A 56,012-nucleotide genomic window follows, 5' to 3' on the forward strand; every position below is an offset into this window, starting at 1 on the left:
TCACGTCAGCCGGAGTGGGTATGCGACAGACGTCGCGCAAGCCGCGACGTTCAAAGGCGGTCGCTCGAAGACGCCGGGGGTGGTCGCGGACAACCGTCTCCTCCTCATCGATTACAGCACCCATCTCGAGGTGCTGGTGGCGAACCTGCTGCTCGCCGCGCAGGAAACCCGAAGCGCCATCATTAACCACGCGAATGTCGAGGATCTTGAGTCGTTCAGGTGCGTCATTCAGCTGAAGCATGCGGCTGCGCCGTCGGACGGGGTCAAACTGACCCCCGAACTCCGGGGCTATATCGAGACTTTCAAGGCGCTCGCCACATGCTGGCGTCATGACGAAAAGACCGATGCTTGGACCCTCGACTTCTTCGTCAATGAGGCGATGCGGGAAGGGTTCTCGGCGCACTTCAAGAATGCCGCCACCCTCTACCGCGCCTTCCATAAGATCGCCCTTCTGAACGATCTCGCCATTCCTCGAGCTGCTCGGAGGCGTCTGGAGAAGGAAATTGACAGCCGCCGGTTCGCTTCGCGACTGCCGGAGCCCCAAGACGAGGACAAGGTGTTCAGATTCGAGCAGGTCGGCTTCCGGCGGCGTGTAGACGGCAAGGCTGCGTCCCTCGACTATGTCTCCCTGTCGGACGGCGAGCACCAGTTCGCTCAAATCCTCGGCATCTTTTCCATGATCGAGGCCCCGGACGCCCTGTTCATTCTCGATGAGCCGGAGTCGCACTTCAACCCGCTGTGGCGAGTGCAATTCACCAAGCAGTTGCTGGGCCTGCCAAACGCCGAACGCGGTCGGCAGGAGGTTCTCTTGACCACCCATGCGCCGTTCGTCCCCTGCGACCTTCCCCGGGAACAGGTTCTCATCTTCAGCCGGGAAGACGGAAGGCTCACCGTGGGGCCGCCGACCATCGAGACGTTCGGAGCGTCTTTCGACCGGATCTTGGACGCCTGTTTCGGGGTCAATCCGCCAATCTCCCAAGTGGCGCAGGATATTGTGGGAGACCTGATGGCGGATGGGACCGCCGCCGAAATTGAAGTGGCACTCACCCAACTCGGACCTTCCGTGGCGCGCTCCTTCCTCGCCGACCGCCTTCGTCAGCTCAAACAGACTTCCTGATCGATGCTGTTTTGCTATCCGGCTGAGGCCGCTGATGAGAATTGGCTGCACGACGGTCTGATGACCTTGTTGACCCGCGTCTTCACGGGTGAGCCTGAGCCCCTGGTCGATTGGCTAGAGGCTTTTCCGGCGGACAAACGCGTAGAAATCGAACGCAAGCCAACTATTCACGCCGCTCTGAAAGCCTTAGCTGAAAAAGCGGCTGAGGATCTGAATGACGAGGAGCGCGCAGCTTATCTCGCCTGCATGCAGTCCCAGAATCGCATCCCGGCTCTCTTTGAGCCCGTCGAACTTCTATCCGACCCTCCGATCAACAAGGCGGCCTTCGCGAAACTCGTGAGCGACCTGTTTGAGATCGCCTTCAAGGCGCTGAGTCCCCTGGGCGTCAGGGATCGGCAGTACACTCGCATCTATGATGCGATGCCGGCTCGCATCTGCGCCTTCTGCGGCATCGAGAAGATGTCGCCGCCAGATCCTCAGATCCCGCGCGAGAGCCTCGACCACTACCTGTCATCCGCCCACTATCCGTTCGCCGCTGCCAACATGCGGAACCTCGCGCCGGCCGGACACCGGTGCAACAGCTCGCACAAGCTGGGCAAAGATGTTATCCGCGGCTTGGGTGGAGTTCGCCGACGCTGTTTTGATCCCTTCGGTCAGGCGGTCGCGACCGTGTCCCTTCAGCAAAGCCGGCCTTTGGAAGGGCGGACTAAAAAGATGCTTGTCCTACCGGCTTGGCAGATCGATCTCTTGGGGGATCGGGACTTCGTGAAGACATGGGACGAGGTCTATGACATTCGAACTCGCTATGAGCTTGAGGTTCTCGACGCGGAATTCTGGTCATGGCTCGACCATTTCGCCAACTGGTCTGTCTTGGAAGCGGCGCCGCCGACCAATGGTGCCGAATTGGTCGGTCTAATTGCACGCTATCGACGTGCGGTAATTGGGGAGGGCTTCGCTGATTTCCTAAAAATCGCGACGTTCGATATGCTCGCCTATCAGTGCCAGAACGGACCAGCGTCCGATCGCGTAACTGACTGGCTTATCGATTTGCTGAGCCCAGGAACCGGTGCGGCCAGTTTTGCTGAGGACGCATTTGCAGCCTAAGTGGGCCGGTCAGAATGTTCAGTATGGGGCTGTTCGCCAAGGTCAGCTTCTGGCGCAAGATGGCCGCAGGCGCATCCTCTAAACAGAGACCATCGGATTGCAGATGGCGACAGCCGGCACCTGCCGCGTCAGGTCTCAATCCGTCCCCCGTCGATGTAGAGAAGGTCGCATCGGACTTCGAGACGCTTGGTCTCGCCATTGTCCGGCAGGAAGGCCTGCCTGAGGGGCTCGGGCACCGGGATAAAGATCTGGTTCTTCATGACGATGGTGGTTGTCTCGAACGATCCGCCGCCGGAAGTCGGCGCGACCGGCTCGCTCATCTGAACATCGTAATAGAGGCCGACCTCTCCGGACTGGTGTTCGAAGATGAACAGGACTTTTTGGCCGCCCCAGACGACAGAGGTGCGATGGGGTTGAAGGAAGAATTCGCCACGCTCTTCTCGCACTCGGGTGCTGATCGCCAGGAAGCAGCGGAACCCCTTCAGCGGGGGGTCCTGGTCATCGACCACCAGAAGCTTGCGGGTGGTCGACATGTCGGTGCGCAGGACGGGCGGCAGGGCGTCGTAATTGGGCTCTACGACTGCACTGTGCGTCTCGAGAGCATCGACGGATTCAGCGACGTCGGGGACCACGTCGCGAACTCGGCCCATGGTGGTCGGATCGAGGGTCTGATAGCTTCGGCGGACCGTGCTGGCTTTGGCCGAGGCCTGCTGCATTGAGATCTTGCCATCCTGATAATCGCTCCAGAGCGAGGTCAAGTATTCCAAGTCCGAACGCTCGTATTCGAATACGTCGCGAGTCCGCTGGAGCGTCTTCAGGAAAGCCTCAGTCCCTTGGCGCGTGGCGCTGGGTACGAGGTGGGAGACCTTGGGAAAAACGACCGTACGCACGAAGTCCTTTGCCATATGACCGAACGCGCCATACTCCTTCTCGTAGATTTGGAGCATGACGGCGACGTTCGCGGCAGCCGGGTTCAAGGTGATGCTGACGGGCTTGTCCGCCTTCACCAGAATGGGAAGGTTGTGCGAAATCGTGCCGAAGCCGACATCCGCCGTAAGGAAATAGTCCGAGTTTAAGATTTCGGTGAGACGGAAAGCGAGGGCGGACTGCGACAGGCTCAGCTCGGCGGGCTTGAGCCGGTTTAGCACTTTGGGCTCGTCGCTTAAGGCTTCAATCTTGCCGTAGTTGTTGAGATAGCCCTGTTCGCACATGCGACGCTGGGAATTGCGGGCCAGTTGAACGAGCGGACGCTCGACCGAAGCCAGGCTCATCGTCGCGGGATCCGTGCCACTGTAGACCAGCAATGGGGTCGTCTGGCTTCGCTCTCCTAGGCTCATGAGCGTGGCCGAATCTCCGGGCTCGATGCGCGCGCGTAGCTGTCCCGCCAACGCCCAAGTCCGATGCGCCGCGACCCAGTTGATGAAGGCTTGGCTGTTGTTGGCCTCGGGCCGTTCGGCCAGGCGTTCGGAGATCAAACGATCTAAGGGAGCGCCGAACAGGTTTAGGAACTCTAGGCTTTCCGTCGTTAACGCTTCGCGCCCCGCGGTCGGCTGAAGGAGGAGGAAGTCGGCGACGCCACCCAACTGGTAGATGGACGGGATGGAGGCCGTCGCTAGGCCGAACCGGTTGCGGAAGGTGCGCAGCGCGCCCACGCCCTGACGTAGGATCATCTGACCGATGATCGGATGTCCATCGAGTTCGATCTTTATCAGTTCGGCGCGGACTTCGCCCGTGGCGGCGCCGGTGAGCGAAACGTCCGCCGACAGTCGGTGGCTGAGGGCGACCTTCTCACCGCTCCAGCGCCAGCTGACCGCGAGCTCCGCGACGGCCCGCGAAAGCGGCGTCTGGCTCAGGACAGTTCCGTTGACGACGACGGGGATCTCGACGAAGCGGACGAAGTCGCTGATGTAGGCCACCGCCTGATTGACGTCGATCGGGCGATCGTCAGCCATGAGGGCGATGATCGTGGTGCCACTCTGGCCGGTCGGCTCTTCCGTGGTAGATCGGATGCAGTCGTCTGTGACGGACAGGGTCGCTCGCTCGGCCCAGCAATGGGTGCGCTCTCCCGTGGTCAGGCTTTCGCTGATGACTTCCAGCTTATCAGCGATGCCGAAGTTGGCCACGGCGCCGATGCCGAAGGTGCCGACGACGCCGGCGGCCCGCGCTTCATCGGTGTTCTTCGAACTCGACCCGGCCCGCCAGAAGTTGTTGCGCAGCTGGGCCTTCGACATGCCGATGCCGTTGTCGACGACGCGGATTTGTTTTGCCGTGATCTCCACTGTGACCTGCGGCGCGAATTCTTGGCCGGCGTGGCGTCGCAGCATGATAGCGTCAAAGGCGTTCTGAACGTTCTCCCGCAACAGGGCGAAGGGCGACGGATAGATTTGCGTCGCTAGAAGGTCGATCATCCGCGTGATGTCGACACTGAACGGCATCGCTTCATCGTGAGTCTGGGTCATTTGCTCATCCGTCGCGTCATGTCGATGCGCCGCTGCATCTCTTGGAGCGGCCCTCCGGTCAGGCCGACCTCGGACGCAAGCTTGAGCAGCAGCGTCTCCGCATCGTCTGGTCGGGACTGAGCTAGGAAGAGGTCGGCGATGATCATCAACTCCTCAATGCTCGTGGGGGTGCCGAGTGCGGCAAGGGTCTCGTCCGGCGCCAGCGCCGCCAACCCGGCCATGGTGATCAGCCGGCGGCCATAGGGCAAGGCGGCGGCACCTTCCTGTTGCAGCACACTGAGCACCGCTGCGGGCGTTTCGCCCGCATTCAGACTGGCCTCAGCCGCTAGGATGACGCTCGTCAGCTTGTCTAGCTCGGGGGTCTCGGGTCGTCCGCCGGCGTCCACAGGCCGCGTCCATTTCAAATCGACGAAGCTTTTGCCCTCGAAGGCGGCCAGGTTTGCCCGGGAGAACAGATTGGCGAACGCCATCTCCCGCACATGGACCCGAGCCTGATCGTAGTCGTCCCCGATCTCGATGACGCTGTATCCGCGACGAGCGCCCGTTGGCAGCTCACGCGCGCCGGCGCACAGGGATCCTGCGCTTACCACCGCCATCTCCTCGCGGCCGGGGATGAAGACATGCTGCGGGGTGACCTGAGGTTTGTGCTGATGTCCATAGAGCCCGAGACGGAACCCGCGACCAATCATGCCCCGCACGATCTCTGGATCCATATAGTCGCTGCGGTGGGGCGGGCCCTCAATGTCATGGTGCCAAACCGCCACGCGAAGGTGCCAGGGACCGCGTTCCTTGAGATCGAGATAGGCTCGCGCGATGGCGTTCTTGGGAATATCGCCTTGGAAGGCGAAACAGTCGTTTGAGGCGCAAGAGTTAAACGCGGCGACGCCGATGCGCCCTTCATCCAAGCTGTAGAGGTTTGCGTCCACCCCGGACTGGGGCCGCTGGTCAGCGGGAAGGGGAGAATAGAAATTGTCGAAGAACCGCCAGAAAGCGGCCAGTCGGTTCTCGTAGGCCGTCCTATCGTTGATTTTGTACAGCGTGCGCGTCTTCCAGTCCCAGCGATAAGGCGAGCCCAGCTTGTGCAGGCTTTGAAGAAACTCCTTGGGATAGTCGGCCTCGGCGACCTCTATCATCGAGCTTCGTGCGACATTCCAGTCGATGTCGTGATTACCAGGGACGATCACGACTTTAGACCGGTCTCCGCCGAGAAAGCGGTCGGTCAGTTCTACGAGAAAGGCGTGAGCCGTGTCGTACTGCTCGGCTAGCTGCTTGGCCGGTTCAGAGACACACAGCCCTACGCCTTGGATAATGTCGCCGCTGACGACGATCGCCTGCGGCAGCGCAATGGGCGGATCTTCAGACGGGAAGCTGTCTCGGTCGCTGACAAGCGCCGAGATTAGCTCGTCATTCGAGAGGGGATCATGCAAGGACCGGTGGAGATCGGTGATGTGCAAAATGCAGAACATTCGGAATCACCGGTGGAGGGCGGCGGGTGCTGACGGCTAAGGTTATCTTGTAAACCACTGCGCGTTGTTCGATGCAACTCGTGCCTGAATCGGTCCTCACATGGGGCACCTGACGTCACCGACTGGTCGGCCGTCCGTTTTCAGAAGGCCAAACAATGTCTGCTGTTGGCGCTTGTGAGCCTCTGACGGCACGGGCCCTCAACCGCGTTTCGGGACTGCTTTGACGCAGGAAGGCCAGCATACGCTGGCCTTCGGTCACGCTTCTCGATTGGGTGGCGGAAGGCAACCGCTCGTCGCCTGAAGGATCAGAGCCTGATCGTCCGCAGTGGGTGGCCTGCGGAGGATTCTCATCAGTTATGAGCTAGTTCTCACTAATTGTGGCTCAATTCTCATCAATTGAGACCCGGACCAGCGCCCCCTTCGCCGTCAGACGTCGACGGCGGCGTCCAGGGCGTTGTCCTGGATGAACTCGCGCCGGGGCTCGACGACGTCCCCCATCAATTTGGCGAACAGGTCGTTGGCGTCTTCCTCGTGCTCGACCGAGACCTGCAGCAAGGTGCGGGCGTTGACGTCCAGCGTCGTCTCCCACAGCTGCTCGGGGTTCATTTCGCCCAGGCCCTTGTAGCGCTGGATCGACAGGCCCTTCTTGCCGGCGTCCAGAACGGCGGTCAGCAGGTCCAGCGGACCGCGAATGGTTGTGGACTTGTCCTTGCGGTGGTAGGTGGCGGGGGCGACGAAGACGTCGTCGAACGCCTGTGCGCGTTCGGCCAGACGGCGCGCGTCCAGCGAACGGATCAGGGTCTCCTCCAGCACGATGGTCTCCTGCACCGCGCGACGGGTGCGGGTGAAGACTACGGCGCCCTGTTCGCCCGGCGCGCCCGTCCACTCGCCATCGCCCTCTTCGGCATAGAGGTTGAGGCGCACGGCGGCGGCGGTCGAGGCGGTCGCCATGTCCGAATGCTCGGCGAACAGACCGGCGAGCGCCGCCTGTTCGATAGCGAAGGCGGGCGCGCGTTGGCTGAGGCGATCGACGCTGGCGCTGAAGGCCTTGGCCTCGCGCACCAGGGATTGCAGGTCCAGACCCAGGCGACGCTCGCCCGTGGACAGGTCCAGCTCGGCCTCTGACGAACCTTCCTCGATCAGATAGGCGTCCATCTCGGCCTGATCCTTCAGGTAGCGCGACTGCTTGCCCTTGGAGACCTTATAGAGAGGCGGCTGGGCGATATAGACGTGGCCGCGCGTGATCAGCTCGGGCATCTGACGATAGAAGAAGGTCAGCAGCAGGGTGCGGATGTGGGCGCCGTCGACGTCGGCGTCCGCCATCAGGATGATCTTGTGATAGCGCAGCTTGTCGGCGTTGAAGTCGTCGCGGCCGATGCCGGTGCCGAGCGCCAGGATCAGCGTGCCGATCAGGTCCGACGACAGCATCCGGTCAAAGCGCGCGCGTTCGACGTTCAGGATCTTGCCGCGCAGGGGCAGGACGGCCTGGTTCTCGCGGTTGCGCGCCTGTTTGGCCGAGCCGCCGGCGGAATCGCCCTCGACGATGAACAGTTCGGACTTGGCGGGATCGCGCTCCTGGCAGTCGGCCAGCTTGCCCGGCAGGCTCGAAATTTCCAGCGCGGACTTGCGCCGTGTCAGGTCGCGGGCCTTGCGGGCGGCCTCTCGCGCCGACGCGGCCTCGATGATCTTGGCCACGATCTGCTTGGCCTCGACCGGATGTTCCTCGAACCAGGTCGCCAGGCCTTCCGAGCACAGGCTTTCGACGGCCGGCCGAACTTCGGAGGAGACCAGCTTGTCCTTGGTCTGGGAGCTGAACTTGGGATCCGGCACCTTGACCGACAGGACGCAGGTCAGGCCCTCGCGCGCGTCCTCGCCGGTGACGGAGACCTTCTCCTTCTTGCCGGCGCCCGAGCTCTCGATATAGCCGCCCATGACGCGCGTCAGGCTGGCGCGGAAGGCCGACAGGTGGGTGCCTCCATCCCGCTGGGGGATGTTGTTGGTGAAGCACAGCATTGTCTCGTGGTAGCTGTCGTTCCACCACAGGGCGAGATCCAGTTCGATCCCTTCCTTCTTGCCGCGAATGACGATGACGTCCTTCAGGATCGGCGTCTTGGACTTGTCGAGGTGGCGCACGAAGGCTTCGACCCCGCCCTCGTAGTGCAGGATCATCTCGACCGGCTCGGCGTGGCGCTGGTCGGCCAGTTTGATGACCACGCCCGAGTTCAGGAAGGCCAGTTCGCGCAGGCGGTGTTCCAGCGTCTTCAGGTCGAAGTCGATGTGGCTGAAGGTGGTGACCGACGGGAAGAAGGTGACCTCTGTGCCGCTCAGCGGCTTGCCCGTGTCCTCGCGAATGGGGGCGTCGCCGGTGACTTCCAGCGACTTGACCGTGTCGCCGCGCTCGAAGCGCATCTCGTGCGCCTTGCCGTCGCGATAGATCTTCAGCTCCAGCCAGTCGGACAGGGCGTTGACCACGGACACGCCCACGCCGTGCAGACCGCCGGACACCTTGTAGGAGTTTTGGTCGAACTTACCGCCGGCGTGCAGCTGGGTCATGATGACCTCGGCCGCCGAAACGCCTTCGCCTTCGTGGATGCCGGTGGGAATGCCGCGGCCGTTGTCGGTCACGGTGACCGAGCCGTCGCTGTTCAGGATGACCTGGACCAGGTCGGCGTGGCCGGCCAGGGCCTCGTCGATGGCGTTATCGACCACCTCATAGACCATGTGGTGCAGGCCCGAGCCGTCGTCGGTGTCGCCGATATACATGCCGGGGCGTTTGCGCACGGCGTCCAGGCCTTTGAGAACCTTGATGGAATCGGCGCCGTATTCGGGCAGGTCGGCAATCGGATCGGTCATGAAGTCATTGGCTCTGAAGTCCCGACCGGGACGGGGATGGAGCGCCGGACCCGGCGCTCGAATCGACGGCGGGATCGCACCGCGCCGAAGCCCGCAACATATAGGAAATTTCGGCGAAAAAGCGAGGAATTCCGCGATGAGAGCCTAGTCGGTTTCCAGCGCGCCGCCGGCCACGCGGACGAACTGGGCGCGGCCTTCCAGACCGGCGAACAGGTCGCGTTCGGTCCCGGTCATGAAGGCCTGAAGATCCAGCGCCGTGATCTCGTCAAACAGGGCCGTGCGGCGCGCTTCGTCGAGGTGGGCGGGGGCTTCGTCCAGCAGCAGGATCGGGCGCGCAGCATGATCTGAAAGCCGCGCGATCTGAGCCAAAATCAGGTTGAGGACCAGGGCCTTCTGCTCACCCGAAGAGCCCTCGGCGGCGGGGCGCTGTTTCTCGCGGTGAAGCGCGGTCAGGTCGGTGCGGTGCGGCCCGAACAGCGAGCGGCCGGCGGCGCCGTCGCGGGCGCGGGCCTTGGCCAGGCCCTCGCGGATGGCGGCGGCGATCTCGTCCTCCTCGGCGCCCGCTTCGGCCATCTGTTCGGCGGCGCCGTCCAGACCCAGGTCGGCCTGGGGGAAGGGCCGATCGCTGCGGGCGTCGATGGCGGCCTGAAGCGCGTGCAGGGCGGCGACGCGGGCGAGGGCGGCGCGGGCTCCGGCCTCGCCCAGCCGAAGCTCCAGGGCGTCCAGCCAGACGGGGTCGGCTTCACGCCCGTCTTGAGCGTCATTCAGCAGGCGCAGCCGCTCGCGAAGAGCCTTTTCGTAGGCGGAGACGCTGGCGGCGTGATCGGGATCGGCGGCGAAGACCAGTCGGTCGAAGAACTTCAGCCGCTCGGCGCGCGCGTCCGAAAACAGCCGGTCCTGTTCCGGCGTCGCCCAGACGGGACGCAGATAATCGAGCAGCCGCCCCGGCTGGGCCGTCTCGCCGTCGATCCGCACGATGCGCCGCGCGGCGCCCGCCGCCTGAACGCCGGTGCCCAGCCGCGTCTCGTCGTCCAGTTCGACCATGACGGCCCAGGCGCGTCCGGCCGCCTCGCCCGGCTCGCGCCGGCCCATCTCGGCGGCAGTCGCGCCGCGCAGCCCCTTGCCGGGGGTCAGCAGGCTGATCGCCTCCAGAAGATTGGTCTTTCCCGCCCCGTTCGGCCCATGCAGCACCACGGGGCCGGAGGTCATCTCCAGCCGCGCGCCCGCATAGGAGCGGAAGTCGGTGAGGGTGAGGGAGGCGAGACTCAAATCTATCCGCTCATCCCGGCGAAAGCCGGAACCCAATCCGTCATGTGCCGTGACCAGCCTTCCAGGCGTTCATCACGTTCACTAGGCGTTGCGAGTCGAGCTCATAAGTTTGACGAAGCCGTCCGTCCGCTTCCGACGGTAGACCACGAAAAATCCAGAGGCCGATGTTATTTCGACAAGGCTGATTTTTAAGCGCGTACAGCAAGTAGCTGTTGACGTGGACTTTTAGAATCCAGAACCGATCAACATCGATCCAGGGGATCAGGGGGCGTCGCCAAATGCCGGCAACTTTAAAGCCTTCCGTCGAGAGTATGAGGTCGGGCGGGAACGCACGATTGATCAGCGTATGGATCAGGAACCATCCAACGACGGCTAAGCCTACCCAGCCAAAAAATGAAAAGACGACATCATTTGAGCGCAACAGGGCGAAAGCCAGTATGGCATAAGCAGCCATGAGCATGATCCGCCAGAGTTCAGGCCAGCGTCGCGCTGCGATAATGCGTTGTCTTTGGCTCACACCCGTAGCGGCATCAGCACATACTGAACGCCCGGATCGCCCGGATCGAGCACCAAGGTCGGGGAGGCCGGGTCGGCGAAGCGGAAGGCGGCGTTTTCGCCGGTGATCTGGCCGGCGACGTCCAGCAGATAGCGGGCGTTGAAGCCGATCTCGAACGGTTCGTCGGAATAGCCGATCTCGACCTCTTCCTCGGCCTGGCCGGCTTCCATGTTGCGCACCGTCAGCTTCACGCGGTCGTTGTCGAACGCCAGTTTCACCGAACGGCTCTTCTCGGCCGAGATGGTGGCGACGCGGTCGACGGCCTTGGCGAACAGGGCGTTGTCGATGTCGGCCTGTTTGTCGTTGCCGCGCGGAATGACGCGCAGATAGTCGGGGAAGGCGCCGTCGATGACTTTGGACGTCAAGGACGCCTCACCCATGGAGAAGCGGATTTTCTGGGCCGAGACGGTGACTTCGACCGGGCCGCCGGCGTCGTCCAGCAGGCGACGGACCTGATCCACGGTCTTGCGCGGCACGATCACGCCGGGGCCGCCGGCCGCGCCCTCAGGCGCCGGGGTCTCTGCCAGGGCCAGGCGGTGGCCGTCGGTGGCGACGGCGCGCAACAGCGGAATGCCAGCCTCGGCGACCGTGTGCAGATACAGGCCGTTCAGATAGTAGCGCGTTTCCTCGGTCGAGACCGCGAACCGGGTCTTGTCGATCAGGCGGGCCAGATCCTCCTTGGGCAGGACATACGAGGCGCCGGCGCTGTCAGTGGACATCACGGGGAAGTCGCCGGCCGGCAGGACCGGCAGGTTGAAGCGCGACCGGCCGGCCGAGACGACCAGGCGCGGATCGTCGCCCGAATAAAGCAGCGAGACCTCGGCGCCTTCCGGCAGCTTGCGCACGATCTCGTACAGGGTGTGGGCGGGGGCCGTGATCTGACCCTCGACCTGAACCTGGGCCTCGGCCTCGTCCACCATTTCCATGTCCAGATCGGTGGCGGCGAAGGCCAGCCGGTCGCGGCCCGCGCTCAGCAGGACGTTGGACAGGATCGGAATGGTGTTTCGACGTTCGACGACGCTCTGCACGTGGCCCAGGGCCTTCAGGAGCGCGGATCGTTCGATGGTCAGCTGCATGTCGTCTCGCCCGGCGCGGCCGACTCGCAAGGCGGCTGCGGTTAAGTGACCTGGGACACTAGCGGATTGCGCGGCGGGAGCAACGGGTCAGACCCGCTGCTCCACAGCTTCAGCCCCGCAGCTTGCGTGTCAGGGCCTCGACGTCGCGGGCGATCTGATCGTCCTGCGGCATCAGCTCCTCGATCTTGCGCACGCCGTGCAGAACCGTGGTGTGGTCGCGTCCGCCGAAACGACGACCGATGTCGGGGTAGGAGCGGGTCGTGTGCTGCTTGCACAGATACATGGCGATCTGGCGCGGGCGGGCGACCGAACGGGTGCGGCGCTCGCTGAGCAGGTCGGCCTGTTTCATGTTGAAGTGGTCGGCGACCGTCTTCTGAATCTCGTCCACGGTGATGCGGCGCTCGGGCCCGCCGCGCATGGCCATGCCCAGCAAGATCGAGGCTTCGTCGACCGACACCGACGACAGGCGCGCGCCCGCAGCGGCGGCCAGGGTATTCACAGCGCCCTCGAGCTCGCGCATCGAGCCGGGGGTGCGGTCCACCAGCTGGGCCAGGACTTCGGGGTTGGCCTCGCCCTGGACGACGCCCAGGGCCGACAGGGCCTTCAGACGGTTCTGGGCCACGGCGATCTTCAACTCGCGGTCGCCTGCCTCGACCGGGCAGGTCAGGCCGGCGGCGAGGTGGCTGCGCAGGCGCGGCTCGACCTCGGTCAGGGCCATAGGCGCACGATCGGCCGAGAAGACGATGCGTTTGCCGTCCTCGATCAGGGCGGTCAGGGTCGAGAGCAGTTCTTCCTGGGTCGACGTCTTGCCGCCCACGAACTGGACATCGTCCAGCAGCAGCATGTCGGCCGAGCGCAGGCTTTCCTTGAAGGCGGCGGTCGAGCGGTCCTGCATCGCCTTGACGAAGGTGGACAGGAAGCGTTCGGCGGTCAGATAGACGACCTTGGCCTCGGGACGCAGACGCTGCGCCTCCCAGGCGATGGCGTTCAGCAGGTGAGTCTTGCCGTAGCCATAGGGGCCGCAGAAAAAGACGGGGTTGAAGTGTCCGTCGGCCCAGCTGGCCACCTGTTTGGCGATGGCCAGGGCGAAGGCGTTGCCCTGACCCTCGACGAAGCTGTCGAACGTCAGGCGATCCTGCAGACCGGCGGCGCGCACCGCGCGGGCGCCGTCAGCGCTGATGGGGGCGGCGGGCGCCATCTGCGGCGTGGCGGCGAAGGCGGCCAGGCGCGGGGCGGCGTCCACCACATTGCCCGGCATCACGGCTGAGGCCGGCGGGGCCGAACCCACTTCGGCGCGGCAGCGCACCTCGAGGCGGCGCGACAGGCCGTCCAGGCCCAGCCACAACTCGTTCATGCGACGCAGGGCATTCTTGCGCACCCAGTCGCGAGCATAGGCGGTTGGGGTGACCAGGATCAGGTGGCCGGCGTTGTCCAGGCGGACGGCCGACGGGGCGATATAGGAGGAGAACGGGCCATCGCCGATTTCAGCGCGCAGGCGCACGGACGCCTCGCTCCAGATGCGGTCCGGATCCGTCAGTCCCGACGTCTTCGTTCCGCCTGCCATCGCCGTTGCGCCCCCAACCATCTTTGCCCGCCCACCTTAGAAGAACCATTCCGACCTTCCGCGCTTCAGGGCGATGGTTCAGGGACGACTTCTCCTGCGCCGAAAAGCGATGCTTTTCGGACGGGGTCTAACCTCTGAACAGACATCTCCCGCCGACGCGAAACATAGGCCTCGCGCCGTCTTCATCCGTGCTGGGATGGAAGTGCGTTAGAGGCCAAAACTTACGCCGCGAGCCGGGTGGGTCAACGCTGATTCGTTGGTCGATTCGCAGTTAAATTGTTTGACTCCGTCAAACCCTGACACCGCTTGGAATTTCGGCCGGATCATGGCTCGACGATCGGTGTTTTCGATTTTGACAGTTAGCGACACAACGCAAAACGGCGAAGGAGCTTGCGCGCCTTCGCCGTTGATATTGCTTTATAATCCCACAACGAAACAGCGACAGCTGCTCCGTCCGCTGCTGGATTAATTTTGGCTCAGGCGGCCGACAGCTTCTTCAGCTGGGCGGCCAGGCGCGAGACCTTGCGCGAGCCGGTGTTCTTGTGAACGACGCCCTTGGAGACGGCGCGCATCAGCTCGGACTGAGCCTCGATGAAGGCGGTCTTGGCGACGGCGGCGTCGCCGCCGGCCAGAGCTTCCTGGAACTTGCGCAGATAGGTGCGGACGCGCGAACGGCGCGCCTTGTTCACTTCGGTACGCGCTTCGATCTTGCGGATCGCCTTGCGGGCGCCGGGGTTGTTGGCCATGTCAAACCTTCGAACGGAAAACGCCGCGGAGCACACGTCCACGGCGCGGAAATCTCAAGAGGGCGGGCCTATAGCCGAAAGCCCGGAGGCGGTCAACGCGGAGTCTTCGTCGCTGGACTCCGAGGTTGGGCCAAGGCGCCGGTTTAAGCGTGTCTTGCGGGCTGCCTTCAGAACGCAACCCAACAGGCTTTAACGCGTCCTAGCGGACTTTCCGTCGCAGGTTTTTGCGTCGTGTTGAAAGTGCGCAACGCTTTCACTTTGTTCATGAATTGTGTCGTTTTACGGCCATGTTTGTCCCGTCCTGACAAGGGCTGAAATCATCTCCCGGATCGTCGTTCCATGACCCAGACCGCGCTTCTCCTGCTTGCGCTGGCCCCCGCCGCCGGTGTCGTCCAGCCTGTTCAGGCCCAAACCAACGCGGCCCAGCCGGTAGAAGCCCAGGCGCAGGTTCAGCAGGAGGAGCCGACGGTCGTTCTGCCGGACGTGGAGGTGACGGCGGCGCGGCGCGGGGTGGCCTTGGGCGGGCAGGAACCGATCGTCTCTTATGACGCCGCCCAGATCCAGGCGTTCGGCGCGACCAACATCGGCGAGCTGATCACCCTGCTGGAGGCCCAGACCCGCAGCGCGCGGGGCGGGTCTCCGGTCTTCCTGGTCAACGGGCGGCGTATCTCGGGCTTCCGCGAGATCCGCGGCATTCCGCCCGAGGCCATCGATCGGTTCGACGTCCTGCCGGAAGAGACCGCGCTGTCCTATGGTTACAGCGCCAATCAGCGGGTGGTGAACATCGTGCTGAAGGCGGACTTCAAGTCCCTGACCGCCTCGGTCAACGTCAGCCGGCCGGAGCAGGGCGGTCGCACGACCACCGCCAGCGAGAACAACGTCCTGCGCATCGCCGGCTCGGACCGCTGGTCTGTCGATATCAACGGCACGACCTCCAACACCCTGTTCGAGACGGAGCGCGACATCGATCGCAGCACGACGGCGGGCGGCGACAGCGAACTGGCCAACGCCTATCGCACCCTGCTGCCCAAGACGGACGAGCTTTCGGTGTCGGGGACCTACAAGCACGACCTGAACGACAAGGTCGGCATGACGCTGAGCGGCAGCGTGGAGGACTCAAACAGCTTCAGCTATCAGGGCCTGCCCAATGTTCAGCTGACCGTGCCGGGGACCAATCCGTTTTCGCCGACCGGTCAGGACGTCAATCTGTTCAGCTATCTGGACCTGCCCGGCGCCCTGACGCGCAAGACCGATACGCGCACGGCCGAACTGGGCACGGTGTTCGACGGCTATGTCGGCGACTGGCGCTGGACGGCGACGGGCGAATACAGCCGCGTCGAAACCGACACCACGACGGGACGAGGCGTGAACGCGACGGCGTTGCGGGCCCTGATCGCGGGCGATCTGACCGTCAATCCGTTCGGCGACCTGACCGACAGGGCCATCGTCAATCCGCGCGACACCGCCAACTCGGTGGCCCAGACGGCGACGGCGGAACTGGTGTTGAACGGGCGTCCCTATGAACTGCCGGCCGGCGACATCACCTCGACCTTCAAGGTCGGGGCCGGTTATCAATCGCTGGATTCCGAGAGCCTGCGGTTCTCCGAAAGCCTGGGTTCAAGTGTCGCTGTGGATCGATCGCAGTCGCGCAACTCAGGCAGCGTGCAGGCCAACTTCGACCTGCCAATCTCCAACGTCGAGCGCGGCGTCCTGCCCAAAATCGGCGACCTGTCGGCCAATCTGAACCTGGCCTACCAAGAACTGTCCGACTTCGGCGGCGTATCCTCGGTCGGGGCCGGGCTGAACTGGTCGCCGGTCGAGCGGCTGTCCTTCTCCGCCAACTATTCCGACGAGGGCAAGGCGCCGACGGTCCAGCAGCTGAACGACCCGACGGTATCGACGCCGAATACGCCGGTCTTCGACTTCCGGACCGGCCAGACCGTCGAGATCAACCGCATCACCGGCGGCGATCCCAATCTGCAGGCCGAGGATCGGCGTATTCTGAAGCTGGGCATGAACTGGCAGCCGGTGTCGGACAAGGATTTCCGCCTGAACCTGGCCTACACCCGCACCGAAGCGGACAATGAAATCTCCAGCTTCCCGGCCATTACGCCCGACCTTGAGGCAGCCCTGCCGGAGCGGTTCATGCGCGCTGATCCTGAACCCGGCGCCGATCCGAACGCGCCCGGCAATCTGGTGTCCATCGACGCTCGTCCGCTGAACTTCTTCAAGCGCGAGCAGCAGGACGTTCAGTGGGGTTTCAACTTCTCGCGCCCGTTCGGCAAGCCGAACCCGGCGGCGGCGGGTGGTCGTGGTCCAGGCGGACGCGGCGGTCCTGGTGGCGGTCCGGGCGGCGGCGGAATGATGATGATGGGCGGACCGGGCGGCCCCGGCGGCCCCGGCGGAGGCGGGCGGATGCGCGGCGGGCGGGGATCGGGAATGCAGCCTGGCCAAGGCATCTTCAACCTGTCGCTGACCCACACCTGGCGTGTCCAAGACGAGGTCACCATTCGCGACGGTCTGGCGCCGCTGGACCTGCTGGACGGCGATTCCATCTCCGGCTCGGGCGGTCAGTCGCGCCATGAGGTCCAACTGCAGACCGGGCTCTCCAGAAACGGCGTGGGCGCCTTCGTCAACGCCAACTGGCGCTCGGGCACGACGGTCAACGGCGACGCGCTGGGTTCGCCCGATCTGGACTTCTCGGGCCGGACCACGGTCAATCTGTTCGCCTTCGCCGACCTGACCCAACGCACGTCATGGGTCGAGCGCTTCCCGTTCCTGAAAGGCGCGCGGATCGGCTTCGGCGTTCAGAACATCTTCGATGACCGCGTCTCGGTGACCAGCAGCGACGGTCAGAGGCCGGTCAACTATCAGCGCGACTACTTGGACCCGCAGGGGCGCGTCTTCCGCATCAATCTGCGCAAGATCCTCTTCTAGAGGATCACGGCCAGACGGTCGCCAGGGCGATCATCACGACGGCGGCGGCGAGCGCCAACGGAAAGAAAAAACGGTCGGACATCGATCTGACCGTTACCCCGACCTGCGCGGCGCGACAAGCGATGGCGAGGCCCGCGAGCCTTGACCGACTTCGGAGGGCGTCCTACCCCGAAAGGCCGTATTCCGAAGGACCGACCGAATGCCGCGCCTGATCCTGCTCCGCCACGGCCAGAGCCAGTGGAACCTCGAGAACCGCTTCACCGGCTGGGTCGATGTCGATCTGACGGCGGAGGGCGAGGCCCAGGCGCGACGTGGCGGCGAACTGATCGCCGAGGCCGGGTTCAAGCCAGCGGTGATGTTCACCTCGGTCCTGACGCGCGCCCAGCGCACCGGCGCACTGGCGTTGCAGGCGGCGGGCCTGACCGATGTGCCGGTGATCGAGGACTGGCGCCTGAACGAGCGCCACTACGGAGGTCTGACGGGTCTGAACAAGGCGGAGACGGCCCAGAAGCACGGCGAAGACCAGGTCAAGATCTGGCGCCGCAGCTATGATGTGCCGCCGCCCCCGCTGGCCCCTGGCGGCGAGTTCGATTTCAACGCCGACCCGCGCTACGCCGGTAAGGCCATTCCCGACACCGAAAGCCTGAAGACCACGCTGGACCGGGTGAAGCCCTATTGGGACGCCGAGATCGCGCCGCGCCTGAAGGCGGGCGAGGACGTGTTGATCGCCGCCCACGGCAACTCCCTGCGCGCCATCGTCAAACTGCTGTTCAACGTGCCGGACGATCAGATCGTCGGCGTCGAAATCCCCACAGGCAATCCGCTGGAGATCGATCTGGACGGGGATCTGAAGCCCACCGCCGCCCGCTACCTCGACGCCGCTCGCGCCGAGACATTGCCGACCGCATCATGAGCTGGAGTGAAGCCGACCAGGCCTTCATGGCCCAGGCGATCGCCCTGGCGACCGGCCGCATGGGCGAGACCTGGCCCAACCCGGCGGTCGGCTGCGTCATCGTCAAGGACGGCCGGGTCATCGCCCAGGCCGCCACCGCGCCGGGCGGTCGTCCCCATGCCGAGGAGCAGGCCGTGCCGGCCGCCGGCGCGGATGTCGTGGGCTCGACCGTCTATGTCACGCTCGAACCCTGCGGCGCTCGGTCGTCCGGCCGCAAGTCCTGCGCCCACTTTCTGACCGAGGCGGGCGTGGCGCGGGTCGTGATCGCCTGTATGGACCCGTCGCCGTTTGCGGCCGGGCGCGGCACCGAGCGACTGCGCGCACAAGGGCTGACGGTCGAGACCGGCCTGATGTGCGAAGAGGGCGCGGCCCTGTGCGAAGGCTTCCTGCACCGACTGGAAACCGGCCGCCCGATGGTGCGCATCAGCGAGGACGGCTCGGGCTTCGACGGCCGGTTCGTCGCCTCGCCCAAGGCCGATCTGGTCACCGAGCTGAAGCGACTGGGCGAAGCGGGCTACACGCGCCTGTGGACCGGGCCGGGCGAACTGGCCGAGGCCCTTCAGGCTCAGGGGCTGCTGACCGTCTGAGGCGGCTTCGCCGTTCAAAGGTTTCTTAAGTCAGGGCGCGTAATGTGCCCCGATGGCCCTCGCCGCTGAACCCCTCGTGAGAAAGCGCCTGACGCAGGCGGAGCTGGACGTCATCTGCGCCAAGCATGATCGACTATTCCAGGCCCGCCCCGGCGGCGCCCGCGCGGTCTTCGCCTGGATGGACCTGTCGGGCCTCAGCCTGAAGGGCCGCAATCTGGCCGACGCCGATTTCGCCGCCGCCTGTCTGGAAGGCTGCGATCTGACCGGGGCCAAGCTGGACAACGCCAATTTCTTTGGCGCGGACATGCAGGATGCGATCCTGGCCGAGGCCAGCCTGCGCCGCTCCGACCTGCGCGGCGCCTGCCTGCGGGGGGCGGACCTGTCGGGGGCCGATCTGTTCGAAGCCGACCTGCGCGAGGGCACCATCGCGGCCGCCGACGCCAGACTGGGCTTCAAGGTCATCGAACCGCGCCACCGCGACGAGACCGAGGCCAGCGGCGCCTGCCTGGCCGGCGCCAATCTTCAACGCTCCAAGATGGCCGGCGTCATCGCCGTGAAGGCCGACTTCTCTGGCGCGGTGATGAAGGACTGCAAGCTGGTGCGGGCCAATCTGAAACAGGCGGATTTCCGCGGGGCCGACCTGGCCGGCGCCGATCTGTCAGGGGCGGACCTGTCGGGCGCGGACCTTCGCGACGCCATCCTGGTGGGCTGCAAGACGACCATGTGGCGCGCCGACGGCGCCGACATGCAGGGCGCCCTGACCGACAACAAGTCGTCCTGCGAGTCCGTGGAAAAGATGCCGGCCGCCGAGATGCTGCGCGAACATGCGCGCTGGTGCGAGACCGGCGGCGCGGAAGGACAGCCGTCGGTCTTCAACGGCGTCGACCTGCGTCCGCTGAAGTCGATCACGGGCCTGAACCTGACCGCCCTGTCGGCCAAGGGCGCGGTCTTCTACGGCCTGGATATGGAGGGGGTGCAGTTGCAGGGCGCACAGCTCGACAATGCCGACCTGCGCTCGGCCAAACTGCGGCGCGCCGACCTGCGCGGCGCGCGCCTGCGGGGTGCGCGACTGAACGGAGCGGACATGCGCGAGGCGCAACTTGGCCCGCTTCTGATCGCCGCCGACCGGCTGATGCCTGCAGATCTGACGGGCGCCGTGCTCCGCGGCGCGGACCTGTCGGGCGCCGACCTGAAGCGCGCCGTCCTGGCCGGCGCCGATCTGGGCCGTGCAACGATGCACGGCGCTCAAACCCGTCAGGCCGACCTGACCGACGCCAATCTGGCGGGCGTGCGCGGCCTGACCGTCGCGGATATGGCCACCGGCGACGCCTAAGGCGGCTTGGCGATCTACTTCGCCACAGAGCGATAGTCGCTAGCGAGACACCGGACCGGCCGTTTCAGGCTATTCTATAAGGTCGCGGTATGGCGTGCGGTCTTCAGCTTGAGGGTCGAGATCGTGCGCTGCAACCTCCGAAGGGTGCGTCAAGCAAAGCGCATTCCGGGCGCAACCTCAAGTGAGGGTTACGCACAACGGATGTGCTCAACCCTACGTCGCGTCAGAGTAGTCCGGGGTAAAATCGTGACGACAAACAAGCAATTATAGTGCAAAAATGTGACGCAATGCCTTGAATTCATCATTTGAGGCGAATTCTGCTCCAAAACACATCTTTCCTGTGGCAGCTATGCGTCAGCCGCTAGTGCGGATGGGGGTATTCAGGAACTGAGATGAAGATTGCTTTGCTAACGGGTGTGGCAATGACCGCCATGCTGGGTGGTTTCCAGGCGCAAGCTCAAGACGCTGCGCCAAATGCAACAACCGTGACGGAGGTTGTTGTTACGGGCTCGCGCATCAAGCGCCCACAGTTCGACGGAACGATTCCCGGTGTTCAAGTCACCAAGGAAGAGATCGTTCAGCGCGGCTTTAACAACGCTTACGACATCGTGCTCAGTCAGCCGATGGTTTATGCTGGCGCTAGCCCCTACGGAAGCAACGGTGGTCAGACCTCAAGCCTCGGCACGGCTTTCGCCGACTTGTTAGGTCTCGGCAGCCAGCGTACTCTGACTTTGGTCAATGGACGACGCCAGGTGTCGGGTAATGCGGCGACGTTGTTTGTAACCGGCAACAACGCGGGCTCGCAGGTTGATCTCGGCGCCATTCCGTCACAGCTCATCGACCGTGTTGACACCCTGACCGTCGGCGGCGCCGCCGCCTATGGGTCGGACGCTATCGCCGGCGTGATCAACTACATCATCAAAGACAAGTACGTGGGCAGCGAGGCGCGCGTCTCTGCCCGGACCTCTGCCCACGGCGACGCCAATCGCTACAGCTTGAGCGCCATTCACGGTCAAAACCTGATGGGGGACCGGGCCAATCTCACCTTGGCGTTCGAACAGACTGAAACCGACGCGCTGTACGCCGACGCCCGAACGTGGACGCTCGACGCCGCGACTGCGGTGACAAATGCTTTCAACGGTTCCAAGCGTAACCCGAATTTCGCAGCGAACGCGGCCATCGATGTCAGCGGTCTGAATAACGGCGCCTTCCTGCGCAACACCGACGACGGCCTGCCATCTACGGCCTACGCCTATTTTGCGCGCAACTCGCTACAGTACCCGTCGGGTATTGCCTTCACGCCATCGAGCGCTACCGCAGCCTGTCCGACGACGATCGCCGGGGTGACGGCGTGTCTGTTGCCGACGGGTTCGGTCAGCTCGACGTCGCAACTGGTCCCCGGCATTCCCACCGGCAACGGTCTCTATTTCACTAGCGCGCCGTCAGGCACCTTCCCCAATTTCGCGCCAACATCGTTGCCGACCGGGGTCACGGCTGCGGCGGTCTTCGCCAGATATGGCGTAACGCCTCCCGCTGGCCTGACCGCCGCTCAGCAGAACACGCTCGCCATCAACGTTTTGCAAAGCAAGTTGCCGACCCTGCGCGAGTATCTGGCCCAGAACCCCAACACCGACATCAATCTGATCGTTGGCTCGCTTTATTCGAACATTCCGCGTGTAGCGAATACAGATCCGGCGACTCGCGCGCTATTCCCCTTCATCGCTAGGCCTGTGCGGTTCAACGCCAATGGTGAGGCCGAAAACTGGTCCTTCGCCAATATTGCGCCAGACGCCCAGGGGACCCTGGGTGTCGCTCCAGGAATCGAAGGCAATAACACCAGCCGTTACAGCCTGATTCAAAATGCGCAGACCCGTAAGAACTTTACGGTCTTTGCGACCTTCGACATCAACGACCACATTCAGGCCTATAGCCAGAACATCTATTCGACCGTCGAAACGGTCCTTCCGCGCAATGGCGCGCCAGGCAACGCCGTGACCTCGGCCGGAAGCGAATCTTCGGGCATTTTGGTCAGCATTAACAACCCGTACCTGAGTGGGACGTCGCAGCAGCTGCTGCGTAATAGCGGCGCGGTCAACACCGCCAACAACTTCATCATGTCGCGAACCAACCAGGACATCCTGGGCGACAACCGGCTGCGCGGCGTCACCAACATCGGTAACTTCGCACAAGGCCTGAAGGGCGACTTCGATTTTCTTCAGCGAAACTGGACCTGGGATCTGTCCTACACCTACGGTAAGGCTGATGGTAAGGTCGACTTCACCGGTATCCGTGACCTGGAGTATCTGCTGGCGATCGACACCGTTCGCGACGGCAGCGGCGCCATCACGTGTCGCGCCAAGACCAATGCCGCCGCCTATCTTGGCAAGAGTCCATCGGTGATCGTCACCAATCTGGCCGACACTCCGCGGCCGGATGGCTTGGTCGCCAAGCAGCCGTTCACACCTGTCGTGACGCAGGCGATGATCGACGGCTGCCAGCCGCTGAATCCCTTCGGATATGACCAGATGACACAGGCGGCGAAGGACTACGTCACCGCTCAGCAGTTCTACGCGTTTGAGAACGTCCAGACCTTCCTGCAAGGCTCGGTGACCGGCGACCTGTTCCGGCTGCCGGGCGGTCCGCTGGGCGTGGCGCTGGCCGCCGAACGCCGCACCACCAAAAACGACTACTGGGTCGACGAGATTTCACGTTACGGCCGCACGCGGTCGGCGGCGATCTCGGCCACTCAGTACGAGACCGAGGCGCAGGAGTACGGCGTCGAGGTGAACGTCCCCGTCCTTGGCAATGGCTTCAACCTACCGTTTGCGCAACGCCTGGAAATCAACTCGGCGGTTCGCTGGTCCAAACAGACCGGGAACGCATCGACATACGTCAACCAACTAGGCACCACCATCAGCCCGTCCTACGAGGGCGAACTTTCGAAGATCTGGTCGTTGGCTGCCACGTTCCAGCCGATCCGAGACATCACCTTCCGCGGCAATGTCACCCGCTCAATCCGTCAGCCGGACGGCGTTGAGCTCTTTTTGGGCGGTCAGGCTTCCTTCACGTCGATGAGCGACCCTTGCGCGGTCGGCAATATCAACTCGGGCCTGAACCCGGCGACGCGCAAGGCGAACTGTATCGCCGCTGTTCGCGCGGCAGGATACGCATCGACCAACGCCGAGGCCGAAACCTTCCTCAGCACCTTCAATCCCGGCACGCCATCGGTGCTGGGCGCCCGCTTCGGCAACATGGAACTGAAGCCGGAGCGCGGTGAAAGCTGGACGGCGGGCGTGGTGCTTGAACCGCGTTTTGTACCGAACTTGCGGATGTCGTTCGACTATATCGACATTCAACTGAAGGATCAGTTGACCCGCGTGTCAGCGGAACAGCTTCTGACCTACTGCTACGACTCCGCGTCCTACCCAGACAACAACGCTCAGTTCGGTCTGAATACCTGCAGCTCGGTTCCGCGTTACACCTCCGGTACGGAGCCCAACGCCAGCCGCGCCTTCAGCGTCAATGACGGCTGGCAGTCGACGTATCTGAACCTGGCGCAGACCAACCTGCGCGCCGCCAACCTCGTCGTGCTTTATCGCTTCGATCTGGCGGAACTGTTCAAATCGTCGAGCGACTGGGGCAGGGTGTCGGTGAACAGCAACCTCTACCGCATCTACGAGTCGAGCTTTAGCGGGACGGGGCTTCCGGGAGACACCGAACAATATCTCGGCAGCATCGGCACGCCGAAATGGCAGAGCAACACGACGATCGGCTACTCGCTGAAGAGACTCTCGACCAGCCTGAACTTCTCCACGATCTCGGATACGATCCGTTTCAATGGAGCGGTGCCGGCGACCATCGAACAGAACGCCTATCTCGATCGCAAAGGCTACGCGCTATACAACCTGTATGTCGGCTACGAGCTCAATGATGCGGTTGATTTGCGCTTCAACGTCAACAATGTCTCGAACAAGCGTTGGGAAGAGGAGGCCGTTGGCGCTATCGTCAGCACGGTTGGCCGCACCTTCCAACTCAGCGTCAACGCGCGTTTCTAAATCTGCGATCGCTTGAAGTGGAACCGCTTTTGCGGTTCCACTGACGCAGGAATGACTAGCGTCTCAACCGGAATCGCGAAGCGGTTCCGGTTGAGACGACCGATACTTAGGCCAAGGCCTTGAGCTGATCGACCAGATCGGTCTTTTCCCAGCTGAAACCGCCGTCCGCATCCGGCTCGCGGCCGAAGTGGCCGTAGGCGGCCGAGCGGGCGTAGATCGGCTTGTTCAGTTGCAGATGCTGGCGGATCGCACGCGGCGTAGCGCCGCCGATCAGGTCCAGAATCTTGTCTTCCAGAACGGCTTCGGAAATCTTGCCGGTGCCGTGTAGATCGACGTGGATCGACTGGGGCTTGGCCACGCCGATGGCGTAGGAAATCTGGATCGTGCAGCGGTCGGCCAAACCGGCGGCGACCACGTTCTTTGCCAGGTAGCGGCAGGCATAGGCGGCCGAACGGTCCACCTTGGTCGGATCCTTGCCCGAGAAGGCGCCGCCGCCGTGGGGCGCCGCGCCGCCGTAGGTGTCGACGATGATCTTGCGGCCGGTCAGGCCGGCGTCGCCGTCCGGTCCGCCGATCTCGAAGATGCCGGTGGGGTTGATGTGCCAGACGGTGTTCTCGTCGGTGAAGCCTTCCGGCAGCACTTCGAGAATATAGGGTTTGACGATCTCGGCGACCTGCTCAGAGCTCAGCCCCTTGGCGTGTTGGGTCGACAGGACGATCGAGGTGGCGCGGACCGGCTTGCCGTCCTCGTACTCGATCGTGACCTGGCTCTTGGCGTCGGGCTCGAGCTGCGAGCCGCCGGCGTGGCGAAGCTCGGCCAGACGTTTCAGGATGTTGTGGCTGTACTGCAGGGTCGCCGGCATCAGCTCCGGCGTCTCGTTCGATGCATAGCCGAACATGATCCCCTGATCGCCCGCGCCCTCGTCCTTCTCGTTGGTCGAGTCGACGCCGACGGCGATGTCGGCCGACTGGGCGTGCAGGAAGCAGGAGTAGTCCGCCGTCTCCCAGTGGAAGCCGTCCTGCTCGTAGCCGATGTCCTTGACCGCGGCGCGGACCAGCGGCTCCAGGCTGTCGATGATGCTCTGGGTGAAGGCTTCGTTCTCTTCCTTGGTGTTGCCCGGCTGGGTGGCGCGGACTTCGCCGGCCAGCACGATGCGCTGGGTCGTCACCAGGGTCTCGCACGCCACGCGCGCCTCCGGGTCCTTGGCCAGGAAGGCGTCCACGACCGTGTCGGAGATGCGGTCCGCGACCTTGTCGGGGTGGCCTTCGGAAACGCTTTCCGAGGTGAAGAGGAAGGAAGAACGAGCGGCCAAGAGAGGCTCCTGTCAGTGTCAGACCGACAGACATATAAAGATATGCTTATATGTTCAAGTGATCTGACGCAGCGCCCAGCCGCTAGAAACTGCTTTGCGGCGTAAGCATATCGGCTGACTCCCCCTCATTTTAGGGTAAACAGGCCCAAGGGGGTCCCCATGCCAGAAGGCCTGACGACGAGAGAGAGCGAATGTGTCCGCTTGGCCGGTCAGGGTCTTGAGGACAAGGAAATCGCTGCGCGCCTGCGTATCTCGCCGCGCACGGTCGGCAATCACCTGCATCGCGCCTATGCCAAGCTGGGCGTTTCGGATCGCAAACTGGCGGCCCGGCGACTGAGTATTGGCTACTCAGAGGCGTCGATACTCATTCCCGACACCGGCCCCAATACGCTCAATGATCCCACGTCGGCCGAACAGTCGGACGATGCGGTTTCCGACCCAACGACTTCCTGGCTTCTGCCTGCGCCTCCTCGGGGCGCTCTGGCGAGAGTGGGGATCATCGTCGCCGGGGCCGCTATCGCCCTTCTGTTCGCCATCGGGATCGTGACGGCGGGCATGGTGGTTCCATCCCTTTTCGACCGGCTCGCTCCCGCTGAAATGCGCTGACCAAAAGGCTTAACGGGAGACGAGCCAATGAAGAACATGCACGTCGGCGTCCGCGTGGCGCGACAGGTCAGAACCGCCGAACACGCCGTCGATCAGGCAATGATCGAGGTCTGCCGGCTGGTCCAGACGGCGCTGGAAGGTCGGGTCGAGGCGCGCCTGGCGGCGGAAGTCGGACAGGAGGCCCTGGCCAATATGGTTCGCGGCCTCAGCCAACTCGCCGAGGTTCGCGGCTCGGTCATCGCCAGTCATGGCGAGCTGGCCCAGGTCGCCGACGATCATCAGGTCGGCTGGTATTTGGACGGTGCGCACGAAGACAAGACGGTCAAACCCACTGGGTTCGCCCCGGTTCTCTCCGTCGCCGCTTGATCGCTGCCGTCGGAATGGGGTCGCCGCTGTCCTTGCTTCTGGCGTGTCTGACCTACGGCGTCATGGCGCTTCTGCTCTGGAAAGGCCGTATGCCGGAGCGGATCGCCTTGGTCGCTCTGGTCGTCCTCAACTGGGGCACGCCATTGGTCGATCACCTGTTCATCGGGCATTTCCGGTGGGGGGTGGCGATCCTGTCGGTGTCCATGTTCTGTCTGCTGGTCGGTCTGGCTCTCCGCTACGACCGATGGTGGCTGCTTCTTGCCGCCGGAGCCCAGCTTATCGCGGTCTCGACCCATCTGGCCGGCATCGCCGGTTCTGACGCCCTGCTGTGGTCGATCGTATCGACCCGAATGGTCGTCTGGTTCGAGCTCCTGCTCCTCGCCCTCTTAGGCGTCTTGGAGGCTCAGTGCGCCCCCTACGCCCGTCCCAAATCAGCGCCCGGATCGATCCGGGCGCTGCAGAAAGTCTGAATGTCATGAATACCCAAACCACCCCCCCCTTCATGCCGCTTTTCCGCTCGTGGCTGGAAACGGCCAATCTGGCGAAACAGGTCGGATCGTCATCGCTGCCCGCCAGCGGCGAGAACCTGCTCGTCGAACTGGATCTGGCGCCGATGGAAGCGGCGGAAACCACGCTTCTCGATCACGCCCCGACCTCGGCCGTCGAAGCCGTCTGCATGATCGAGATCATCCGCCAGAGCCTGTCCGACGCCGGCCGCTCGGACGGTCGCGATGCACGTGCGCTGGACGCCATCCAGTCGTGGTTGGCAGGCGCGGCTCTCGACGGCGCCGATCATCGCGATGAGGTCGAGCAGTTGCTGAAAAGCGCCAGCAACCGGGCCTGATCAGCCGCGCAGGCCCTTGGCCACGGTCAGAAGGGCGTCGCGTTGAGCGGCGTCCTTGATGCCGCGGAAAGCCGCCAGCAGCTCGGCGACCCCGGGGGCGGCCAAAGCCAGTTCGTCGCCCTCGGCCGTTTCCAGTTCGCCCAGCAGGGCCGCGCCGGTCGATTTCAGCACCGAAGCGATCTGCAGCAGGCGGGCGGCCGAGACGCGGTTCACGCCCCGCTCGTACTTCTGGATCTGCTGGAAGGTCACGCCTGCGCCGGCGGCCAACTGCGCCTGGGTGATGCGCAGTTCCTCACGACGGGTGCGGATGCGTCCGCCGATGGCGATGTCTACGGGATCAACTGCGTCGTTCATGTCGGCCTGCGGGCATAGATAATGCGGCGCCATGGCCCCAAAACACCGATCCCGTCAAGCCAAAGCTGCTCAGCTAGGGATTGCTACGTGCGTTGCAGGTGACGATTCAACCTTGAGGATATATTTCAGCGATCTAGACGCCGCCTCCCGCGCGAACCGCGCTCGGAGAAGTGGTGCCGCTTAGGTGACTCGAACACCTGACCCCATCATTACGAATGATGTGCTCTACCGGCTGAGCTAAAGCGGCCCGGTTGCGACGAACGAAGCAGTCCGCGCGAGACGGGGTCTTTATACGGCCGCATCGCGCTTGCCAAGCGCCGCTTTCAAGATCGTGAGCAATGTGGCTTCGTCAGGCGTTTGGGCCACGGCCGGCGTCAGGCCCAGGGCGACCAGCGGGGCGGCCGCGGCGGGAGAGATGCAGGCCGTGATGGCGTGCGAGAGCCGGGGTGCACCTTGTTCGGCCAGGATATGCGCTGCGCGGGGGGAGTGGATCAGGACAGCGTCGAACTCCGTGGGTGCAGCGACGGGGGTGCGTCCGGCGCGATAGACAATCAGTGGCTGGATCGAGACGTTGCGGGCGCCGGCGAGGACCAGGGCGGCGTCGAAGTCGCCGGCGGGGGTTTCGGCTTGCGGAACCAGCACGACGCCGTCGCTCAGTTCGGAGCCGATCAGGCGGGCGAGGGCGTGGAGATCGCCGGAGGCGGAGCGGACTTCTGCGAAGCCGGCGTCGCGGGCGGCCTGGGCGGTCGCATCGCCCACGGCGAAGACCGGGCGGTCGCGTTCGCGGGTCAGGGCGGCGAAGGCGGCGACGCCGTTCAGGCTGGTGAAGGCCAGGGCGGTGAACGGGGTCAGGTCGGGGACAGGTGGGGTCAGGTTTTCGATCGCCAGCAGAGGGGCGATAATCGGCTCGAACCCCATGTCTCGCAGGCGTGCGGCGGTGCGCGAGGCGCCAGGTTCTGCGCGCGTGATCCAGATGCGGGGGGGCGCCGCAGTCATCCGTCCAGCGTCGCGGGATCGACTTCCTGATCGCCGGCGGAGGCGTGGACCTCGCCGCCCAACCGCTGGCCCAGGGCGCGGGCGTCGGCTTCGGTGGGTTGAGGAAGGTCGCCGACGCGGCGCCAGCGGGCCGAACCGTCGGGGCTGAGCATTTCGGTGGTTAGGTGCAGGCTGTCGTCAGCGATGCGGGCATAGGCGCCGACGGCGGTGCGGCACGACCCCTCCAGCGCCGTCATGGCCCCGCGCTCAGCGGCGACGGCGATGGCGGTCTGGGGGTGGTTCAGGGCGGCGACCCAATGAGCATTCAGGGGGGCGTCTATGTCGGCGGCGCGGGTCTGGATGGCCAGGGCGCCCTGGCCCGGCGCGGGCAGGAAGGCGTCCAGCGACAGTTTCTCGCGGATATGGTCGGTGACGCCCAGGCGCGTCATGCCCGAGACGGCCAGAAGGATCGCATCGAAATCGCCATCGGCCGCGCGACGCAGGCGGGTGTCGATATTTCCGCGCAGCATCTCGACCTTCAGGTCTGGCCGCAGGGCCAGCGCCTGGGCCTGCCGTCTCAAGCTGGCGGTGCCCAGGCGCGCGCCGAAGGGCAGGGCGTCGAAACTGTCGAAGTCGCGGCTGATGAAGGCGTCGCGGGCGTCCTCGCGCTCGGGGATGGCGGCGATGCACAGGCCCTCGGGCTGTTCGGCGGGGACGTCCTTCATCGAATGGATGGCGATGTCGATCCGGCCGGCCAGCAGGGCCTCCTCGATCTCCTTGGTGAATAGGGCCTTGCCGCCGACCTCCAGCAGGCGGCGATCCTGGATGCGGTCGCCGGTGGTGACGATCTCGACCAGAGGAACGGCGGTCTCGATCTCGGCCTCGGGCACGTTCAGGGCGCGGCCGATGGCGCGCTGCATCATGCCGGATTGGGCGAGCGCCAGCTTGGAGCGTCGGGTGCCGATGCGGAGGGGAAAGGTCATGAGCGTTGCGCACCGGTCGCCGGGTCGCTACCTCGACCCGATGGAGATGTCCGCCGACTATAGCAGCGGCGCCAAGTCAGCAACTGGACGGGATGTCCCCCCTCGTCCCGGTCCGCTGACGGTGCTGGGCCTGGAGACCAGTTGCGACGAGACCGCCGCCTCGGTCGTGCGCCTGACGGGCGGTCGGGCGGAGGTGTTGTCCTCGGTCGTTCACAGCCAGATCGACGACCATGCGGCCTATGGCGGCGTGGTGCCCGAGATCGCAGCGCGCAGCCACGTTGAGATGATCGCCGAGGTCACGCGACGCGCGATGGCCGAGGCCGATATGGCCTATGACGGGCTGGACGGGATCGCGGCGACGGCCGGACCGGGTCTGGTCGGCGGGGTCATGGTGGGCCTCAGCTTCGGCAAGGCGGCGGCGCTGGCGCGCGGCCTGCCGCTGGTGGCGGTCAACCATCTTGAGGGGCATGCGGTGTCGGCCCGCCTGGGGGCGGAAGTCGCCTATCCCTTCGTGCTGCTGCTGGTGTCGGGCGGCCACTGCCAGCTTCTGGAGGTGCGCGGCGTCGGCGACATGAGCCGGATCGGGGCCACCATTGACGACGCGGCCGGCGAGGCGTTCGACAAGATCGCCAAGGCCTTGGGGCTAGGTTATCCGGGCGGCCCGGCGCTGGAGCGGTTGGCCATGCAAGGCGACGGGTCGAAGATCGATCTGCCGCGCGCCCTCTTGGGCCGCAAGGATTGCGACTTTTCCTTCTCGGGCCTGAAGACGGCGGCCTTCCGCATCGCCCAGACCTGCGAGACCGAGCAGGATAAGGCCGATCTGGCCGATGCGGTGCAAAACGCCATTGCGCGCCAACTGTCGGATCGGTCTGAGCGGGCGCTTGCGGCCTATGCGGAGACGCATGACCACAAACTCTTCGTCGTCGCGGGCGGGGTCGCGGCCAACAAGACCATCCGCGCGACCTTGCAGGCGACGGCGGCGAAACACGGCTTCGACTTCCTGGCGCCGCCCATGGCCTATTGCACCGACAATGCGGCGATGATCGCCCTGGCGGGGGCCGAGCGGCTGGCGCTGGGCCTGACCAGCGACATCGACGTTGTCGCACGGCCGCGATGGCCGCTGGACGAAGCGCGGGCCCTGTCCGATCCTTCGCACAAGCCGGGCCGCAAGGGCGCGAAAGCATGACGAACGAAACCGCCTCGGGAGGGCGTATGGAATTCCGCACGGCAGGGGTCATCGGCGCAGGCGCCTGGGGCACGGCCCTGGCGCAGGTTTGCGTTCGGGCCGGACTGGACACGACCTTGCAGGCGCGCGAGCAGCAGTTGGTCGAGACGATGCGGGCGACGCGGGCCAACGACCTGTATCTGCCTGGCGTGCCGCTGGCCGACGAACTGAAATTCACCGCCGATCTGGCTGATCTGGGCGTCTGCGACGTGATCCTGGCGGTGCCTCCGGCCCAGCACATGCGCGCGACCCTGACGGCGTTTGCGCCCCACTATCGCGCCGGCGTGCCGGTGGTGCTGTGCTCCAAGGGCGTCGAGCGCGGCACGATGAAGCTGATGACCGAGGTGCTGGCCGAGACCCTGCCGGACGCCCCCGCCGCCGTCCTGTCCGGTCCCAGTTTCGCGGGCGAGGTGTCGCGCGGCCTGCCGACCGCCGTGACCCTGGCCTGCGCCGATCAGGCGCTAGGCGAGGCCTTGCTGAACACCCTGTCGGCGCCGGGCTTCCGACCCTATCTAGCGACCGATCTGGTGGGCGCCGAGGCGGGTGGCGCGCTGAAGAACGTCCTGGCCATCGCCTGCGGCATCTCCGAGGGGCGTCAGTTGGGCCGCAGCGCCCACGCCGCCCTGATCACGCGCGGCTTTGCGGAAATGACCCGCCTCGCCGTCGCCATGGGGGGGCAGGCGGAGACGGTGGCGGGCCTATGCGGCCTGGGCGACCTCGTCCTGACCTGCTCCAGCCCCCAGTCGCGCAACATGAGCCTGGGTCTGGCCCTGGGTCAGGGGCAGACGGTCGAACAGGCCCTGGCCGGCAAACGGTCGGTGGCGGAAGGCTATGAAAGCGCGCCGGCGGTTCGCGAACTGGCCGCGCGTCTGGGCGTGGAAATCCCGATTTCGGAAGGGGTCGCCGCCCTGCTGGCCGGCGAGATCGATGTCGATGGTCTGATCGACGGCCTGCTGTCGCGCCCGCTGAAGGCCGAGCGTGTCTGAAGCGGCCGAGGCGCCGGCCGAGCGCAAACGGGTCTGGAAGACGCCGCCCGGCGTGGCCCTGTGCGGCGAGGGCGACATCGCCGACCCCGGCTCGCGCGGCTTCGTGCTGCAGATCGGCGAGGCCTTCTTCCACGGCTTCGTGGTCAGGAAGGACGGTCAGGTCGCGGGCTGGGTCGATCGCTGCCCGCATGCGGGCTTTCCCATCGCCATGGAGATCGACCGCTATCTGACGCCAGACGGCGCGCTGATCCTGTGCGGCTGGCACGCGGCGGTGTTCGAGCCGCTGACCGGCGAATGCAAGGGCGGCCCCTGCGCGGGCGGGCGGCTGACGCCCTGGCCGGTGGCGGCCTCTGGCGGGATCGTCAGAACGGCCTGAGGCGCTTCAGCTCGCCAGTTTGCCCTTGGCCTTTCCGGCGCTGAACACGACCTCGGGATCCGGTTTCTTGATGTCGATGCTGGTGTGACTCAGCACCGACAGGATGTAGCGGCCGATGTTCAGCCGCGCCGTCTTCTTGTCGTCGGTGGCGACGACGGTCCAGGGCGCATAGTCGCGGTCGGTCTCGTCCAGCATCCGGTCGCGGGCGTCGGAATAGGCGTCGAATCGCGCCTCGGCCTCGGCGTCCAGCGACGACAGCTTGAACTTCTTCAACGGATCGTCGCGGCGTTCCTTCAGCCGCTTCGCCTGCTCCTTGCGCGAGATGTCCAGCCAGATCTTGATCAGGATGATCCCGTCGTCCGTCAGCATCCGCTCGAAGCGCGGGGCGTCGGTCATGAACTGGGCGTACTGCTCGGGCGTGCAATAGCCCATGACCGGCTCGACCCCGGCGCGGTTGTACCAGGACCGGTTGAAGATCACCGTCTCGCCCGCCGCCGGCAGGTGCGGAACATAGCGCTGGAAATACCACTGGCTCGTCTCGCGGTCGCTGGGTTTGGGCAGGGCGATGACCCGCGTCTGGCGCGGCGACATATGTTCGGTCAGGCGCTTGATCGCGCCGTCCTTGCCGGCGGTGTCGCGCCCCTCCAGCACGATGACCACGCGCGAGCCATGCTCGATGCTCCAGGCCTGGGTCTGGACGATGGCCAGCTGAATCTGCTCCAGCTCGGCGTCATAGGCGTCGGATTTCTTTCCCATGGCAAGAGAGTGGGCCGAGGGCCGGCAGAGAGCAAGGGCGAGGGAGCCGACTGCGAAGCTGGGCGTTAAGGCGCCGGGCCCGTCCGGCCTCCGAGGGGCCGAATGAAGCGCGATCTGGCGGACATGTGGAATCTGGTGTGGGAGCTGGCGCTGCTGGTCTGCGCCGGATTTGCGTTGTTGAACGCCTTCGCTCCGCCCCAGGACCTGCCGTGGAAGCCGCTGGATCTGGATCGTCCGCTGGGCCGCGCGACCACCGCAAAGGTCGCCGCCTTCGATGTGCCGACCGCCGCCACCCCCGAGGCTGTCGAGGGCGCGACCGAGGCCTGTATGCAGGCGCTGCGCAATGCGGGGGTTCAGGTCGAACGCGCGCCCGACCGCGACGACGGCGGCTTCTGCGTGGTGCGCGGGGCGGTGCGGATCACGGGCGGCGAGGTGACGCCGCTGGCGCCGGCCGATGTCGTCATGCAGTGCCCGCTGGCGGTCCGCTACGTCATCTGGGATCGACAGGTGCTGCGCCCGGCCTCGCGCGACATTATGGGCTCGGCGCCCGCGCGGGTGGAGAACTACGGCACCTATTCATGCCGCCGCATCTACGGCTCGCAGGACGAGGCCGAGCGGCCCAGCGAACATGCCAAAGCCAATGCGCTGGATGTCGCAGCGGTGACTTTGAAGGACGGTCGGACCGTCAGCGTTCTGAACGATTGGCGCGGCGACGGGCCGGCGGGCGAGCCGGGCGGCCGCTTCCTCCACGCCTTGCGCGACGGGGCCTGCCAGCTGTTCTCGACGGTGTTGACGCCGGACTACAACGCCGCCCACGCCAACCATCTGCACATCGACGGGGCCGCGCGGGGCCTCTGTCGTTAAGCCTGAATGCATCCGGTGCGACTCGCTTTGCTGTTGACCGTCTGGAAAAGCCGGGTGACAACATCGCTGCAGTCCGGATTTCGCGTGGGGTCCAAACCCGCGTTTCGCTCCTTCGCCTGAACGAGCTGTCCAGATGGATTGTCGGGTCACCTCGAGGGGGATCCGCCTGGAAAAGCGCGTTTACGGAGACGCAGACATGGCGACCGGCACGGTCAAGTGGTTCAACCCCACCAAGGGCTACGGCTTCATCCAGCCCGATAGCGGCGGCTCCGACGTGTTCGTTCACGTCACCGCCGTTCAGAAGGCCGGACTTCAGGGCCTCGATGAGAACGCCAAGGTCGAATACGAGCTGGAAAACCAGCGCGGCAAGACCTCGGCGATCGACCTCAAGGTCCTTTAAGTCGATCCAGCCTTCAAGGCTTAGAGGCGGGCGCGGGAGTTTCTCCCGCGCCCGTTTTGTTTTTTCCGGGCTACCGCGCCTCGCGCTACTTGAGCCCGTTTGATGCGTCCTGCGGCTTGGTCTCGGCGGCTTGGACGGTCTTGGTGTGTTGGGACCGCTGCGCCAGGACGATGGCGCCCAGCACCAGGGCGCCGCCCAGGGCCTGAACCGGCGTCAGGGTTTCGCCGAAGATCCACCAGCCCAGCAGGCCCGCGACAACCGGCTGGATCAGGATGGTCACGGCCGTGACCGAAGCGGGCAGTTTGCCCAGCGCCCAGGCCACGCCGCCTTGGCCGAAGACGTGCATCACGCCCATGGCCATGCAGGCGGCCCAGCCGGCCGGTCCGGCGGGGATGACGGCCTCGCCCAGCGCCAGGGCGACGATCAACAGCAGGGGCGCGCCCAGCAGCGTCGCCCAGAAGGTCACCCGCATCGCGCCGGCCGTGCGCCGCGCCGCCTGCACCGACAGAAAATAGCCCGAGTACCAGACCGCCACCGACAGGGAGAACAGGTCGCCCAGCGTCGGATTGGTCCCTTGGCCGCCATCAGCGCCCGCCGCCATGGCGAAGGCGCCGCCCATGGCCAGGGCCAGGGCCAGGATGAACAGCCGGTGCGGCCGTTCCTTCAGCACGAACCAGCCGAACAGGGTCACGACGACCGGCGTCAGGTTGCACAGCACCGTCGCGTTTGCGACCGAGGTCATGACGATGCCGTAGTGCCAGAAGCTGAGGTCCAGGGCGAAGAACAGGCCCGCCAGCAGCGCCCATTTCGACGGCGCGCCGACGCCGCCCGGTTCGCGCGACGCCAAGATCGTCAGCAGGGGCAGGGCGAACAGGAACCGCCAGAACCCCGCCGCCGCCGGCCCCGTTTCGGTCAACCGCACTAGAATAGGCGCCAAGCCCAGCACGCTGGCGGCGATCAGCAGAATGATCAGCGCAAAGGCGCGCGAGGAGGGACGAAAGGCCACGGCGGACATGGCCCGGCTCTTACGGCGCCCTGCGACCTGACGCCACAGGCGCCGTCAGGCCTCGCCTTAAACGAGCGGGTCGATCCGCGACCGCAACACGACGCTGAGGCCCGGCGCGCGGTCGCGATAGTCGATCGTCCCGTCCAGCTGACCGACCAGGCTCTTGATCATCATCGAGCCGAACCCCTTGCCGGCCAGATGCCCGCCGGCGCCCTCGTCCTCCACCGTCATGCGGAAGAAGGCGCCGTCTTCCTGGAAGGCGATCCGCAGCGGACCAGGCTTGCCGCCATAGGCGTACTTCTGAGCGTTGATGATCAGTTCTGTCAGGATCAGGCCGATGGTGATGGCGCGCCCCGGCTCGATGCAGACGGGGTCCAGATCGGTTTCGATGGCGGCGGCCCAATCGGGCCCCATGCTGGAGCCCAGATCGCCGATCAGCTCGCCGATATAGCGGCTCATGTCGATGGTCGTGAACCTGATCGCTCAGATACAGCCGACTGTGGACCGCAGAGACGGCGCGCACGCGACGTCGCGCCTCGTTCAGAGCGGTCGCGGCCGAGCCGCCCGCCTGTTCTCGCGCCTGAAGGCCCAGGAAGCTGGACACCAGCGTCAGGCTGTTCTGAACCCGGTGGTTCACCTCGCGGATCAGATACTGCTGCTGCTCCAGCCGCAAGTCGCGCTCGGACAGGCGGTCCTGCAGCGATCGGTTCAGCCGTCGAATCTGATGGACTGCGGCGTAGTCGGCCAGAGCGTCCCTCAGCCGAGCGGCGGATTCCACGGCGGCGGGGCCCCAGCGGTGCGCGCGGCCCGAGACGGTGTCCGACCAGCTCTCGAACGAGGCGCGGGGCGTCAGAATGGCGTTGGGGCCAGTCTTCTCCGCCGTTGCGGGATTGCCGGCCCAACGCACCGTTTCCAGCACCTCTGAGCGGAACCACAGCAGCGAGACCGGCTGATCCAGAGGCAGGGTGACCGCCAGCAGACCGCTGGCGTGTGTCTTCCAAGCCTCGGCGGCGGGTAGAACCGAGGCCAGGTTGTGCGACGAGACGGGGCGCAGGCCCGGCCGTCCAGCAGCCCAGGCGGCGATGGCGCGTACGCCGTCTTCGGGCGGTGTATGGCCAAAGGTCTGGATATCGCCGTCGCTGACGATGGCCAGACCGTCCGCGCTGGTCAGCTGCATCAGGGCGTCGGCCTTTTCGCCCAGCGCCTCTCGCATCGGCCGGTCTGGCGACAGCCGCGAAAGCAGTTCGTCCTCCATCCGACGCAGGCGCGTGCGCTCGCGATACAGGTCGGCGTCGGTCTTGGACTTCAGTTGTCGCGCGAGATTACGCGCCAGCGCCGTGCAGCCCACGCGCAACTCATAGGGCAGCAGCTTAGGCGAGGCGTTGTGGCAGGCCACCAGCCCCCACAGGGCGTCATCGACGATGATCGAAACCGAAGCCGAGGCCCGAACGTCCATGTTGCGTAGATATTGCAGATGGATTGGGGACACCGAGCGCAGGCCGCTGTCGCTCATGTCCAGCGGCGCCTCGCCGGGCGCAATGGGGCGCAGGGGCTGGGGCGTATAGCGGCTGTCCGGAATAACCCGCACCGGGTTGCGCAGATAAAGGGCGCGCGCCTGCTGCGGGATGTCTGTGGCGGGGAAATGATGGTTGAGGAAGGAGCCGGACCCATCGGCGCGGCTTTCGGCCACGACCTGACCCGCCTCGTCGTCCTGGAAGCGATAGATCATCACCCGGTCGAAACCGGTCAGGCGACGGAAGGCGTCCGCCGCCCGCTCGCACACCGTCTGGATCGTCACCGCCCGTTCCAGCGCGGCGCCGGCGGCGTCCAGGTTGGCGATCAGATCGACGCCGAGCCGGGCCTGCTGCGAGCTCTGCTCGACCTCGATGATCATCAGATCATTGATCGTGCCGGAAGTCGTCCCCGGCGCACGATGCACCACAACGTCGTATTCCAGACGATTGGTCGCGCGCCAGCGACAGGCGAAGCCGGCCTCCTGATGCGCGGCCATGGCGCGCACGGCCCGGTCGGCGACATCGCCCAACACGTCGGCGACGGTGCGGTCGATCCAAACCTTACGGCCCGTCAACTCCTCTATTGCGCCCGCCCCCTGGCGGATGGTCAGGGATTGCAGATCCAGCACCAGCATGAAGCCGTGCGGTTGGATCGATTGAGGAATGTGGATCGGCTCGCGATCGCACTCGTTCAGCGCGGCGTCGGCCAGGTCGAGCGTCTCGGTCATGCCGCGGCCTCCTGCGGCTGGGGTTGCAAGGTGCGGTGGGCGAAGGCGAAGCCGTCTACGCCGCCCTTCACCACCTGATCGATCGTGACGTGGCCGCTAATGCGGGCCCGGTCCAGCAGGTCCATAAAGGCGCGCCAGCGTGCGCCGGTTTCTTCGCCATAGGGATCCAGAAAGCCGAGGCCGTCCAGATCGCGACCCTCGGCGGCGAGCCGGCGTCGTATGATCCGACCGCCCAGCATCGACCCTTCGGCCACATAGACCCAGCCCAGGGCTTCGCCGGCCGAGGCGGGCGAAGCCGGACGCGCCGGCGGAGGAACGCGCTGGCCCAGTAGCGTCAGGTCCTGGGCGATCCCGTTCGCGCGTGATCGCGGTTCGAAGCTGGCGCCCAGTTCGGCGTTCAACCGTGCCACAAGCGGATGGCTGAGCGGCTCCAGTCCGGCATGGAAGCGGTAAAAGGCCGCCACGGTCGCCCCCCGCGTGGCGGGGTCCGACAGACGCGGCTCGATCTGGGCCTGGACTTCCAGGGTTTCGTGGGCTGAGGCGGTGGCTTCCCGAAGAGCGAGAAGGGCAGGGGAAGCGATCATGGGGCTCAGATTAACACACTGTCTTGTCTTGTCGATTTGCACAGGCCAGAAGGCGCGGACCACCACGGAACGGCCCAGACCGCGTGGCGTTCACCAGCAACCTTCTCATCTCCCTTTGATCGGCAGATTTTCATGAAACTGCGCGTCCGCGCCGAACTCGTCTATCGTTTCGATCCGCCGACGGACGCCATCTACAAGATCCAGGTCGCGCACTGGCCGGGCCAGGACATTCTGGAAGAAACCCTGACCTTCGACCCGCCGGTCGATTTTCACGAAGACGAGGACGTCGACTTCGGCGCCCGCACCCTGCGTTGCCATGTCGAGGGCGAGGTCAAGCTGACCTATGAGGCGGTGGTCGAGAACGGCGTGCTGAAGGGCCTGCCGCCCAGCGTATCCCAGCATGACTGGGGCGAGCTGCCCGCCGAGGTCCTGCCCTATCTCCAGCCCAGCCGCTATTGCCCGTCGGACCAGTTCGGCCGCTTCGTGACGCGCGAGTTCGGCGATACGGCGGGCGGCGCTCGGGTGCTGGCGATCCTGAACTGGATCACCGAGAACGTCGATTACGAGCACGGCGTGTCGGACACCGAAACCACGGCGGCGCGCACCTTCATCGACCGGGCCGGCGTGTGCCGCGACTTCACCCATCTGGGCATGACGCTGTGTCGGGCGTCGGGCATTCCTGCGCGGGCGGTCAGCGCTTTCGCCCACCAACTCAGCCCGCCCGACTTCCACGCCATCTTCGAAGTCTGGCTGGATAACGGCTGGTGGCTGGTCGATCCGACAGGCCTGGCGCCGGTCGAAGGTCTGGTGCGGATCGCCTGCGGGCGCGATGCGGCGGACATCGCCTTCCTGACGACGCAGGAGCGCTGTCAGATGGTGCGCCAGTCGGTGACGGTGGCCGAGGCCTGACCGGCCGCTACTTCGGCTTCTGCGCCGCCTTGTGGGCCTGAAGCTCGTCGATCACGTCCATCTGGCGCAGCACCTTGTTCTGCGGATCGATCAGCACATGGGCGCCGGCCGGAACCGGGATCTGGCCCCGCCCGCCGGTCATGGCCACGGTTTGAACGCGCCCGTCGATCTCGACCTCCAGCGGCATGGGGAAGACGCCGCCGTCGCCCGTCGTCCACTCCAGCTTCAGCACATCGCCGTCGCGGGTCTGCATCAGCATCGGCAGGGCGGCGTTGTAGAGATAGCCGCGGAAGAACCAGCCATAGTCCTGGCCCGTGACGTCGTTGATGATCGCGAGGAAGTCGCCAGTGGATCGGTACAACGGCGCGAAATTGCCCGGCCGGGGGCCGGGTCGGCCATAGACCAAGCGGGTGACCGCGTCGTGGAAGGCGGCGTCGCCGATCAACATTCGCAGCGAATGGCTGATCAGCGAACCCTTGGAATAGATGTCATTGCCCGGCCCAACGTCGCCTTTGTAGACCTCGTCTTCGGTCTTGGGCGTGCCTGAAACGACAGGATATTTGTTGATCAAAGCCTCGCGCTGGTTGGCCAGTTCGCGCTGCATATAGCGGTCGCCCAGCAGCCAGCGGGCATAGAGCGGCTGCATGTATGACCCCAACCCCTCGTGCAGCCACATGTCGTCGGCGTTCTGATTGGTCAGCTGGTTGCCGAACCATTCGTGGGCGAACTCGTGCTGCAACAGCCAGTCATAGCCCCGCCCGTCGATCTTGTAGCCGTTGCCGTAGGCATTGATCGTCTGGTGCTCCATGCCCAGGTGCGGGGTCTCGACCACGCCCATTTTCTCGTCGCCGAAGGGGAAGGGGCCGACGGTGGCTTCGAAGAAGTCCAGCATCCTAGGGAACTGGGCGAACAGGCCCTGGACCTGTTCGGGCGTGTCCGATTTCAGATGCCAGTAGCGCATCGGGATCGTGTTGCCGAACCGGCTGGCGTATTCGCCCGACACCTCTTCGTAGGGCCCGACGTTCAGCGCGATGGCGTAGGTGTTGGGCGATTTCGCCGACCAGTTCCAGGTGGTCCAGCCGTCGCCGTGATCGACCTTGCCCAGGAAGCGGCCATTGGACGGCGCCGATAGGGCCGACGGGACGGTGATGTGCAGATCGACCCGACCCGGTTCGCCGTGCGGACTGTCGATGCAGGGCCAGAAGATGTCGCAGCCCTCGCCCTGAACCGCTGTGGCGATCCATGGCTCGCCCGACGGCGCGGTGGACCAGACGAAGCCGCCATCCCACGGCGCACGGGACGCAACGCGCGGCTGGCCGGCGTAGGCGACGCGCAGAGCTGCCGACCGGCCCGTGGCCAGGATCTTGGGCAGCTGCACCGTCAGCCGGCCTTCGGGGTTGCACCAGCGATCGACAGCGACCTCGACCCCGTCGATTTGGACCGAGGAAATGGTCAGCAGGGTGTCCAGTTCGACGACCAGAGCGGTCAGGGGCGCCTTGGCGGTGAAGTCCAGCACGGCGACCGCGTCGATGGCCTTGTCGTCGGGCAGGACCTTGATCGACAAATCGGCCTTGTCGAACTGCATCGCCTGCTGTTCCGGCGTCAGCGGCTGATCGGTGGCCAAGGTGAAGGCGGTCGATTCGCGCGGCGTCGGCGCCGGCTGGGCGACGGTGGCGCAGGCCGACAGCGTCAGGGCGCTGGCTGCGGCCAAAAGCAAAATCTTGATGCGCATGAAGCCGTCCCTCTCTGAGGCGACAGGCTAGCGTGAGCGGGCAATGGCGCAAAGAAAAAGGCCGGTGTTTCCACCGGCCTCTTCCAGAACTCTATGTCGCGGTCGCCGATCAGGCGGCGGCTTGTTCGGCCAGCTTGGCGCGAATCTGGCGCTTGATGCGCTGAGCGGCGATCGACAGCTGCTCGTCGCGGGCCTTGACGATGAAGACGTCCAGGCCGCCCTTGTAGTCCAGGGTGCGCAGCGCGGCGTTCGAGATGCGCAGGCTGAACGTCTGGCCCAGGGCTTCCGACGTGACCTTGACCGTCTTCAGCGACGGCAGGAAGCGGCGCTTGGTCTTGATGTTCGAGTGGCTCACGTTGTGGCCGACCATGGGGCCGATACCGGTGAGTTCGCAACGACGCGACATCGTCAGATCCTTAAGGTGCGGCGTCCAGCCCGAGCGTGGGAGAAGACGCATGAAACAGTTGCGCGCGGGAACCAGCCCGCGCGAGAGGGGGCCGTATAAGGGAAGAGGCGGTTCGGCGTCAAGCCGAGTCTGGACGCATCGTCCCCGCGCCTCGTTCAGCCGTCATTCAAATGCCGCCCTGTATGGCCCATATGATGACGACCTCAAAAGAGACCCAAGCAGAACAGAAGGCTTCCATGTCCCGTCCGTCCTTGATCGATCGCCTGCCCAAGCGCGCGCTCGCCGTCCTGGCCCCGGTGATGGCCGGCGGCTTCATGCTGGCCTCGCCCGCCATCGCCCCGGCCCAGACTGCGGCTCAGTCCGAAGTCCTGCCCGGCTACTGGGAATACACGACCAGCGCGGTGGGCCAGCGCGACACCGAGCAGAAATGCGTGCGGCCCAGCGAGATCAATCGATTCTTCGGCGGCCTGTCGACCAACAAGTGGCGCTGCACCTATCCGACCCGCGTGGTCGGCAACGGCAATGCCCGCTTCGAGGGAACCTGCCAGGACCGCAAGGGCCGTCGCATCGCCGTTCGCCTGAACGGGACCTACACGGAAACCAGCTTCAGCTTCCGTGGCGGCGCCCAGATCGTGCGCGGCACGCCCTATATCCCCGCCAGCATCACGGCGCGCCGCATCAGCGCCCAGTGCCCGGCCAACGCCGAATACTTCTGACCCCGGCTCGGCGACGCATCAAAAAAGGCCTCGGATCGCTCCGGGGCCTTTTCTTTAGTCCGAGACTCGAAGCTTAGGCGGCTTCGGCGGTCGGGATCGGCTTTTTGGCGCTGAGCGACTTGGCGAGCAGCTCGACGGCGGCGTCCTTGTCGATCTTGTTGGCGGCGGCGACTTCGCGCGCCATGCGGTCCAGGGCCGATTCATAGAGCTGGCGCTCCGAATAGGACTGTTCCGGCTGGGTGTCGGCGCGGTGCAGATCGCGGACCACTTCGGCGATGGAAATCAGGTCGCCCGAGTTGATCTTGGCTTCGTATTCCTGGGCGCGACGCGACCACATGGTGCGCTTGATGCGCGCGCGGCCCTTCAGGGTGGTCAGGGCCTTCGTCACGACGTCGTCGGCGGCCAGCGAACGCAGACCGGCCGTGACGGCCTTCTTGGTCGGGACGCGCAGGGTCATCTTCTCGTGGTCGAAGGTCACGACATAGACCTCCAGCGACATGCCCGCGACTTCCTGGGTCTCGATCGCCGCCACCTTGCCGACGCCGTGCGCCGGATAGACGACCGCGTCGCCAACCTTGAACTCCAGACCAGTCTTGCTCGTCATAATCGTCCTTTCCCGGTCAGGGCCGGGCGAAACGAAGGCGCAGGAAACGCAAACAGGATCTCATCCGCCGGATCGCTCCGTCAGAGGGGATGATGTTGGGCGTCAAAAGCGGAAACGGATCACCAAACCTCTGGCCGATCCCGTCTAGGGCGGGATTCTGTCGCAAACACGGGCGGCGCGAAGATTTCGCGGACCGCCCGATCCAATGAAACAGAACCTATCACAAATCTGCGGAATTTCAAAACGTCCACAGGGCGGACGTGCAAATACGGCAAGGCTTGAGCGCCGCCAGTCCTTGAATCAGGAACCCTTGCCCGGCTTGGGGCTAAAGTATTTCTCGTATTTGCCGGTTTCGCGCTCGTACTGCTCGCGGTCGGCGGGGGGCGTGCCCTTGACGGTGATGTTGGGCCAGACCTTGGCGTACTCGGCGTTGACCTGAAGCCATTTGCCGTCCGGCTCGTCCTCGGTGTCCGGCACGATGGCGTCGACCGGGCATTCCGGTTCGCACACGCCGCAGTCGATGCATTCGTCCGGCGCGATCACCAGGAAGTTCTCACCCTCGTAGAAGCAGTCCACCGGACACACCTCGACGCAGTCCATGAACTTACATTTCACGCAGGCGTCGGTGACGATGTAGGTCATTGGGCGAAAAACGGGTGTCGGTCTGTGGGCGGGAGGCCTGCGACATGGCGGCCACGCAACCAACTGTCAACAGCGCGGCTTAAGGCGAGAGCCATTCGCAGCGCCTTGACAGAACGGCGCCTAATCGCAACTGTATTGATTGCATATCCGCCCCATCGACAGGAACTCCCCATGCGCACCCCCTTCATGAAATACGCCGTCGCCGGCGCCGCCGCCCTCAGCCTGGTCGCAGGCGGCGCGGTCGTGGCTCAGGCCGTTCTGACCAAGAACCCCGCCGAAGTCAGCGCCGGGAACTACGATCTCGATTCCGGCCACGGCAAAATCACCTGGTCGGTCAATCACTTCGGCCTTTCGACCTATACGGGCCAGTTCGTGAACGTGAAGGCGGTGCTGAAGCTGGACCCGGCCAACCCGTCGGCTTCGACCCTGACTGCGACGATCCCACTGACCGACGTGGCGCCCAACGACGACCGTCTGAAGGCCCACCTGCAAACCGCCGACTTCTTCGACACCGCCCAATATCCGACGGCGACCTTCGTCTCGCGCTCGGTCACCGTCGACGCCGATGACGCCAACGAGGCGACCGTGGTCGGCGATCTGACCCTGAAGGGCGTGACCAAGCCCGTCACCATCGAGGTCGAGTTCAACGGCGCCGGAACCGTCATGGGCGCCTACAAGGCCGGCTTCGACGGCGAGGCGACCATCAAACGCTCGGACTTCGGCATCAACTACGCCTTGCCGGCCGTCTCCGACGAGGTGAAGCTGCACATCGAAGGCGAGTTCGTAATTCAGAAGTAGGGCCTACCGCGCTACGCGCGACTTGAGGCCGTTTAGACCGTAAGCGAGTACAGGGCGCGGGCCTCTTCGGCAGGCCCGCGCCTTTCGCCCAGCCCTTCGACCTTCAGGCTGGTGACGCGTCCGTTCTGGGCAAAGGTCAGCAGGTCGCCGACGTGAACGCACCGGCTGGCCTTGTCGAGCCGCGTCTCGCGCCCCTGATGCGTCAGCCGCACCGCGCCCCGCTCCACCAGACCGGCCGCCAGGCTGCGCGTCTTCACGAACCGCGCGCGCCACAGCCAGATGTCGATGCGACAGGCGTTCTCGTTCAAGCCTTCGCCTTTCGACGCGGCCGACGACGCTTGGGTCGCGCAGGCGGCGCTTCGGTCAGGGCGGCCAGCGCCGCGAAGGGCGAATCCTTGACGATCTTCGGCGCGGCGCCCGGCTTGTCGGGCAGGCGGGCGCGTTCGACCTTCAGGGCGGCGATGATCTGTTTGGCCTGATCGGCGCGCCAGCCCAGATCGGTCAGGGCCTCCTCGGACAGCCGGCCATGGTTGGCGGCCCGCAGCTCGGCCATCTTCTCCAGCGTCTCGACCGGCGCCAGCCACCGTCCCGCCGATCGCAATCCGTGCGCGGACAACAGCCGCGCCGACGGCGGCTCCACGGGCGCGGGGATCAGATCGGGCGTCGCCGGGATCAACGGCGCGGCGACGAAGGCTTGGGCGAAATGGCGGGCGCGCGGCTTCTGCAGGCCGGGCAGCCACACCGAATGCGCCCCGATGCGGATGGCGAAACTGCGCAGCGTACGGCGCTCGATCTGGCTCAGCGCAGCCAGATCGCGCTCGACCTCGCGCCGGTCGATTACGCCGCCGGCCTCGATCAGGCGAAAGGCGATGCCCCTCGGCAGACCTTTCAGCGCGCCGCTCTCGACCGCCTGACGCAGCCGTCGCAGATCGCGCAGCGCACGGCCCGCTTCCGCCGCCAGCCACGCCTCGATCCGGCGCTGGCCGCGCTCGCGGGCGGGCGTCGGTCCCAAGTCGCCCAGCAGGCGCACGGAGGGCGTAAAGGGATCGACCCCCTGCGGCGTTGCATTGATCTGCGCCGTCAGCACGCCGCGCCACAGCACCGCCCCGTCCGGCGTGACCGAAAAGCCGTCGTCGGTCTCGGCCGCCAGGCGCCCAAGCCGTCGATTGATCTCGGGCGTCACCGCACGCACGGCGGCCTGGCGCAGGGTGCGGTCTTCCAGGGCCGAAGAGCCCTTCTCCATCTGAAAGCGCACGCCCTCCAGCTGGCCGACGACTTGGCCTTCGACCGTGACCTCGCCGTCATCGGCGACGCCTGCAAACGTGTCTTCGCGCACGTTCAGCGCCCGCATCAAAGCGGTGGTGCGGCGATCCACGAACCGGGCGGTCAGCCGTTCGTGCAGCACGTCGGACAGCCGGTCCTCCAGCGCGCGGGTCTTGTCGCGCCAGCCTTGCGCGTCGTGAACCCAGTCCGGCCGGTTGGCGATGTAGGACAGGGTGCGCACCGCCGACAGCCGCGCCGACAGCTGGTCGATCTGACCGTCGTCGCGATCCACGAAGGCGAAGCGCGGCGCCATCCAGTCGTCGGTCAGCCGGCCCCGCTTGCCGGTCAGGGCGTGGAAGACGTCCTTGGCCAGCCGGGCGTGTTCATCCAGCGTTGTCTTCTGGAAGTCCGGCAACTGGCACGCCTCCCACAGGCGCATGACCGCCCCGCGCGAGCGCCCCACGCGCGCGATCTCCTCGTCCTTGATCAGGCGACGCAGCAGTGTCTCATCCAGCGCCTCCGCCGTCAGGCTCAGCCCCGATCGCTGGGGCGTCACGGTCAGCGAGCGCAGCAGATCGGGCAGGGTGTCGAAATCCAGCCGGGCGTTACGCCACTCCGCCGCCTCGATCGGATCGAACCGATGCTCGACCACCTGTTCGACCAGATCGGGGTCCAGATCCTCGGCCTCGGCCGTGACGCCGAAGGTGCCGTCGCGCAGATGCCGGCCGGCCCGCCCGGCGATCTGGCCGATTTCATGGGCGTAAAGCCAACGGGTGCGCCGCCCGTCGAACTTTCTCAGGCCCGCGAAGGCGACATGGTCCACATCCATGTTCAGCCCCATGCCGATGGCGTCGGTGGCGACCAGGAAATCGACCTCGCCCGACTGATACAGGGCCACCTGGGCGTTGCGGGTGCGAGGAGACAGGCTGCCCATCACCACCGCCGCCCCGCCCCTCTGGCGCCGGATCAGTTCGGCGATGGCGTAAACCCGGTCGGTGGAGAAGGCGACGATGGCGCTGCGCCGGGGCAGGCGGGTCAGCTTCTTTGACCCGGCATAGGACAGGGTGGACAGCCGGTCGCGCGTCACGATCTCCACATCCGGGACCAGACGGCGGATCAGCGGCGCCATCGTACCAGCGCCCAGGAACATGGTTTCGAACCGGCCGCGCGCGTGCAGCAGCCGCTGGGTGAAGACGTGGCCGCGCTCTGGGTCGGCGACCAGCTGGATCTCGTCGATGGCCAGGAACTCGACGGACCGCTCCAGCGGCATGGCCTCGACCGTGCAGACGAAATAGTGCGGGCGCGACGGGACGATCTTCTCCTCGCCCGTGATCAGGGCGACGGCGGCGGCCCCGCGCAGCTTGACGATCCGCTCATAGATTTCGCGCGCCAGCAGCCGCAGCGGCAGGCCGATCATGCCCGAGGCATGACCCAGCATCCGCTCGACCGCCAGATGGGTCTTGCCGGTGTTGGTGGGCCCCAGAACCGCAGTCACGCGGGACGGGGCGAGGCCTGCGGACCGGTCGCTCATGTCGCGACTAAGGTGGCGACGAATCTCTTCGGGCTCAAGCGTCGCCGGCGCGCATTCCGATCCGGACCAGGGTGGACAGGTTCGCGGCCTGCATTTTCGTCATCACCTTGGCGCGAAAGATTTCCACCGTGCGCGGGCTGATCTCCAGCCTTTGGGCGATCTCCTTGTTGGAACAGCCGTCGATCAGGGCGTCGAATACCTGCCGCTCGCGCGGGGTCAGGGTGTCCAGGCGGGCCTTGGCGTCCTCGCGCGCGATCCGCTCGGCCTCCAGACTTGTCAGGGAGGCCAGACAGCTGGAAACCGCGTCCAGCATTCGCTGCGGATCGAAAGGCTTTTCGACGAAATCCACGACGCCTGCCTTCATCAACTGAACCGCCAGCGTCACCTCCCCATGACCCGTGATGACGATCACCGGCCAGGTGTCGCCGCGCAGGCTTTTGAGACGCCCGACCAGCTCAGAACCCTGAAGCCCCGGCATCCGCACATCGGTGATGACGCAGGCGCTGCGGTCTTCGGGCAGATTGGTCAGGAAGTCGTCGGCGCTGACGAAACTGCGCGCCCGATACCCGGCCCCGCGCAGCATCAGCACCAGGGCGTCGCGCATGGCGGGGTCGTCATCGATGATGAAAACGGAGTGCGGGCTCATCAGATTTCGGACTCCGTTGGACGCGGCAGACGAAACGAAAAGGTCGCTCCACCCTGAGAATTCCGGCTGACGACCAAGGTCGCGCCATGGCTCTCGACGATTGAACGCGTGACCGACAGCCCCAGACCCATGCCGCCGGCCTTGGTCGTCGCCATCGGGTGAAAGATGCTGTCGATTCTGTCTTCGGGGATGCCGTCGCCATTGTCGCACACCGCGATTTCATAGCCGTCCGCGCCCAGCGTCCGGCCGGTCACCGTCACGCGTGCGCCCTCGCGTCCGATGACGGCGTCCACGGCGTTGCGCACCAGATTGGCCAGCGCCTGCTGAATCTGGATGCGGTCGGCCAGAACCTGATCGTCGTCTTCTTCCACATCCAGAGCGATCGTCGTGTCGGTGTCCTGTCCCGTCAGGGCGAAGACCGGCGCCAGGTCGAGGACGATCAGCGAGGCGCGCTCTTCGGTGAAGGACCGCGAACCTGTCGCGACCTGTTCGCGCATGCGCCGGATGATGTCGCCCGCGCGCAGCAACTGGGTCTTGGCCAGGTCGATGGTCTTGGCCGGCCCCTCCGCCACCGTCCCCAGCCGGGTCAGTTCGGCCTGGCCGGCGTGTAGATAAACGGTGGCGGCGGTCAGCGCCTGGTTCAGTTCGTGGGCCAGGGTTGCGGCCATTTCGCCCATCGAGTTCAAACGCCAGACGCTGCTGAGCTTGTCGTTCAGGTCGCGCTCGCCCTTGCGGATCGTCTCGGCCTGGCTTTGATCGCCCAGCGTCAGAACGATGTGTTCGGGAGCGATGTCATAGGGCAGGACGTTGGCGTGAAGCGTCAGCGGCGGCCCGGGCGTGTCTAAAGTCCCGCTCGTCCAGGGGCCGGAGGATGGGCTCAGCACCTCGCCGCCCTGGCGAGCCTTCGCCAGGGCCGCGTCGTCGAAGCCGGGCAGCAACGATCCGAAAGGCTGCGCCATCGCCGCCTCTCGATCCACACGCAGCAGATCGGCGGCGGCCGGGGTCACGCGGCGCGTGCGTCCTTCACGGTCCAGGGTCACGATCGGCGTCGTGGCCACGATGGTGTCGAGCAGCATCTCGCGCAGCGCCAGATCGCGCGTCAGGGCGCGGGCCTGTTCCAACGAGTCGATCAGCCGACGACAGACCTCGGCGATGACCCAGGCGATGACCGCGAAAAGCGCGGCGTTGGTCGCCGCATCCAGCACGCTTTCGCGATGCACCAGCCACAGGTTGGCCCCGATGGCCAACAGGATCGCCAGCACGACCGCGCCCCTCCGCGCCAACAGCGCCGTAATGATCACCGCCGGCACGAGGGGGAGGTAATAGAAATTTCCGAACGGTTCGAGCCCGCCGCGAACAACCGTCGCGGCAATCACCGTCAGACACGCGATCAAGACCCCACTCCACCATGTCTTTGATCGGAAGATCATCTAATGGTGTTAGGTAGTCACGGAGGAATTTATGGCACGACGACGTGAATTCATAGGAAATGACGTGCTCTACTTGGGGATGGATGATGCCGACACTTTTCTGACAATTTTCATATAGGCGCTTTCTCTATACGTGAACATACGTATCATCGAGAAATCCGCTCATTCAGAACCGTGCGCATCGCGCTTAGCGCGTCTGCGCCGCTGCGCGCCACAAGCGTCGCATTACCTACGCAATCCTACATACGGTCCGGTTCAGATTTAATATTAATCATCGCCTCATCCTTGGGCTTCAGAATGCAGAAGCTTCAGGGGTCCTCATGTTTCGTTCGTCAGCCTTCTTTGTTGCAGCGGCAGTAGGCCTCGCAGCACCGATCACCTCCCAGGCCCAATCGTTCGGCCTCGATGTCGGTGTCGCTAGCCAGTATGTCGGCAAAGGGCTGGGCAAGAGCAATCAGGACGTTGCGCCTTTCGCCAAGGCGGAAGCCAGCTTCGGAGAAGGCTACGCCAGCGTCTTCGTCTCTGACGCCGCCGGATCTCAAGGCTACGACATGGAAATCGTCAGCATGGTCGGTTGGCGACCCAAGGCGGGCGGTGTCACCTTCGATCTGGGGGTCATGAACCGCGACCTGCCAGGGTCGCGCGCCGGCGTAGACAAAAACTACTGGGAATATCAGGCGGACGCTTCACGCAAGCTGGGCCCCGTAGCGACGCGCCTGCGCGTCAACTATTCGCCCGACGGCTTCGCGGCGACGAAAGAGGCCTGGTGGCTGGAGCTTCAAGGCACGGTCTCCGTCGCCGCCAAGACAAAGATTTCGGCTGCCGTCGCCAACCGCATGGCGGACGGCGGTGTCGATTACAACGCCTGGAACGTCGGCGCCAAACAGAAGCTGACCGACGCCTTGGCCGTCGATCTGCGCTGGTACGACACCGACCGCCACAGCGCTGGCGAACCCTATGAGGGTCGCCTCGTCGCCGCCGCAACCTATTCGTTCTGAGTTACCGATCCACCGGGGGATGCTGAGTTGAAGTTGATTGAAAATATGCCCGTCGGCCGCAAGCTGTTCGCGGCCTTTGGCCTCGTCCTGGCGGCGATCGCCGTCATGGGCGCCGTCGTCATCGCCAGCCTGCTTCAGCTGGAGAAGGCCGGCGACGTCCGCACGGTGGAAAACCAAGCCAACCGCACCACGGCGACGGCCGAGTTCTACATGGCCCGCCAGGAGAACGCCTTCCGCGGTTACCTCCTGTCTCAGGATCCCTACTATATCGAACGCGTCGACGCGCACCGCGCCAAGTTCCTGGCGGCCATGGACGAGTTGCGCGGCGAACTGCCGGCCGATCGCACCGCATTGGTGGACAAGGCGGTCGAGGCCAATGCGACCTGGTACAAGAATGTCGTCGAAACCGGCTCGGCGATGGTGCGCGATGGTCAGGCAGCCCAGGCCGTGCAGATGGTCGGGCGCAACGGAACGGCCGACAACTACATCTCGCCTGTCGAAGACACGATCGACCAGATCAAGACCGCCAACGATGTGGCGCGCAAGGCCTCGACCGAGGCTCAGGACGCCGCCAGCCGCACAGCGCTAATCGCCACGATCGTGGGTTTGATCTCGGCGCTGGTGATCGCCCTTATCGCGGGCTTCGTGGCGACGCGGTCCATCGTGCGCCCGATCTTCACGATGATCGGCTATATGCAAAAACTGATGGCCGGCGACACCGACATCAAGGTCGCCAGCGCCGAGCGCAAGGATGAGTTCGGCAAGATGGGTCAGGCCATCGTGGCCTTCCGCGACGCCGCGATCGAAAAGGTCCGCGTCGAACGGGACGCTTTGGCGCAGCGCTCGATGTCCGAGCAGGAACGCGCTGAACGCGAGGCCGACAAGGCGCGCGAAGCCGCCGAGGACGCCCAGGCCATCGGCGCCTTGGGCGAAGGTCTTTCGGCCATGGCGAACGGGGATCTGACCTACCGGATCGACATCGAGTTCAGCGCCAAGGCCGCGCAGCTGAAGACGGATTTCAACGCCGCGATCTCCCAGCTGCAGCAGGCCGTCTCGGTCGTGGTCAACAATGTCTCGGGCATTCGCTCGGGCGCCGGCGAAATCTCGCAGGCCGCCGACGATCTGTCGCGCCGCACCGAACAGCAGGCCGCCTCGCTGGAGGAAACCGCCGCCGCCCTGGATGAAATCACCGCGACGGTGAACAAGACCGCCTCGGGCGCCCGCCAAGCCTCCGACGTGGTCCAGGCCGCGCGCGGCGACGCCGAGAAGAGCGGCGTGATCGTGCGCGACGCCGTTCAGGCCATGACCGCCATCGAAAGCTCGTCCACCCAGATCAATCAGATCATCGGCGTCATCGACGAGATCGCCTTCCAGACCAACCTTCTGGCCCTGAATGCGGGCGTCGAGGCCGCGCGCGCCGGCGAGGCCGGTCGCGGCTTCGCCGTCGTCGCCTCCGAAGTTCGCGCCCTGGCCCAGCGTTCGGCCGAAGCCGCCAAGGAGATCAAGACCCTGATCTCGGCCTCGACGGGTCAGGTCGGCTCGGGCGTCAAACTGGTCGGCGAGACCGGCGAGGCGCTGCAACGGATCGTGGACCGCGTCGCCGAGATCGACAGCCTGGTCACCGAAATCGCCGCCTCGGCCCAGGAACAGGCCGTCGGTCTGGCCCAGGTCAACACCGCCGTGAACCAGATGGACCAGGTCACTCAGCAGAACGCGGCCATGGTCGAGCAGTCCACCGCCGCCAGCCATTCGCTGGCCCAGGAGGCGGAGAGCCTGCAAGCCTCGGTCGCTCAGTTCCGCGTCGGGTCTTCGCCGTTGCGCGCCGCTGCGCCCGCGCCGGTTCGCACGCCTGCGCCCGTCGCCAAGCCCGCGGCTCGCTCCAGTCACATGGTCGCCGCCCTGAAGACCATCGGCCGTGGCGGCGCCGCGCCCAGGCCTCAAGTCACCGCCGCCGAAGACGGTTGGGAGGAGTTCTGATGACCGAAACCCTGATTCTCTCCGACGTGTTGGACCTGAATGCGGCCGAGCCTCTGAAGGCCGAACTGCTGGCCCTGCGCGGTCATCCGGTGGTCCTGGACGCCTCTGCGGTTCAGCGCCTGGGCGGCCTGTGCCTTCAAATCCTGCTGTCGGCGCGAAAGACGTGGGCGGCCGACGGCGTCAACCTAAGTTTAGGGTCTGTGTCCCAATATTGGACGGAACAATGGGCGGCCTATGGCGCGCCGGACTTCAACACCGAGGGGGCGTTGGCATGACCAAGACCGTTCTGACGATCGACGATTCACGCACAATGCGCGACATGCTGCTGATGGCGTTGGAAGACGCAGGCTATACCGTGATCCAGGCCGTGGACGGCGTCGACGGTCTGGAGACGCTGGCGTCCAAGGGCGCCGACGTCATCATCACCGACATCAACATGCCGCGCATGGACGGCTTCGGCGTCATCGAGGGCGTCCGCGCCGATCCGAACCACCGCACGACCCCGGTGCTGGTGCTGACGACCGAGAGCGACGTCGAGAAGAAGGCGCGCGCCCGCGCCGCCGGCGCCACCGGCTGGATCGTCAAGCCGTTCGACCCCGCAAAGCTGGTGGACGCCGTCCGCCGCGTCGCCGCCTGATCGCCCGACTCTGATCGCTGAAGCCCGCCGGACCTCGACCTAATGGACGCCTTCGAAGCCATCAAAGCCACCTTCTTCCAGGAGTGCGACGAGCTGCTCGCGGACCTGGAAGCCAAGTTGATGCTGCTTGAACAGGGTCAGACCGACCTGGAGACGATCAACGCCGTCTTCCGCGCCGTCCATTCGGTCAAGGGCGGGGCAGGGGCCTTCGGCCTGGAGGCCCTGGTCCGGTTCGCCCACGTCTTCGAGACCCTGATGGACGAACTACGCGCAGGCCGTAAACCGTGCGACGCGATCACCATCAAGACCCTGCTGCGCGCCTCCGACGTACTGGCCGATCACATTCAGGCCGCCCAAGGTCTGATCCCGCCGGTTGACGAGGCGCGGTCCGCCGCCCTGGTCGCCGAAATGCAGGTCCTGACCCACGGCGGCGAGGCGCCGGTCGAGGTCGAGGAAGACGAAGACGACTTCGGCTTCACTCCCATGGCCTTCGACATGGCGCTGGACGAGCCTGCGCCCCTGCCCATCGCCGACCTGAGCGCCGACGCGCCGTCGGTCGGCTGGCGCATCGTGTTCAAGCCGATGGGCCGGATGTACGTCAACGCCAACGAGACCAGCCTGCTGCTGCGCGAACTGGGCCGCCTCGGCCCGGTCACGGTCCTCGTGGACGACAGCGAAACGCCGACGCTGGACGCGCTGTCGATCGAGGACGGCTGCCTGACCTGGACGGTCGATCTGGCCGTCGCCGTCGATGAGGCGGCCGTGCGCGAGGTCTTCGACTTCGTCGAAAGCGACTGCGACCTGACCATCACGCCCCTGGGCGCCGGCGGCGCAACTGATTTCGGCGCGTTCGACGACGAACCGGCCGCCGTCCTGCCCGCCAGTGACGACCTGGATATCGCCGCCCTGTTGGCCAAGGCCTCCGGCGCCGCCGCCGAACCGCCGGCCGATGTCGTGCCGTTCGCCCCCTTGGAGCTCGAGCCCGTGCCGGCCCCGATCGCGGCTGCACCTGCCGTAGAGCCGGTGGCCGCCTCTGTCGCCTCACCCGTGGCGGCGACCCCCGCGCCGGCTTCCGCCCCTGTCGCGCCCGCGCCGGTGACGATCCGTGTCGATCTGGATCGCGTGGATCGCCTGATCAACGTCGTCGGCGAACTGGTCATCCAGCAGGCCATGCTGTCGCAACGTGTGCTGGAAAGCGGCCTGGCCCGCTCCTCGGGCATCGCGCTCGGCCTCGAAGACTTGGAACTGCTGACCCGCGAGATCCAGGATAGCGTGATGGCCATCCGCGCCCAGCCGGTGAAGTCGGTGTTCCAGCGCATGCCGCGCCTGGTCCGTGAAGTCGCCGACATGGTGTCCAAACAGGTCCGTCTGGTCACGGCTGGCGAGGACACCGAGGTCGACAAGACAGTCGTCGAACGCTTGGCCGAACCCATCACGCACATGCTGCGGAACGCCATCGACCACGGGCTGGAAACGCCAGAGGAGCGCGTCGCCGCCGGCAAGCCGGCCGAAGGTACGGTGCGCCTTGCCGCCCTTCACCGCTCGGGCCGGATCGTCATTGAAATCTCCGACGACGGCCGCGGCATCAATCGCGAACGCGTCAAGAAGATCGCCGTCGACAAGGGTCTGATCGCGGCCGACGCCCCCCTGACCGATGAACAGATCGACAATCTGATCTTTGCGCCTGGCTTCTCTACCGCCGCCGTCGTGTCCGACATCTCGGGCCGGGGCGTGGGCATGGACGTGGTCAAACGGTCGATCCAGGCCTTGGGCGGTCGCATCTCCATCAGCTCGGTTCCGGGCAAGGGCTCGACCTTCACCCTCAGCCTGCCGCTGACGCTGGCGGTGCTGGACGGCATGGTCGTCACCGCCGCTGAACAGACGCTGATCGCGCCGCTGCCGGCCATCGTCGAGAGCCTGACCCCGCAGGCCGTCGACTTGCATTTCGTCGGCGGCGTTGATCCCGTCATCCGCTTCCGCGATCGCTTCCTGCCGCTGATCGACGTGGCCCTGATCATGGGCTTCCGCGAACAACCGATGAACCCGACCGAAGGCGTCGCCGTGGTCGTCGAAACCGAAGGCGGCCAGCAGGCGGCCCTTCTGTTCGACGCCATCCAGGGCCAGCGCCAGGTGGTCATCAAGAGCTTGGAAACCAACTATCAGCAGGTCGAGGGCGTCGCCGCCGCCACCATCCTGGGCGACGGGCGCGTGGCCCTGATCCTGGATGTCGATGTGCTAGTCACCGACATGCGCCGCAAATCCGTCCGTCCCGATTTCAAGCTCGCGAGCTGAACCATGACCGAAGCCAAAGATCTCCAGCGTGAATTGATCGCCTTCCGCATCGGCAGTCAGGAATTCTGCGTCGACATCATGTCGGTGCGTGAAATCCGCGGCTGGACGCCGGCGACGCCTCTGCCCCGCTCGCCGGGCTATATGAAGGGCGTCATCAACCTGCGCGGCACGGTCCTGCCGATCATCGATCTGGGCGCGCGCTTCGGCCTGACGACCTCGGAACCGACGGCGCGCCACGTCATCATGGTGGCCCACATCGGCGGCCGCATGGTCGGTCTGCTGGTCGACGCCGTGTCCGACATCCTACAGATGAGCGAGGCCTCGGTCCAGCCGACGCCCGACGTCGCCAGCGATCAGGTCAAGACCTTCGTAAAGGGCATCTTCTCGATCGACGGCCGCATGATCAGCCTGATCGAACTGGATTACATCCTGCCGCAAGTCGAGGCCGAAGCCGCATGACCGCCGCCGCCGGCCGGGGATCCATCGTCGAGGGCGAGTTCGTCTTCACCGCCGAGGATTTCCGCCACATCGCCCAGATGCTGCACGCCCACGCGGGCATCGCCCTGAACGAGGGCAAGGCCGCGCTGGTGTATTCGCGCCTGGCCAAGCGGTTACGCACCCTGGGTCTGACCAGCTTCCGCGACTACTGCGCCCTGGTCGAGGGCGTGGACGGCGTGGACGAGCGTCAGAAGATGACGGCGGCCCTGACCACCAACGTCACCCGCTTCTATCGCGAGCCGCACCATTTCGACGACCTGCGCGACCGGGTCATGCCCGAACTGGCGGCGCGCGCCCGCGCCGGCGGCCGGGTCCGTCTGTGGTCGGCTGCCTGCTCGAACGGGCAGGAGCCCTATTCGATGGCCCTGACCGTGCTTCAGGCCCTGCCCGAAGCGGCCGAGTTGGATGTGCGAATCCTGGCCACCGACATCGATCCCAACATGGTCGCCCAAGGCCATGACGGCGTCTATTCCGAAGAGGCGCTGGAGCCCGCGCCCGTCACCCTGTGGCGCAAATATTTCGACCGCGCCGATCGCGGCCAGTGGGTCGCGGGCGCGCAGCTGAAGCGTCTGGTCAGCTTCAAGGAGCTGAACCTGATCGGCGACTGGCCGATGAAGGGCAAGTTCGACGTCATCTTCTGCCGCAACGTCGTCATCTACTTCGACGACGCGACCCAGGAGCGGGTGTGGAAGCGGTTCACTCCGCTGATGAACCCCGGCGCGACCCTCTACATCGGTCACTCCGAACGCGTCTCCGGGCCGGCGACCAGCCAGCTCCAGACCGCCGGCCTGACGACCTATCGCCTGGGGTCTGCATGAGCCGCGTCCGCGTCCTCGTCGTCGACGACAGCCTAACCATGCGCGGGCTGATCTCGGCCGCCCTGAAGTCGGACCCTGAGATCGAGGTCGTCGGCACAGCGGCCGATCCCATCGAAGCGCGCGCCGCGATCAAGGCCCTGAATCCCGATGTCCTCACCCTGG

The 56,012-nt window shown here is 65.4% G+C and carries 51 protein-coding genes and 1 tRNA gene (1 of these 52 running past the window's edge); 27 read left to right on the forward strand and 25 right to left on the reverse strand.

All coding sequences use genetic code 11. The annotated features are described in order from the left end of the window. A partial coding sequence (locus tag BVE01S_RS13625) for an AAA family ATPase (protein ID WP_066628642.1) occupies positions 1-1,117 on the forward strand: 1,117 nt, incomplete at its 5' end. Between the two features lie 60 nt (positions 1,118-1,177). After that, positions 1,178-2,221 (forward strand): hypothetical protein, encoded by a 1,044-nt coding sequence (locus BVE01S_RS13630; protein WP_157076465.1) that lies wholly within the window; start codon positions 1,178-1,180, stop codon positions 2,219-2,221. 128 nt (positions 2,222-2,349) lie between these two features. Here the strand turns inward: BVE01S_RS13630 and BVE01S_RS13635 are convergent, their stop codons facing one another. The 8 genes from BVE01S_RS13635 to rpsT form a co-directional block, all read right to left on the reverse strand. Continuing rightward, positions 2,350-4,680 (reverse strand): ATP-binding protein, encoded by a 2,331-nt coding sequence (locus BVE01S_RS13635; protein ID WP_066628648.1) that lies wholly within the window; start codon positions 4,678-4,680, stop codon positions 2,350-2,352. Beyond that, positions 4,677-6,146, reverse strand: a complete 1,470-nt coding sequence (locus BVE01S_RS13640) for a metallophosphoesterase family protein (protein ID WP_066628649.1) — start codon at positions 6,144-6,146, stop codon at positions 4,677-4,679. The genes BVE01S_RS13635 and BVE01S_RS13640 overlap by 4 nt, the downstream gene beginning before the upstream one ends. A gap of 426 nt (positions 6,147-6,572) precedes the next feature. Beyond that, positions 6,573-8,999: a DNA topoisomerase (ATP-hydrolyzing) subunit B gene (gene gyrB, locus BVE01S_RS13645; RefSeq protein WP_066628650.1), complete on the reverse strand. Its 2,427-nt coding sequence runs from the start codon at positions 8,997-8,999 to the stop codon at positions 6,573-6,575. Positions 9,000-9,143: 144 nt separating this feature from the next. Further along, positions 9,144-10,274 (reverse strand): DNA replication/repair protein RecF, encoded by a 1,131-nt coding sequence (gene recF / locus BVE01S_RS13650; protein ID WP_066628780.1) that lies wholly within the window; start codon positions 10,272-10,274, stop codon positions 9,144-9,146. 34 nt (positions 10,275-10,308) lie between these two features. Beyond that, complete coding sequence (locus BVE01S_RS13655) at positions 10,309-10,722, reverse strand: hypothetical protein (protein WP_066628656.1); 414 nt, start codon at positions 10,720-10,722, stop codon at positions 10,309-10,311. Between the two features lie 59 nt (positions 10,723-10,781). Then, on the reverse strand, positions 10,782-11,900 hold the full coding sequence (dnaN, locus tag BVE01S_RS13660; protein ID WP_066628658.1) for a DNA polymerase III subunit beta: 1,119 nt from the start codon (positions 11,898-11,900) through the stop codon (positions 10,782-10,784). Between the two features lie 109 nt (positions 11,901-12,009). Then, complete coding sequence (dnaA, locus tag BVE01S_RS13665; protein WP_370667739.1) at positions 12,010-13,485, reverse strand: chromosomal replication initiator protein DnaA; 1,476 nt, start codon at positions 13,483-13,485, stop codon at positions 12,010-12,012. A gap of 455 nt (positions 13,486-13,940) precedes the next feature. Further along, positions 13,941-14,210, reverse strand: a complete 270-nt coding sequence (rpsT, locus tag BVE01S_RS13670) for a 30S ribosomal protein S20 (protein ID WP_017505938.1) — start codon at positions 14,208-14,210, stop codon at positions 13,941-13,943. Between the two features lie 339 nt (positions 14,211-14,549). Here rpsT and BVE01S_RS13675 point away from each other — a divergent pair, with 339 nt between their 5' ends. The 5 genes from BVE01S_RS13675 (at position 14,550) to BVE01S_RS13695 (ending at position 24,074) form a co-directional block, all read left to right on the forward strand. After that, entirely contained in the window at positions 14,550-17,147 is a 2,598-nt protein-coding gene (locus BVE01S_RS13675) for a TonB-dependent receptor plug domain-containing protein (RefSeq protein WP_066628663.1), read from the forward strand. Between the two features lie 199 nt (positions 17,148-17,346). Continuing rightward, complete coding sequence (gpmA, locus tag BVE01S_RS13680) at positions 17,347-18,060, forward strand: 2,3-diphosphoglycerate-dependent phosphoglycerate mutase (RefSeq protein WP_066628666.1); 714 nt, start codon at positions 17,347-17,349, stop codon at positions 18,058-18,060. Continuing rightward, positions 18,057-18,686 (forward strand): bifunctional diaminohydroxyphosphoribosylaminopyrimidine deaminase/5-amino-6-(5-phosphoribosylamino)uracil reductase RibD, encoded by a 630-nt coding sequence (locus BVE01S_RS13685; RefSeq protein ID WP_017505935.1) that lies wholly within the window; start codon positions 18,057-18,059, stop codon positions 18,684-18,686. Before gpmA ends, BVE01S_RS13685 begins: the two co-directional genes overlap by 4 nt. 52 nt (positions 18,687-18,738) lie before the next feature. Continuing rightward, positions 18,739-20,019 carry a pentapeptide repeat-containing protein gene (locus BVE01S_RS13690; protein WP_066628668.1) on the forward strand — a complete coding sequence of 427 codons (1,281 nt, stop codon included), beginning with the start codon at positions 18,739-18,741 and terminating at the stop codon, positions 20,017-20,019. 392 nt (positions 20,020-20,411) lie between these two features. Further along, complete coding sequence (locus BVE01S_RS13695; RefSeq protein ID WP_084375412.1) at positions 20,412-24,074, forward strand: TonB-dependent receptor domain-containing protein; 3,663 nt, start codon at positions 20,412-20,414, stop codon at positions 24,072-24,074. Between the two features lie 106 nt (positions 24,075-24,180). On the opposite strand, the gene metK is transcribed toward BVE01S_RS13695, so the two are convergent. Further along, positions 24,181-25,386, reverse strand: coding sequence for a methionine adenosyltransferase (metK, locus tag BVE01S_RS13700; RefSeq protein WP_066628676.1), 1,206 nt, complete (start codon positions 25,384-25,386; stop codon positions 24,181-24,183). 159 nt (positions 25,387-25,545) lie between these two features. Here metK and BVE01S_RS13705 point away from each other — a divergent pair, with 159 nt between their 5' ends. The 4 genes from BVE01S_RS13705 to BVE01S_RS13720 are packed head-to-tail and all read left to right on the forward strand — an operon-like array spanning position 25,546 to position 27,202. Beyond that, positions 25,546-25,992, forward strand: coding sequence for a helix-turn-helix domain-containing protein (locus BVE01S_RS13705; protein ID WP_066628679.1), 447 nt, complete (start codon positions 25,546-25,548; stop codon positions 25,990-25,992). A gap of 27 nt (positions 25,993-26,019) precedes the next feature. After that, positions 26,020-26,358, forward strand: coding sequence for a hypothetical protein (locus BVE01S_RS13710; protein ID WP_167544806.1), 339 nt, complete (start codon positions 26,020-26,022; stop codon positions 26,356-26,358). Further along, complete coding sequence (locus BVE01S_RS13715; protein WP_244878388.1) at positions 26,355-26,828, forward strand: hypothetical protein; 474 nt, start codon at positions 26,355-26,357, stop codon at positions 26,826-26,828. The genes BVE01S_RS13710 and BVE01S_RS13715 overlap by 4 nt, the downstream gene beginning before the upstream one ends. A gap of 5 nt (positions 26,829-26,833) precedes the next feature. Beyond that, on the forward strand, positions 26,834-27,202 hold the full coding sequence (locus BVE01S_RS13720; protein WP_066628683.1) for a hypothetical protein: 369 nt from the start codon (positions 26,834-26,836) through the stop codon (positions 27,200-27,202). Here the strand turns inward: BVE01S_RS13720 and BVE01S_RS13725 are convergent, their stop codons facing one another. The 4 genes from BVE01S_RS13725 to hemC all read right to left on the reverse strand — a co-directional run bounded on the left by BVE01S_RS13725 (position 27,203) and on the right by hemC (position 29,514). Further along, complete coding sequence (locus BVE01S_RS13725) at positions 27,203-27,556, reverse strand: helix-turn-helix domain-containing protein (RefSeq protein WP_039246365.1); 354 nt, start codon at positions 27,554-27,556, stop codon at positions 27,203-27,205. Between the two features lie 171 nt (positions 27,557-27,727). Then, a tRNA-Thr gene (locus BVE01S_RS13730) sits at positions 27,728-27,803 on the reverse strand. 41 nt (positions 27,804-27,844) lie between these two features. Beyond that, on the reverse strand, positions 27,845-28,552 hold the full coding sequence (locus tag BVE01S_RS13735) for a uroporphyrinogen-III synthase (protein ID WP_066628686.1): 708 nt from the start codon (positions 28,550-28,552) through the stop codon (positions 27,845-27,847). After that, positions 28,549-29,514, reverse strand: a complete 966-nt coding sequence (gene hemC, locus BVE01S_RS13740; protein WP_066628687.1) for a hydroxymethylbilane synthase — start codon at positions 29,512-29,514, stop codon at positions 28,549-28,551. Before hemC ends, BVE01S_RS13735 begins: the two co-directional genes overlap by 4 nt. Before the next feature lie 46 nt (positions 29,515-29,560). Between hemC and tsaD the strand changes: the two genes are divergently transcribed. From tsaD to BVE01S_RS13755, 3 genes are read left to right on the forward strand one after another with little or no spacing between them, the layout of a single operon-like run. Continuing rightward, positions 29,561-30,700 carry a tRNA (adenosine(37)-N6)-threonylcarbamoyltransferase complex transferase subunit TsaD gene (gene tsaD / locus BVE01S_RS13745; RefSeq protein WP_370667761.1) on the forward strand — a complete coding sequence of 380 codons (1,140 nt, stop codon included), beginning with the start codon at positions 29,561-29,563 and terminating at the stop codon, positions 30,698-30,700. 26 nt (positions 30,701-30,726) lie between these two features. Then, positions 30,727-31,725, forward strand: coding sequence for an NAD(P)H-dependent glycerol-3-phosphate dehydrogenase (locus BVE01S_RS13750; protein ID WP_066628688.1), 999 nt, complete (start codon positions 30,727-30,729; stop codon positions 31,723-31,725). Next, on the forward strand, positions 31,718-32,101 hold the full coding sequence (locus tag BVE01S_RS13755) for a Rieske (2Fe-2S) protein (RefSeq protein ID WP_066628691.1): 384 nt from the start codon (positions 31,718-31,720) through the stop codon (positions 32,099-32,101). Before BVE01S_RS13750 ends, BVE01S_RS13755 begins: the two co-directional genes overlap by 8 nt. Positions 32,102-32,107: 6 nt before the next feature. Here the strand turns inward: BVE01S_RS13755 and ppk2 are convergent, their stop codons facing one another. Continuing rightward, positions 32,108-32,857 (reverse strand): polyphosphate kinase 2, encoded by a 750-nt coding sequence (ppk2, locus tag BVE01S_RS13760; RefSeq protein ID WP_066628694.1) that lies wholly within the window; start codon positions 32,855-32,857, stop codon positions 32,108-32,110. A gap of 102 nt (positions 32,858-32,959) precedes the next feature. Here ppk2 and BVE01S_RS13765 point away from each other — a divergent pair, with 102 nt between their 5' ends. Continuing rightward, a complete protein-coding gene (locus tag BVE01S_RS13765; protein ID WP_066628701.1) occupies positions 32,960-33,721 on the forward strand; it encodes an extensin-like domain-containing protein in 762 nt (253 codons plus the stop codon). A 196-nt stretch (positions 33,722-33,917) separates the two neighbouring features. Beyond that, complete coding sequence (locus tag BVE01S_RS13770; RefSeq protein WP_017505920.1) at positions 33,918-34,121, forward strand: cold-shock protein; 204 nt, start codon at positions 33,918-33,920, stop codon at positions 34,119-34,121. A gap of 85 nt (positions 34,122-34,206) precedes the next feature. Here the strand turns inward: BVE01S_RS13770 and BVE01S_RS13775 are convergent, their stop codons facing one another. Genes BVE01S_RS13775 through BVE01S_RS13785 form a run of 3 tightly spaced genes read right to left on the reverse strand, consistent with a single transcriptional unit; the run spans position 34,207 to position 37,953 of the window. Then, the gene (locus tag BVE01S_RS13775) at positions 34,207-35,136 is read right to left on the reverse strand and encodes a DMT family transporter (RefSeq protein WP_066628704.1); all 930 of its coding nucleotides are present in this window, start codon (positions 35,134-35,136) and stop codon (positions 34,207-34,209) included. 10 nt (positions 35,137-35,146) lie between these two features. Next, positions 35,147-37,369 (reverse strand): GAF domain-containing protein, encoded by a 2,223-nt coding sequence (locus BVE01S_RS13780; protein ID WP_066628707.1) that lies wholly within the window; start codon positions 37,367-37,369, stop codon positions 35,147-35,149. Then, the gene (locus BVE01S_RS13785; RefSeq protein WP_066628710.1) at positions 37,366-37,953 is read right to left on the reverse strand and encodes a biliverdin-producing heme oxygenase; all 588 of its coding nucleotides are present in this window, start codon (positions 37,951-37,953) and stop codon (positions 37,366-37,368) included. Before BVE01S_RS13785 ends, BVE01S_RS13780 begins: the two co-directional genes overlap by 4 nt. 132 nt (positions 37,954-38,085) lie before the next feature. On the opposite strand from BVE01S_RS13785, the gene BVE01S_RS13790 reads away from it, so the two are divergent. Beyond that, a complete protein-coding gene (locus BVE01S_RS13790) occupies positions 38,086-38,862 on the forward strand; it encodes a transglutaminase-like domain-containing protein (RefSeq protein ID WP_066628713.1) in 777 nt (258 codons plus the stop codon). Between the two features lie 7 nt (positions 38,863-38,869). On the opposite strand, the gene BVE01S_RS13795 is transcribed toward BVE01S_RS13790, so the two are convergent. Beyond that, positions 38,870-40,594, reverse strand: a complete 1,725-nt coding sequence (locus BVE01S_RS13795) for a M1 family metallopeptidase (protein WP_066628717.1) — start codon at positions 40,592-40,594, stop codon at positions 38,870-38,872. Positions 40,595-40,703: 109 nt separating this feature from the next. Next, entirely contained in the window at positions 40,704-41,000 is a 297-nt protein-coding gene (gene rpmB, locus BVE01S_RS13800) for a 50S ribosomal protein L28 (protein WP_026108540.1), read from the reverse strand. Positions 41,001-41,236: 236 nt separating this feature from the next. Between rpmB and BVE01S_RS13805 the strand changes: the two genes are divergently transcribed. Beyond that, positions 41,237-41,716: a DUF3617 domain-containing protein gene (locus tag BVE01S_RS13805; protein ID WP_038294089.1), complete on the forward strand. Its 480-nt coding sequence runs from the start codon at positions 41,237-41,239 to the stop codon at positions 41,714-41,716. Positions 41,717-41,789: 73 nt separating this feature from the next. Here BVE01S_RS13805 and BVE01S_RS13810 read toward each other — a convergent pair whose 3' ends face one another. Next, positions 41,790-42,320, reverse strand: a complete 531-nt coding sequence (locus BVE01S_RS13810; RefSeq protein WP_055753908.1) for a CarD family transcriptional regulator — start codon at positions 42,318-42,320, stop codon at positions 41,790-41,792. Positions 42,321-42,620: 300 nt separating this feature from the next. Next, positions 42,621-42,962, reverse strand: coding sequence for a ferredoxin FdxA (fdxA, locus tag BVE01S_RS13815; protein ID WP_017505910.1), 342 nt, complete (start codon positions 42,960-42,962; stop codon positions 42,621-42,623). Between the two features lie 171 nt (positions 42,963-43,133). Between fdxA and BVE01S_RS13820 the strand changes: the two genes are divergently transcribed. Further along, positions 43,134-43,760 (forward strand): YceI family protein, encoded by a 627-nt coding sequence (locus BVE01S_RS13820; protein WP_066628722.1) that lies wholly within the window; start codon positions 43,134-43,136, stop codon positions 43,758-43,760. A gap of 32 nt (positions 43,761-43,792) precedes the next feature. Here BVE01S_RS13820 and BVE01S_RS13825 read toward each other — a convergent pair whose 3' ends face one another. From BVE01S_RS13825 to BVE01S_RS13840, 4 genes are read right to left on the reverse strand one after another with little or no spacing between them, the layout of a single operon-like run. After that, positions 43,793-44,068, reverse strand: a complete 276-nt coding sequence (locus BVE01S_RS13825) for an RNA-binding S4 domain-containing protein (RefSeq protein WP_066628724.1) — start codon at positions 44,066-44,068, stop codon at positions 43,793-43,795. Beyond that, on the reverse strand, positions 44,065-46,554 hold the full coding sequence (locus tag BVE01S_RS13830) for a helicase-related protein (protein ID WP_066628726.1): 2,490 nt from the start codon (positions 46,552-46,554) through the stop codon (positions 44,065-44,067). Before BVE01S_RS13830 ends, BVE01S_RS13825 begins: the two co-directional genes overlap by 4 nt. A gap of 34 nt (positions 46,555-46,588) precedes the next feature. After that, positions 46,589-47,200 carry a response regulator transcription factor gene (locus tag BVE01S_RS13835; protein ID WP_066628728.1) on the reverse strand — a complete coding sequence of 204 codons (612 nt, stop codon included), beginning with the start codon at positions 47,198-47,200 and terminating at the stop codon, positions 46,589-46,591. Further along, a complete protein-coding gene (locus tag BVE01S_RS13840; RefSeq protein WP_244878389.1) occupies positions 47,200-48,594 on the reverse strand; it encodes a sensor histidine kinase in 1,395 nt (464 codons plus the stop codon). Before BVE01S_RS13840 ends, BVE01S_RS13835 begins: the two co-directional genes overlap by 1 nt. A gap of 356 nt (positions 48,595-48,950) precedes the next feature. Between BVE01S_RS13840 and BVE01S_RS13845 the strand changes: the two genes are divergently transcribed. The 8 genes in view from BVE01S_RS13845 to BVE01S_RS13880 are tightly spaced (at most 45 nt apart) and all read left to right on the forward strand, a layout consistent with a single transcriptional unit that may run on beyond the window. Beyond that, positions 48,951-49,628 carry a TorF family putative porin gene (locus tag BVE01S_RS13845; RefSeq protein WP_066628730.1) on the forward strand — a complete coding sequence of 226 codons (678 nt, stop codon included), beginning with the start codon at positions 48,951-48,953 and terminating at the stop codon, positions 49,626-49,628. Between the two features lie 45 nt (positions 49,629-49,673). Further along, positions 49,674-51,605 carry a methyl-accepting chemotaxis protein gene (locus BVE01S_RS13850; RefSeq protein ID WP_066628788.1) on the forward strand — a complete coding sequence of 644 codons (1,932 nt, stop codon included), beginning with the start codon at positions 49,674-49,676 and terminating at the stop codon, positions 51,603-51,605. Further along, positions 51,605-51,880, forward strand: coding sequence for an STAS domain-containing protein (locus tag BVE01S_RS13855; protein ID WP_039246221.1), 276 nt, complete (start codon positions 51,605-51,607; stop codon positions 51,878-51,880). The genes BVE01S_RS13850 and BVE01S_RS13855 overlap by 1 nt, the downstream gene beginning before the upstream one ends. Then, on the forward strand, positions 51,877-52,242 hold the full coding sequence (locus BVE01S_RS13860) for a response regulator (RefSeq protein WP_039246220.1): 366 nt from the start codon (positions 51,877-51,879) through the stop codon (positions 52,240-52,242). Before BVE01S_RS13855 ends, BVE01S_RS13860 begins: the two co-directional genes overlap by 4 nt. Before the next feature lie 42 nt (positions 52,243-52,284). Beyond that, on the forward strand, positions 52,285-54,534 hold the full coding sequence (locus tag BVE01S_RS13865; RefSeq protein WP_066628733.1) for a chemotaxis protein CheA: 2,250 nt from the start codon (positions 52,285-52,287) through the stop codon (positions 54,532-54,534). A gap of 3 nt (positions 54,535-54,537) precedes the next feature. Continuing rightward, the gene (locus tag BVE01S_RS13870) at positions 54,538-54,993 is read left to right on the forward strand and encodes a chemotaxis protein CheW (protein ID WP_039246217.1); all 456 of its coding nucleotides are present in this window, start codon (positions 54,538-54,540) and stop codon (positions 54,991-54,993) included. Then, a complete protein-coding gene (locus BVE01S_RS13875) occupies positions 54,990-55,850 on the forward strand; it encodes a CheR family methyltransferase (protein ID WP_066628736.1) in 861 nt (286 codons plus the stop codon). Before BVE01S_RS13870 ends, BVE01S_RS13875 begins: the two co-directional genes overlap by 4 nt. Beyond that, positions 55,847-56,012: the beginning of a protein-glutamate methylesterase/protein-glutamine glutaminase gene (locus tag BVE01S_RS13880; RefSeq protein WP_066628739.1), read on the forward strand. 872 nt of this gene lie beyond the right edge of the window; 166 of the gene's 1,038 nt are visible here — the first part of the coding sequence; the start codon lies at positions 55,847-55,849; its stop codon lies beyond the right edge, outside the window. Before BVE01S_RS13875 ends, BVE01S_RS13880 begins: the two co-directional genes overlap by 4 nt.

This window comes from Brevundimonas vesicularis NBRC 12165, assembly GCF_001592205.1.
In the GTDB taxonomy this organism is placed as follows: domain Bacteria; phylum Pseudomonadota; class Alphaproteobacteria; order Caulobacterales; family Caulobacteraceae; genus Brevundimonas; species Brevundimonas vesicularis.

What these genes read in the sequence shown, in the direction of transcription:
- BVE01S_RS13630 (WP_157076465.1), top strand. Translation starts at nt 1,178, where the DNA reads ATGACCTTGTTGACCCGCGTCTTCACGGGTGAGCCTGAGCCCCTGGTC.
- BVE01S_RS13635 (WP_066628648.1), bottom strand. Translation starts at nt 4,680, where the DNA reads ATGACCCAGACTCACGATGAAGCGATGCCGTTCAGTGTCGACATCACG.
- BVE01S_RS13640 (WP_066628649.1), bottom strand. Translation starts at nt 6,146, where the DNA reads ATGTTCTGCATTTTGCACATCACCGATCTCCACCGGTCCTTGCATGAT.
- gyrB (WP_066628650.1), bottom strand. Translation starts at nt 8,999, where the DNA reads ATGACCGATCCGATTGCCGACCTGCCCGAATACGGCGCCGATTCCATC.
- BVE01S_RS13655 (WP_066628656.1), bottom strand. Translation starts at nt 10,722, where the DNA reads ATGGCTGCTTATGCCATACTGGCTTTCGCCCTGTTGCGCTCAAATGAT.
- dnaN (WP_066628658.1), bottom strand. Translation starts at nt 11,900, where the DNA reads ATGCAGCTGACCATCGAACGATCCGCGCTCCTGAAGGCCCTGGGCCAC.
- dnaA (WP_370667739.1), bottom strand. Translation starts at nt 13,485, where the DNA reads ATGGTTGGGGGCGCAACGGCGATGGCAGGCGGAACGAAGACGTCGGGA.
- rpsT (WP_017505938.1), bottom strand. Translation starts at nt 14,210, where the DNA reads ATGGCCAACAACCCCGGCGCCCGCAAGGCGATCCGCAAGATCGAAGCG.
- BVE01S_RS13675 (WP_066628663.1), top strand. Translation starts at nt 14,550, where the DNA reads ATGACCCAGACCGCGCTTCTCCTGCTTGCGCTGGCCCCCGCCGCCGGT.
- gpmA (WP_066628666.1), top strand. Translation starts at nt 17,347, where the DNA reads ATGCCGCGCCTGATCCTGCTCCGCCACGGCCAGAGCCAGTGGAACCTC.
- BVE01S_RS13685 (WP_017505935.1), top strand. Translation starts at nt 18,057, where the DNA reads ATGAGCTGGAGTGAAGCCGACCAGGCCTTCATGGCCCAGGCGATCGCC.
- BVE01S_RS13690 (WP_066628668.1), top strand. Translation starts at nt 18,739, where the DNA reads ATGGCCCTCGCCGCTGAACCCCTCGTGAGAAAGCGCCTGACGCAGGCG.
- BVE01S_RS13695 (WP_084375412.1), top strand. Translation starts at nt 20,412, where the DNA reads ATGAAGATTGCTTTGCTAACGGGTGTGGCAATGACCGCCATGCTGGGT.
- BVE01S_RS13705 (WP_066628679.1), top strand. Translation starts at nt 25,546, where the DNA reads ATGCCAGAAGGCCTGACGACGAGAGAGAGCGAATGTGTCCGCTTGGCC.
- BVE01S_RS13710 (WP_167544806.1), top strand. Translation starts at nt 26,020, where the DNA reads ATGAAGAACATGCACGTCGGCGTCCGCGTGGCGCGACAGGTCAGAACC.
- BVE01S_RS13720 (WP_066628683.1), top strand. Translation starts at nt 26,834, where the DNA reads ATGAATACCCAAACCACCCCCCCCTTCATGCCGCTTTTCCGCTCGTGG.
- BVE01S_RS13725 (WP_039246365.1), bottom strand. Translation starts at nt 27,556, where the DNA reads ATGAACGACGCAGTTGATCCCGTAGACATCGCCATCGGCGGACGCATC.
- BVE01S_RS13735 (WP_066628686.1), bottom strand. Translation starts at nt 28,552, where the DNA reads ATGACTGCGGCGCCCCCCCGCATCTGGATCACGCGCGCAGAACCTGGC.
- hemC (WP_066628687.1), bottom strand. Translation starts at nt 29,514, where the DNA reads ATGACCTTTCCCCTCCGCATCGGCACCCGACGCTCCAAGCTGGCGCTC.
- tsaD (WP_370667761.1), top strand. Translation starts at nt 29,561, where the DNA reads ATGTCCGCCGACTATAGCAGCGGCGCCAAGTCAGCAACTGGACGGGAT.
- BVE01S_RS13750 (WP_066628688.1), top strand. Translation starts at nt 30,727, where the DNA reads ATGGAATTCCGCACGGCAGGGGTCATCGGCGCAGGCGCCTGGGGCACG.
- ppk2 (WP_066628694.1), bottom strand. Translation starts at nt 32,857, where the DNA reads ATGGGAAAGAAATCCGACGCCTATGACGCCGAGCTGGAGCAGATTCAG.
- BVE01S_RS13765 (WP_066628701.1), top strand. Translation starts at nt 32,960, where the DNA reads ATGAAGCGCGATCTGGCGGACATGTGGAATCTGGTGTGGGAGCTGGCG.
- BVE01S_RS13770 (WP_017505920.1), top strand. Translation starts at nt 33,918, where the DNA reads ATGGCGACCGGCACGGTCAAGTGGTTCAACCCCACCAAGGGCTACGGC.
- BVE01S_RS13775 (WP_066628704.1), bottom strand. Translation starts at nt 35,136, where the DNA reads ATGTCCGCCGTGGCCTTTCGTCCCTCCTCGCGCGCCTTTGCGCTGATC.
- BVE01S_RS13780 (WP_066628707.1), bottom strand. Translation starts at nt 37,369, where the DNA reads ATGACCGAGACGCTCGACCTGGCCGACGCCGCGCTGAACGAGTGCGAT.
- BVE01S_RS13785 (WP_066628710.1), bottom strand. Translation starts at nt 37,953, where the DNA reads ATGATCGCTTCCCCTGCCCTTCTCGCTCTTCGGGAAGCCACCGCCTCA.
- BVE01S_RS13790 (WP_066628713.1), top strand. Translation starts at nt 38,086, where the DNA reads ATGAAACTGCGCGTCCGCGCCGAACTCGTCTATCGTTTCGATCCGCCG.
- BVE01S_RS13795 (WP_066628717.1), bottom strand. Translation starts at nt 40,594, where the DNA reads ATGCGCATCAAGATTTTGCTTTTGGCCGCAGCCAGCGCCCTGACGCTG.
- rpmB (WP_026108540.1), bottom strand. Translation starts at nt 41,000, where the DNA reads ATGTCGCGTCGTTGCGAACTCACCGGTATCGGCCCCATGGTCGGCCAC.
- BVE01S_RS13805 (WP_038294089.1), top strand. Translation starts at nt 41,237, where the DNA reads ATGTCCCGTCCGTCCTTGATCGATCGCCTGCCCAAGCGCGCGCTCGCC.
- BVE01S_RS13810 (WP_055753908.1), bottom strand. Translation starts at nt 42,320, where the DNA reads ATGACGAGCAAGACTGGTCTGGAGTTCAAGGTTGGCGACGCGGTCGTC.
- fdxA (WP_017505910.1), bottom strand. Translation starts at nt 42,962, where the DNA reads ATGACCTACATCGTCACCGACGCCTGCGTGAAATGTAAGTTCATGGAC.
- BVE01S_RS13820 (WP_066628722.1), top strand. Translation starts at nt 43,134, where the DNA reads ATGCGCACCCCCTTCATGAAATACGCCGTCGCCGGCGCCGCCGCCCTC.
- BVE01S_RS13830 (WP_066628726.1), bottom strand. Translation starts at nt 46,554, where the DNA reads ATGAGCGACCGGTCCGCAGGCCTCGCCCCGTCCCGCGTGACTGCGGTT.
- BVE01S_RS13835 (WP_066628728.1), bottom strand. Translation starts at nt 47,200, where the DNA reads ATGAGCCCGCACTCCGTTTTCATCATCGATGACGACCCCGCCATGCGC.
- BVE01S_RS13845 (WP_066628730.1), top strand. Translation starts at nt 48,951, where the DNA reads ATGTTTCGTTCGTCAGCCTTCTTTGTTGCAGCGGCAGTAGGCCTCGCA.
- BVE01S_RS13850 (WP_066628788.1), top strand. Translation starts at nt 49,674, where the DNA reads ATGCCCGTCGGCCGCAAGCTGTTCGCGGCCTTTGGCCTCGTCCTGGCG.
- BVE01S_RS13855 (WP_039246221.1), top strand. Translation starts at nt 51,605, where the DNA reads ATGACCGAAACCCTGATTCTCTCCGACGTGTTGGACCTGAATGCGGCC.
- BVE01S_RS13860 (WP_039246220.1), top strand. Translation starts at nt 51,877, where the DNA reads ATGACCAAGACCGTTCTGACGATCGACGATTCACGCACAATGCGCGAC.
- BVE01S_RS13865 (WP_066628733.1), top strand. Translation starts at nt 52,285, where the DNA reads ATGGACGCCTTCGAAGCCATCAAAGCCACCTTCTTCCAGGAGTGCGAC.
- BVE01S_RS13870 (WP_039246217.1), top strand. Translation starts at nt 54,538, where the DNA reads ATGACCGAAGCCAAAGATCTCCAGCGTGAATTGATCGCCTTCCGCATC.
- BVE01S_RS13875 (WP_066628736.1), top strand. Translation starts at nt 54,990, where the DNA reads ATGACCGCCGCCGCCGGCCGGGGATCCATCGTCGAGGGCGAGTTCGTC.